This is a genomic window from Parabacteroides chongii (assembly GCF_029581355.1).
GTDB lineage: Bacteria > Bacteroidota > Bacteroidia > Bacteroidales > Tannerellaceae > Parabacteroides > Parabacteroides chongii.
The window spans coordinates 1,010,233-1,067,903 of the sequence record NZ_CP120849.1 but is presented as its reverse complement, the minus strand read 5'-3'; the positions used below and the strand labels follow the sequence as shown (position 1 = coordinate 1,067,903).

Sequence of the window (57,671 nt, the reverse complement as noted above, 5' to 3'; positions counted from 1 at the left end):
TTGTAGTTATTTACCAAGCCATATCCATATTCGGGTTTCATCAGTTCCCGTCCGCATTCTTCTGCTTTAGCCCAGTTTTTTTCATGCATATACAATTTCATTAATACCGTATATGCCAAACCTCTTGTGAAACGTCCGTAATTACTGTCTGATGATTTATAAGTCGCCGGTAATACTTCGACAGCTGCTTTTAGGTCATTTTCGATGAAAGTAACCATTTCTTCCTGTGAAACACGAGGAATGATCTGTTCTGCCAAAGGATTGTTCAGTTGCTCTAAAGTTGGGATTTGTACGGGACCATAGTAATCATACAATATATAACCTAACCAACCGCGACCACAGAGTACTTCTGCTTCCAGCCGCTTTTTTGTCTCTTCCTTCATTTCAATGCCGGAAATACGATCTAATGCTAAAGTCATTTTTCCGATGTAGTTGATGTAATTCTTATATATCTTCGTCGGGCAATCCGATGAAGGTGTAAAGTTTACATCCAGCAAATCGGGCCAACATACATCATTCCATTGGCAATAACCGATATCTGTCGTCATTTCTGCGATTACATGGACACCTCCATTTGCAGCTGTGAAAAGACCGTCATACCAATTAGAGCGGAAAGGGGCATAAGCAGCAGCTGTAACCAAAGCGTTGGCATCATTTTCATTGACGGGAAAAATATTAGGGTTGATTACATCATACATTTCTGACTCTAGATTCGTACAAGAAGGCAAAAATGCAGTCGTTGCCAGCGATACCGATAATATATATAGTAACTTTTTCATATTATTCTCAATTTAGACTTTAATTAAAATGTTATATCCAATCCCAGGCTGAAACTTCTAACGTTCGGATAAGCCCATACAGAGTTGTCTGTTTCCAGGTCGAGTCCGTTATATGGAGTGATTGTAAACGGATTGTTGATATCTGCATACACACGTATATTTGACAAAACTTTCTTTGACTGTTTCATCGGAATTGTATATCCTAACGTAATGTTACGACAGCGAATGAACCAACTCTTTTCCAAATAATAGTCACCTATCTTACCGGTACTTGTGCTACCTGCAGAAACAGGGCTCTTATCCTGGAAATATCCCGGGCGGGTTGCCGTCGTATTATCATGAGCCCAAACATCCTTTGCTGAAACCGGCATATTATATCCACGATACATATTTACGATACCGGTCATGCCATCAGCTCCGGTCAACCACAAATCTTTATAAGAGCCGATATTCCACAGGGCGAACTGTCCGTAGAAATAAATATTGAAATCGAAGTTTTTATAGCGTAAAGTGTTGTTCAATCCCATCAGATATCCAGGGTCCTTACTTCCGTAAATAACCATATCGGCTTCATCTATCTTTCCATCGGGTTTACCGCTCTTGACCGGGATACCGTGTTTATCCACTTTCATTGTTCCGTCTTCGTTATAGACATAACCATCGAGGTCTTTAATCTTTACCTGTCCGGGGACAGATCCAGTCATCCAGTCAACAGTTTCACCTTCTTGGATCAAACCGTCAGAGACATAACCGAAATAATAACGAATCGGTGCGTTATATTGTGAATAGGCTGCCGGCTTCCATGATGCATCACGGGTTTTCCATTTGTCGCGATAAAATGAGAATGTAAAATCAGAATTCCAACTAAAATCTTTGGTGTCAATGTTTTTGGTATTGATTGTTATTTCGAGACCCTGGCTCTGAGTTTCTCCTATATTCGCAGCAATTTTACCCACTTCATTATAAGAAAGTAACGTACGTTCGCTTAACAAGTCCGATACAACTTTATGGAAATATTCTGCGGTTACATTCAGACGGTTATTCAGGAAACCTAAATCCAAACCGACGTTCCATTCCGTTGTTGTTTCCCATTTCAAGTCCGGGTTACCCATCTGATCCAGATAGACACCGACAGATTCTGTTCCACCGAATTCATTGTTATTTCCTGTCTTATAATAAGAAATGGCTTTGTTTCCGATATTGGAATTACCTGTTTGTCCGAAGCTCAAGCGTAACTTACCATTAGACAACACATTGGTTAACGGACGCATGAACTCTTCCTCTGTAAATCTCCAGCCTAATGCTACGGAGGGGAAATACCCCCAACGATTATTCTTTGCGAAGTTGGAAGCCCCATCGGCACGTAATGTCGCTGTCAATAAATAACGGTCTTTGAATGAATAATTCACACGACCGAAGAATGATGCCATTTCATCTTTGGATGCAGAAGATCCGACACTGGGTTTCGGATAAGCACCGGCCCCCAAGTTATTATACAGGAATCCGTCGATCAGGAACTGGCTGTTACCTGCCGATAAAGATTCGTCAGTAAAACGCTGGAAAGAATATCCGACCAAAGCGTTCAGGTTATGATTACCAAATTGTTTTGCATAGTTGGCAGTCAGTTCCAACAGATAATCGGATTTGTCATACTGGGCGATATCTGCCTGTCCGTCTTTTTTAGCCCCATAAAGGGTTGTTTTCGGCAGATAAACTTTATGCTTCTGGTAATTACGGTCAATACCTAAGTTCGCTTTCAATGTCAGTTCCTGGATTGGTTTTACTTCAATGAAAGAAGTGGCCAGTAACCGTTCTTTGGTTGTTTTGTCTGTTATTTCAAGTAGCGAAACCGGATTAGGCAGGAATGCTGCTTCGTCATTTAAAATATATTCTCCGTTTTCATCTCTAATACCCAATATCGGATTAAATTGGGCTGCTGCAACCATGATACTGGCATTCTCATTCTGTCCTGAACCTAATGGAACATTATTCATTTGGTTTCTTGACAAAGTCAGGTTTACACCTACTTTTACATATTTGCTGACTACTTGTTCCAGGTTCATACGACCGGTATAGCGCTCCATATCGTTGTTTTTTACAACACCATTCTGTTTGAAGAAGTTGCCTGAGATCAGGTATTTCGTCATATCGGTACCACCATTGATGGAAACATTATGCTGAGTTTGGAAACCTGTACGGGTAATTTCATCGAACCAGTTCGTGTTGTTTGCCGGATTGGCGATCTGGGAATCCGTATAACGGGGAACGTAAGCAGAAGAGGCTTCCGATTCACTCTTGCCTCCATAGACACCGATCTTATTATCTTTCATCCATTGCTCATACTGATAACGGTTTGACTGAGTCATATAATCTTTGGCATTCAACATATCGTAAGAATTAGCCAAAGTTTGAACACTGGCAGTTCCTGAGTAAGTAACTTTGGGAGTTCCGGTCTTACCTTTCTTAGTTGTAACGATAATAACGCCATTACCTGCACGTGCTCCGTAAATAGCTGTAGAACTGGCATCTTTCAGCACTTCTATTGACTCGATATCATTCGGGTTGATAGAGGCCAGAATATTATCGGTTGTACCGCTGGAGTATTTGCCTGTTTTGATTTTATCCTCATTAGGTGCACTTACCGGAAAACCGTCGATGATAATCAACGGGTCGTTACTGGCATTAACAGAAGCGGCACCACGGATACGAAAGTTTGTTCCTCCACCGGGTTGTGCACTTACTGCGCTAACTTGTAAACCGGCTGCTTTACCTGCCAGGGCATGGCTGATAGTTGATACCGTACCGACTGGCGTATCATCCATCTTTACCGAAGCAACAGCTCCTGTCAAGTCTTTCTTTTTCATTGTACCGTAACCGACAACGACTACCTCTTCCAAGGCTTGCGTATCTTCCTTCAGTAAAACATTGATTACATTTTTACCTTTTACGGCTATATCTTGTTGAATATATCCGATAAAGGAGATTTGAAGGATAGCACCATCCGGAACTTCAATGGAGTAGTTTCCATCCATGTCGGTTGTTGTACCATTGGTTGTCCCTTTTTGAATAATATTGGCTCCGGTGATCGGTCCGAAAGCATCGCTGACCGTACCTGTTACCTTGCGTTCCTGTTGTGTTGATGCAATGATAGGTGACGAGGTTTCGTTGGTCAGTACAATGTGGCGGTCTTTGATTGTGTATTTCAAACCGGTTTTCATTGCAATAGCATCCAAAACATCTTGAATATTGGCATTCTTTTTCGTAATAGAGATTTTTTCATTTTTGTTAATCTCTTCCAGATTATAGAAAAACAGAAATTCAGACTGTTTTTCTATTTGTTTCAACACATTTTCCAATGTTTCATTCTTCGCGGAAACATTCAGTTTCGCAGTCTGTGCATAAGTTGCGGCTACCATCTGTGATAAACAAATGGTTAGCATTAACACGGTTAATTTCATGATTTTTATAGTTCTTTTCAGATTTACGGAAACAACTATACGTTGATTATTCATATTTTTGAACGTTTTAAGATTAAACATCAATTCCACGGCAATGGAAGTTTAATTGAATCACACATTTCAGAAGGGAGGATCCGGCAAGATTTTCCCTTCTTCTTTTTTCTTTCTACTCACTCATGATTATTACAATTTAAAGATTAACAATTAGTTATATTTCATTCATGGTTACATGATGATCTTCTATTTTGTATTTTATCGGTATGGATAAATTGACTATCTCCATAATATCTTTTATACTTTGCCCCCGATAAAAAGTACCTGTAAATGTACGGTTGTATAAATCTTCCGATAGGACAGTGAATTTGACACCGTAAACATGGCTCAGCCTGTCAAGGATCGCTTTGAGGCTTTGTTCGGAGAAATAGTAATATCCTGTCGTCCATGAAGTAAACTGTCTGGCATCTACATGTTGAAGCGAAGATTGTTTTGTATTACGATTATATACAATCTGTTGATCGGGCTTCATTATTGTTGACTGGGACAGATTCATTGTTGTCAATCGAACAGAACCTTCCAATAATGTGGTTATCACCAATGAATCTAGCGGATAAGCCATTACATTGAACTTTGTGCCCAGTGCTTCTATATCCTGTTCTTTAGTCTTCACTATGAAAGGTTTGTCTTTTTGTTTGGCTACTTCAAAATAGGCTTCTCCTTCCAGATATACGATACGTTTGTCTTTACCGTAATCTTTGTCATAATGAAAGGTCGTTTTAGAACCGAGACTGATATGTGTACCGTCTGGTAATTCTACGACATCGGCCTCCAGGCCGTCTCCTCCTATATATCGTGTATAGAAACCTTTCTTTTCATCTTTAAAGAAAGAGAAGAAAAAGGTTGAACTTAAAATAACAGCAACTAATGCTACTGCGGCATAGCTACCGACTTGTCGCCATATATTGAAATGTTGTCTTGATCTTCTTTTATCTAATAGACGATCCCAGCTCTCCTTGACCGCTTGTGTACTGTACGTGGATTTTCCGGCATCAAACATCGCTTTTACTTCGAAGAATTCTTTTTTATTGTTTTCACTCTCATTTATCCACGAGTAAAAACGATTATTTTCATCTGACGCAAGTGTTCCTTGCAGATATCCAATGATTAGTTTTATATGTTCGTTCTCCGGGGTCATTTTTTATTTATTGCATCTAGTGACTTAGTCCTTTATGAACTAAGTAATTTTTCAAATCTCGGAAACAGTCAAAAGAACCACGCAAATTGAAAACTTCAACTCTTTTACTTCTGCTATTTTTGCTCATACTTAATCTAATAGACTGAAGAATATGAAACGTTATGGAAGTGTTATCGGTATAAAGCCGGAAAAACTGGAGGAATACAAGAAATTACATGCTGCCGTATGGCCGGCGGTACTGGCTATGATCCGCGAGTGTAATATCCGCAATTACTCAATTTATTATAAAGACGGGCTGCTGTATAGCTATTATGAATATATCGGAAATGACTATGAAAAGGATATGCAACGAATGGCTGCCGATCCGACCACACAGGAATGGTGGAAACTCACTGATCCCTGTCAGCAACCCATAGAGAATCGTGCACCCGGAGAATGGTGGGCGGCCATGGAAGAAGTTTTCCATACGGACTGAATATAGTGCCTCTTTCGAAATAAACAAGCTTTAAATATTATTGAACATGAATGACATTATTAGTAAACTTGGCGAATGCGTGGAATTCGGCAAGATCAATTTGGCGTCGCCCTATCCGCCGGCAATGAAAGGGTTGCCCGGTGCGGATGAACTGACCCGTGAGGCTTTGGAGAGCGGCTTATCTCCTCAATCGGTACTGAATGATGCTCTGATCCCGGCAATGAACCGGGTCGGTAATAAGTTTACGGAAGGAAAGATATTCGTACCGCAGATGTTGCTGTCGGCTAAAGCGATGAACAGTGCCATGAAACACCTGAAACCCTATTTTCAGAATGGTGAGATCAAACGTAAAGGAGTATTTGTTATCGGTACCGTTATGGGCGACTTGCACGATATCGGCAAGAACCTGACGGGTATGATGGTGGAAGGTTCCGGTTGGGAAGTGATCGACCTGGGGACGGATGTGCCGGCCGAGAAGTATATTCAGGCATTGGACGAACATCCGGGAGCTGTTTGCGGCATGTCTGCCTTGCTGACTACAACCATGAGTAATATGCAACCGATGATCGCCACTATCCGGGCAAAATATCCCGAGACTAAAGTCGTTGTCGGTGGAGCTCCGTTGAATGCAGAGTTTGCACAAAAGATCGGAGCGGATGCTTATGCCCGTGATCCGCAGGATAATATTAACTGGTTGGATTCAATCGTAGCCTGATAACGTATGAATAAGTTTATCAAACAATTACAGGATAGTGACAAACGGATCGCTATCCCTATTATGACCCATCCCGGTATTGAAGCGATCGGGAAGAAGGTGATCGACGCTGTTACGGATGGAAATGTGCACTATCAGGCAATCAGGAATGTGACGGAAACTTACCATACAACAGCTTGTACCGTCATTATGGATTTGACAGTCGAGGCAGAGGCCTTTGGTTGTACGATCAATATGCCGGAACATGAAGTGCCTAGTGTTACGGGCAGACTGGTATATGATGAAGATACCGTGAACAATCTGCAGGTTCCCTCTTTATCTGCCGGCCGAATGCCGGAATACCTGAAAGCAAACCGCCTGGCTGTTGAAAACATAAAAGACAAACCTGTCCTGTCCGGTTGTATCGGTCCTTTCTCTTTGGCGGGTAGGCTCTACGATATGTCAGAAATTATGGTCGGTATTTATATCGAACCGGATGTGATAAAAACATTATTGGATAAATGTACAGCTTATATTACCGCTTATTGTCGGGAACTGAAAGCGATCGGCGCAACAGGTGTGATTATGGCTGAACCGGCTGCCGGGTTGCTTTCCAATGAGGACTGTCAGGAGTATTCGACTGTCTATGTCCGGCAGATAGTGGAGGCGGTACAGGATGAAGACTTTACTGTGATCTTACATAATTGCGGAAATAGAGGACAATGCACCCAAGCAATGATCGATTCCGGAGCCGCAGCTTTACATTTCGGAAATGCAGTGGATATGGTTGAGACACTGGAACAATGTCCGTCAGACCTTATCGTGATGGGAAACATCGATCCTGTCGGTATCCTGAAGCAAGCCACTTCAGAAGAGGTGTACCGGGCTACAGCCGATCTATTATCAAAAACATCGCAGTATAAAAACTTTGTTATCTCTTCCGGTTGTGATATGCCACCTTTGGTTCCGGATGCGAATATCAAAGCGTTCTATCAGGCAATAGCTGATTTTAATAAAGGAAGATGATGTTCCGGTCATATACATTTTCGTTTGAAGAGGTTCGTCCGGAAATACCGGTATTGATGGAATACCTCCAGATTCCCGATTCGGAGAGTTATGTTCTCGTTGCGGAGATTGTGGAGAGAACCTTTGACGAATTGAAAGATTCGAAAGAGATCATCGGAGGATATCGTCTGCTGGATTGTCCGGAAGTAAATGTAAAAGAAGGAATAGTCAATGGTTCTTCGGGATGTTTGCATACAGGACGTAAAATCAGTGGTTATATGCAAGGAGCTGATCGGATCGCTTTATTTCTTTGTACGGCGGGGAAAACTTTTACTGAGTTGTCGCATGCCTATCAACAGAATAGCGATTTTCTGGAAGCATTTGTGGTCGAGTCGATTGGCTCGGCAACCGTTGAAAATGCGATGGATAAGGTGCAGCTGTATTTGGAAAAGGAGATGATGAACCAGGGGAAGAAGATCACGAACCGTTATAGTCCCGGTTATTGCGAATGGCCACTCTCTGGACAGCGTGATCTGTTTGCCTATATCGGCGATCATCCGACCGGGATCACGATCAATGAATCTTGCCTGATGCAGCCGATCAAATCGGTTAGCGGAATTATAGGAATAGGGGATGAGGTTAGAAAACGATCTTATGGCTGTGACATTTGCAACAGTACCTCTTGTGCGTATCGGAATATTAGAAAGAAAAACCAATAAGAGTTATGACATTTGAATTATTATTTGGAATCGGGCTGATTGCTATGGGAGCTTTCTCCTCAGGAAGTTTTTCGATTCCCTTCGGAAGAACCCGTAACTGGGCTTGGGAGAATTATTGGCTGATATATAGTTTGTTTGCTTATGTGATTGTCCCTGTAGTGGCATGTTATGTTTTTTGTCCGGGCTTTATGAATGTGCTGTCTGGGATTCCGGCACAGACATTGGGATGGATCTTTATATTAGGTTTTATCTATGGCATTTGTAATCTGACATTCGGACTTTCCCTGCGTTATCTGGGACTTTCGTTGGGCTTCTCGCTCTCTTTGGGGTTGATGATGATACTGGGGACGATCATTCCTCCGGCTATTGACGGGCGGTTGAGCGTTCTTCTGCAACAATCCGGTGGAACGATGTTGATAGCAGGTCTGTTGATTGCCGCAGTCGGTATAGCTTTGAGTGGATATGCCGGTTATCGGAAAGATAAAGGAGCCGGACCGGAAGCGAATCCGGAACTTGATTTCAAGAAAGGATTGCTATTGGTTCTATTCGTCGGCATAACCGGTGCGTCACAAGCCTTAGGAATAGAGCTGGGTGCAGAAATTTCGTCTGCAATAATTGCTTCGGGTGTCAATCCCTTGTTCCAGACATTGCCTGTCTTTCCTATTTTGTTTGGTGGCTCTTTTCTGGCTACTGCGTTATGGTGCCTGTTTCTGTCGAAGAGGAATAATAACCTGAAAGCCTTTATGAAAACAAAGGAGGTTGGCGTTTTGAGTAATTATCTCTATTGTGCTTTGGCGGGCTTTCTTTGGTTTATCAACTTTATCTTTTTCGGTATGGGGAAAAGCCGGATGGGTGAGTTCTCGTTTACGGCTTGGGGAATTATGATGTCGCTGACCATTGTCTTTGCCACCCTTTGGGGATTGTATCGCGGAGAATGGAAAGCTACGGATACAAAGACAAAAGCCTGGATGTATGCAGGACTGGTTGTATTAGTGATTGCTTCTTTCGTGATAGGGATGAGCGGAGGAGAGTGAGGGGAATTAAAAATTGAAAATTGAGAATTGAGAATTATGACTTCAAGAGAACGTGTTTTATCAGCTATAGCTCATAAAGAGCTCGACCGTGTTCCGGTCGATATGGGAGCAACTCCCAGTTCAGGTATCTCGGCAATTGCCTACTCCAATTTGCTGAAACATTTAGGACGGACCGATTTGCCGGTGCAAATATACGACGTCGTGCAACAACTGGCACAACCGGATATGTCGTTGATCGATCAGTTCGGTATCGATGTCCTCGATATTGGGCGGACGTTTAATGTACAACCATCCGACTGGCACGAAACAATATTGGCTAACGGAGATAAGGCTTTATATCCTGCCTGGTTCCACCCGATAGAACAGCCGAATGGCTCTTATCACTGCTATGATACGGACGGAAAGCGGGTATTGGCAATGATGCCGAAAGGTGCCACCTTCTTTGACCAGTCTTATTTCCCTTATGTGGATGGCTATCCCGACAGCTATGATAGTCTGGATGACGAGATGGGGCGTGTCCTTTGGTCGCGTTACGTGCACAGTCCCTGGGATCATGCTGCCGATGATGGTTTTTGGGAGCAGTTGAGAGCAAATGCTTTGCATTTGCGGGAAACAACGGATAAGGCATTGATGATCGTCTGCGGTTGTAACCTTTTTGAATGGGGAACTTTCCTGCGCCGGATGGATAATTTCCTGATGGACCTGCTTTGTGATCCGGACCAGGTGGAGCGTGTATTGGATGAATTACTGGAACGTCACCTGGCAACACTGGAAAAGGTCTGTGCTTCGGTCGGTGACGTAGTAGACATTATCCGTTTCGGGGATGACCTCGGAATGACGACCGGTCCGTTCATGGATCCGGATACTTATAAGACTCTTTTCAAACCCCGCCATAAGCAGTTATGTGATTATGTCAAATCACATAGCCAGATGCATACTTTTATCCATTCCTGTGGCTCTATCTCTTCATTGATGCCCCATATGATCGAGGCAGGGATCGAAGTATTCAACCCGGTACAAACCAATGCCGTGGATATGTCCCCTGAGTTCCTGAAAAAAGAATTCGGACAGGATTGTACTTTCTGGGGCGGTGGCGTAGAAACCGTCGGTACATTGAATAACGGTACGCCGGATCAGGTGCGTGAACAGGTGTTGGAGCGTTTGGAGATCATGTCGTCCGGTGGTGGCTTTGTCTTTAATACTGTACATAATATACTTCCGGATGTTCCACCGGAAAATATTATCGCCATGTTTGATGCGGTAAAAGAATTTAATGACAGGTGAACTGAGCTTCATTTTGCATATAAGTAGAATAATTTCCGTACTTTTGTCTTCTAATTTAAAGAACAGACAAAAGCAATGAAATATCTCATAAAAAGCCCGGAGGGAGCTATCCGGGCTTCCGTACAACTTCCTGCTTCCAAGAGCATCAGTAACCGTGCATTGATATTGAATGCCCTGAGTTATAGTCCTTACGATATACAGAACCTTTCCGATTGTGATGACACGGAGGTGATGGTCAGGGCGCTGAACTCCGATAGTCGTGATTTCGATATAAAGGCAGCCGGGACGGCGATGCGCTTCCTGACCGCTTTCCTTTCTAAAATAGTGGGTGAATGGACGATCACCGGAACAGAACGGATGAAGAACCGCCCGATCAAACTGTTGGTCGATGCTCTGAATTCTTTAGGTGCCCGTATCGAATATATCGAAAAAGAAGGCTATCCTCCTTTGCGTATTTTCGGAAGTGCTTTGCAGGGAGGCGAGATTTCATTGGCTGGAGGTATCAGTTCGCAATATATATCTGCCTTATTGATGATCGCTCCGTTGATGGAGAATGGCTTGACGCTTAACCTCGAAGGAAACATTATCTCCCGTCCTTATATCAATCTGACATTACAATTGATGGAACAGTTCGGGGTGAAAGCAACCTGGAACGGACAAACCATCAAGATTCTTCCTCAGGAATATAAACCGATCCGTTTTACCGTGGAATCTGACTGGAGTGCCGCCTCTTATTGGTATTCCATCATGGCTTTGTCCAAAAACGTAGAAATAGAGCTGCTCGGTCTTTTCAAAAACAGTCTGCAAGGCGATGCTGCCGGAGCGAAGCTATTCGCTCAGTTGGGTGTCGGAACGATCTTTACGGATCAGGGTGTCCGGTTGAAACATACAGGTAATGTGGCAAAGAAGTTACTTTATAATTTCGTCAATGAACCGGATTTGGCTCAAACTTTTGTTGTCTGCTGCGTGTTATTAAATATCCCCTTCCGCTTCACCGGTCTTCAGAGTCTGAAGATAAAAGAGACCGACCGTATCGAAGCTCTGAAAACAGAACTTCGTAAACTCGGTTACCTGCTGATCGACAGCAACGATAGTATCCTGGAATGGAACGGGGAACGGTGCGAACCGGAAGCAGATCCGGTTATCGCCACTTATGAAGATCACCGGATGGCAATGGCTTTTGCCCCGGCAGCACTAGTATTGCCGCTGGGACTGCAAGTTGCCGAGCCGGGAGTGGTGACAAAGAGTTATCCGGCCTATTGGGAAGACTTGAAGCAGGCCGGATTTAATATAATGGAAATTCAATAACACAACCGACAGCCTTGGCACTTATAACTGTCAACTGTCAATTGTCAACTGTCAACTAACATGTGGTACATAGTCATAGGCATAATCGTGCTGGGCGTTATTGCCGCCATAGCCGGTTATTTTCGAAATAAGAAATTGCAGCAGATGCTGGAACGCGGGGAGATCAGTGAAATACCCGAAGCACGTGAGATTCCCGAAGAATGTTGCGGCCAGCATGAGACCTGCGAACGCGACAGCCTCTTGGCTGCCGTCAGCAAAAAGATTGAATATTATGACGATGAGGAACTGGATCGTTTCCGGGGACTGGAGGGAGATGAGTATGAAGAGGATGCTGTCGATGAGTTCCGCGAGGTGCTTTATACTTTGCAGTCGGAAGAGGTAGCCGGATGGCTCCGTAGCCTGCAACTTCGTGGCGTGAACCTGCCCGATGCACTGAAGGATGAAGCATTTCTGATTGTCGGTGAGAGAAGAATACATTAGACGGTAGAGAATGTCAACAAGTATTCGGCATAAAGATTGTTTCTCCCTAATGAAACACTTGTTTCACCTAGGAGAAACAGTTGTTTCATTAGGGTGAAACTGTCAGCGCCTCGTACCGGATATAAAGAAAAGATAGCACAAATAAGACGAACCATCATACGGAATGAATATGGATCTATTACAATATACTTTTTTTCAACATGCTTTGCTGGGTAGCTTGCTTACTGCCATCACCTGCGGTATTGTCGGTACTTACGTTGTTGCCCGCCGGCTGGTATTTATCAGCGGAGGAATAACGCATGCCTCTTTCGGAGGCTTAGGGCTTGGTTTCTATTTGGGTATGAATCCGATCCTGATGGCGATGGTGTTTTCCGTTCTCTCCGCTTTTGGGGTGGAGTGGGCGAGTAAGACGCAGAACGTCCGCGAGGATTCGGCGATTGCCGGTGTCTGGGCTTTAGGAATGGCGTTGGGTGTCATCTTCATTTTTCTGACCCCCGGCTATTCACCGAACCTCTCTGCTTACTTATTCGGTAATATCCTGACGATCTCCATGGCAGATATAATTTGGGTGGCTGCACTGGCAGTGCTACTGATTGCTGTCTTTTCCCTTTACCTGCGCGAAATTGTTTATGTCGCTTTCGACAGCGACTTTGCCAAGACACAGCATATCCATGTCAAATGGATCGAGTATATGATGATGTTTTTCATTGCACTGACTATCGTACTCTCTATTCGTTTAGTTGGTATTATGTTGTTGATGAGTCTGTTGACCTTGCCGCAGATAACGATCAATCTGTTTACTTCCGATTTTAAAAAGATCATCTGGGGAAGTATCGGTCTTGGTTTTCTGAGCTGTGTGACCGGACTGGTCCTTTCCTATTTCCTGAACGTACCTTCGGGGGCTTTTATAATCCTGGTGCTGGTAATGATCTTTTTGATCCTTAAAGCTGTATTATTCTTTATGAAAAGGCAATAAAACGGTTTCTTTCCAGTTTATTATATGATAAAGAGCACACATAATACGTGAAGAAAGGTTTTTACTATATAATTTCATTATTCGTGGTACTCTTGCTTTGGTCGTGCAGTACGAAGAAAAACACCAAGGCAAGCCGGTTCTACCATTCTTTTACATCCCGTTATAATATCTATTTTAACGGGAAGACTTCTTTTGACGAAGCTTTGAACTCCATGCAGACCGGATATAAGGAAAGCTATTCCGAAATGATCCACATGTACCCGATCAGTGCGCAACCCAAAGACAAGAAAGAGACCGGCGGTCCTTTCGACCGTGCTATCGAAAAAGGCAACAAAGCCATCAAACTTCACTCCATTAAAGCCAAACCCGCCAAGAAGCCGGGCTGGCGCAACGACCCCAAGCAACGTGCTCTTCAGGAACAGGAAGAATACAATCCTTTTTTGAAAAAATGCTGGCTGCTGATCGGGCAGGGGCAGTTCTATAATGCCGACTTCCTGCAGGCATCCGCTACCTTTTCCTATATTGCCCGCCATTATGTGCAAGACGAAGAAGTGGTAGCCGAAGCCCGTTTGTGGCAGGCCCGCTGTTATTCGGAGATGGGCTGGTTCTATGAGTCCGAAGATATTTTAAGTAAGCTGAATACCAATGGGATTCCCCGGAAGAATCTGAATCAGTATGCAGCCGTCTATGCCGATTATCTGGTGAAAAGCAAGCAGTATGATGACGCTGTCCCTTATTTTAAGACTGCTATCAAATCGGAGAAAAACAAGCTCCAGCGTACCCGCATGAAGTATCTGTTGGGGCAGATCTATGCTGAGCAGGATCAGCCGGGACTGGCCTATAAGATGTTCAATGAAGTGGCAAAAGCAAGCCCTCCTTACGAGCTGGAGTTTGCTGCACGTATCCGTCAGACGGAAGTCTTTTCAGGCGCGAACTATCAGAAAGTGGTCAAGATGCTTAACCGGATGGCGAAGAGTGATAAGAATAAAGACTATCTGGACCAGGTTTATTATGCGTTGGGAAATGTCTACCTGAACAGGGAAGATACGGCAAATGCGATCAAAAATTACGAACTGGGTATTGAGAAAAGTACGCAGAACGGACTGGAGAAAGCGATTTGTCAGATCAAATTGGGGGATATCTATTTTACCATGCGTGATTATGTGAAAGCACAGCCCTGTTTTAGCGGTGCTTTGTCCGGTATCCAGAAAGAGTATAAAGATTTTAAGCGTGTCTCGAAGCTCTCTGCCGTTTTGGACGAACTGGTCGTGCATGTCGAAGCCGTTCATTTGCAGGATAGTTTGCAGACGTTGGCAAAGATGCCGGAAGCGGAACGCCTGGCTGTCATCGATAAAATCATCGAACAGGTAAAAAAAGAGGAAGAAGAGGCGAAAGCTCTGGCTGAAAAAGAGGCTTACCTGGCTGACCAGGAGGCTAAAGGCTCCGGAATAAACCGTCCGGGAACAGAAACGGGAGGGATTGTTCTTCCGACTTCATCGGGTGGGACAGCTTTCTACTTCTATAATCCTTCGACCGTATCGCAGGGTAAGGCACAGTTCCAGCGTAAGTGGGGACGCCGTGCGTTGGAAGATAACTGGCGGAGACGGAAAAAAGAAATGTCGACCTTCAACGAGGAACCTTTGGAAGAAGGAGAAATGGCTGAGGGAGCAACTGGTGCTGTTGGTCCTGACGGGCAACCTTTGCCTACTGATTCTTTGGAAGCCGGTTTGCCGGGTGTGGCTGCCGACGATCCGAAGTCACGCGAGTATTATTTGCAGCAGTTGCCTTTTACAAAGGAAGATGTGGACGCTTCGAATATCATTATCGAGGATGGATTGTATAATATGGCTATGATCTATAAAGATAAACTGGAAGATCTGCCGTTGTCTATCGAGGCATTCGAAGAGTTGGAACGTCGTTTCCCGGATAACTCACATCGCCTGGACAGCTATTATCAGGTGTATCTGATGGCTCTCCGCACGGAGAACACGGCTTTGGCTTCTGAATACAAGACAAAGATGATCAATGATTTCCCGAACGAGGATTATACGATTGCCATTTCCGATCCGAATTATGAATATAATATACGCAGGATGGATTCTGTGCAGGATTCTATCTACGAAGCGACTTATAATAGTTATTTGGCAAGCGATACGGTTAGCGTACGCCGGAATTTCCGCGATGTCAGTGCCAAATATCCGTTGGCAACTTTGATGCCTAAGTTTATGTTCCTGGATGCGTTGACTTACGTACAGGCGGGTGATGCAGAAGGTTTCAAGACTGCATTGAAGGCTTTGGTGGAGAAATATCCTACAGCCGATGTGACGGAGCTGGCCGGTGAAATGCTGAAGGGAATCCTTCGTGGCCGTACCTTGATGCAAGGCAATGTAACCGGTATGACCTGGAACCTGCGTTTCGGTCTGGGTGAAGACGGTAGTTTGTCTGCCGCCGATTCTGCCCGTACGTTTACTGCTGAGCCGAATACTCCGTATCGCATGATCCTGATGTATCCGACCGGAACGGTGGATAAGAATCAGTTGTTGTTTGCTGTGGCAGCTTATAACTTCGCTAACTTTATGGTGAAGGAGTTCGATCTCGCCTTTGAAGAAGCCGGTCCGATGTCCATGCTGAACATCAGCGGATTCACAGGTATCGAAGAGATCCTGCAATATTATAAGATGATTTATGGTAAGGACGGCTATGCGCAGGCGTTGGATAAGAATGTCGCTATCCTTCCGATATCCGAAGACAACTACGAAACGTTGATGCGCGGTAAGACACTGGAAGAATATATCAACTTCTTTGCAGAGAACTTCGGCGAAAAAGCACCGGAACTGGCAGCCCGTTGGAAGAACCGTATGCAGGACGAAACCGATACGGAATCTCCGGATGAAGAACCGTCGGAAGAAGCAGAAAAGCCGGAAAGTGAAACTCCGTCAAAAGAAATCAAGTCGGTACGTAAGAAAGAAACTCCGGCGGAAGAAAAGGAGAAAACCGTTGAACAGCCTGCTGTAAAAGATACTGTTATTCCGGAAACCATCGTACCGGATACGGTTGTCTCTGTCCCTGTTCCGGCCCTAGAGATTCCGGTCGATACTGTATCCGTACAGCCTTCTGTACCTGATACGACAATTATATCTTCTTCTCAGGATACTGTCCCTGCGGTTCAAGCTCCGGAAGAGCGGAAAGAACTTACTTTAAAAGAAATAGAAGCTATCCGCAAGCGTGAGGCTGAGGAAGAAGAAGCTCGTAAGGAAGAAGCCCGCAAGGAATTTGAAGCCCAGCAGAAAGCTGAAAAAGAATTGCAGGAGCAGAAAGAGAAAGAACGTGCCGAACTGTTGAAGAAGCAGGAAGAAGAAGAAAAGGCTCTTCTGAAAGCGAAAGCCGATCGCGAAAAGCAACTGGAGCAGGATCGTAAGAACAAGCAGAAACAGGCAGAAGCCGACCGCAAAGCCAAGCTGAAAGCCCGCGAAGAACTGCGTAAGCAAAAAGAACGCGACTATAAGGATAGGCTCAAACAAAAGGAAAAAGAGCGTAAGCTGAAAGAAAAAGCATATAAGGAGACACTGAAAGCGAAAGAAAAGGCTCGCCGTGAAGCTCAGAAAGCGAAAGAGGCGGCAGCGAGAAACCGGAAAAAATAAACCGGTAGAATCGATAAAAAGAAAAGGTGTATCAGAATAGCCATGCTATGAGATACACCTTTTTTATTTGCTAAAAACTACCAAACGGTTAAAATCCGAAATATTGTTTTGCGTTTTTGTAACTGATATTCTCTACCATCTTACCGATGAAAGGCATTTCAGAAACAGGCAGTTCACCGTTTTCCACCTCCTTACCCAACATGTTGCAAAGGATGCGGCGGAAATATTCGTGACGAGGATAAGACAGGAAGCTGCGTGAGTCGGTCAGCATTCCGACAAAACGGCTCAACAGCCCCAGGTCGGAAAGCGTATTCATTTGCGCTTCCATACCGTGTATCTGATCGAGGAACCACCAGCCGGCACCATATTGCATCTTGCCAGGCAGCGAACCGTCGTTGAAGCTGTAAGCTGTAGTCATCATAACCGCGCTGTCCTTCGGATTCAGGTTGTAGAAAATAGACTTTGCCAACATGCCTTCTTCTTCCAGGCGGCTTAGGAAACGGATCATCGGAACGGCAACCGGTGCATCGTCGATGGCATCGTATCCCGTGTCCGGACCTAACAATTTGAACATGCGGGCATTGTTATTGCGTGTCGGACCGATGTGGAACTGTTGTACCCAGTCGGTCTTCGCATCCATAACAGCCAGTTCATACAGGATGGCAGAACGGAATTTATCTACTTCCTCGGCTGTCAAAGCCTTGTTCATACGTGCTTTCATGAAGATCGCTTCAATCTCGGCATTCGTATAAGGGGCTGCGTAGAACGTAGTCAGACCGTGGTCGGATACGCGGCAACCTTCGGCTGCAAAATAATCATGACGTTTCTGTAAAGCACCCAGCAAATCCTTGAAAGAAAGGATCGCCAAGTCGGATGCCGCTTCCAGCTTGCCCAGATATTCGTTGTAGGCAGCTGTATTGTCGATCGCCATAGCCTTGTCCGGACGCCAGGTTGGAAGCACTTTGGTCTTCAACGGGGTGTTACGGATGGCTTTATGATATTCCAGCGAATCTACCGGATCGTCTGTCGTACAAACTACCTCTACATTCATGCGTTCCATGATGGCTTGAGCGCGAAATTCGGGTGTTTGCAGTTTGGCGGTACATTCGTCGTATATTTCTCGTGCCGTAGAAGGATTCAATACCTTGTCGACACCGAATATACGGCTCAATTCCAGGTGAGTCCAGTGGTAAAGCGGATTACGCATCGCATGCTGTAACGTATCCGCCCATTTTTGGAATTTCTCGTAAGCCGGTTTATTACCGGTGATATATTCTTCGGGAACACCATTTGCACGCATGGCACGCCATTTGTAATGGTCTCCGCCCAGCCAAATCTCTGTCAGGTCGGCAAATTGATAATTGTCGGCTATTTGTTGCGGGATCAGATGACAGTGGTAGTCAATGATCGGCATTTTCTCTGCATGTTCATGATACAGCTTCTGTGCTGTCTCCGTCTGTAGCAGGAAATCTGAATCAAGAAATGGTCTCATAGCTTAACGGTATTTTTTGATAATTTCCAGCGCATTGATACAAAGGTCGGTGATCGCTTTCCAGTCTTTGGCTGCAATCGCCTCTTTCGGGAATAGCTTCGAACCCATACCTACGCAGGTTACACCGGCCTTGAACCAGCCTGACAGGTTTTCTTCCGTCGGCTCTACAGCTCCGGTAGCCATGATCAGCGACCAGGGCATCGGTGCTTTCATATTCTTTACGAAAGAAGGTCCACCCACATTTCCGGCAGGGAATACTTTGCACAGGTCGCATCCTACTTCCTGGGCAAAACCGATCTCGGAAACAGACCCGCATCCCGGTGTATAAGGAACCAGACGGCGGTTACATACTTTCGCGATTTCCGGGTTGAACAACGGGCCTACTACAAAGTTCGCTCCCAGTTGCAGGAACAAAGCGGCAGTAGCCGGATCGACAATCGAACCGATACCCAGGATCATTTCCGGACATTCTTTTGCTGCATATTTTACCAGTTCGGCAAATACTTCGTGTGCGAAATCGCCACGGTTGGTAAATTCGAATGCACGGACACCGCCATCGTAACAAGCTTTCAGTACTTGTTTGGCTGTTTCTACATCTTTATTATAGTAAACAGGTACCATGCCGGTACTGATCATCGCATTCAATACCTGTAGTTTATTAAATCTAGCCATAACTATTTATTCTTTAAATATTAACTGTCAACTGTCAATTTTCAACTGTCAACTATCTTGAAACGCGTCCTGATCCGTCCCCTTCCATCAGTTTTTCCACTTCGTCGACAGTTACCTGGTTGAAATCACCGTAGATGGTATGTTTCAGGCAGGAAGCGGCAACAGCGAAGTCGAGTGCTTTCTGGTCGTCTGTTGTATAAGTAAGCAGACCGTAGATCAGACCGCCCATGAAAGAGTCGCCGCCGCCAACACGGTCAACGATATGTGTAATGTCGTAACGGCGTGACTGGTACAATTTACCGTCAGCATATAAAACGCCCCCCCACGTATTATGGTTGGCATTGATAGAACCACGTAATGTGATGATCACTTTCTTTGCGCGCGGGAATTTAGCCATCAACTGTGTACATACCGATTCAAATTCAGCAGCATTTACTTCACCGGCTGTCTGTGCCACGTCAAATCCTTCCGGTTTGATACCGAACACTTTTTCCGCATCCTCTTCATTACCCAGGATAACGTCGCATCCGGCAACCAGTGCCGGCATTATTTCGGAAGCTGTTTTTCCGTATTTCCATAAATTTTTACGGTAATTGATATCGCAGGATACAGGTACACCCAGTTTGTTGGCAGCCTGTATTGCTTCCAGACAAGCATCGGCAGCACCTTGTGAGATTGCCGGCGTGATACCCGTCCAGTGGAACCAGGAAGCATCTTTCAATACTTCTTCCCAGTTGATCATTCCCGGCTGTATTTCAGCAATAGAAGAATGTGCACGATCGTAGACAACCTTGCTGGCACGTGCTACGGCTCCTGTTTCCAGAAAATAGATACCCAGGCGGTCACCCCCATAAACAATGTTCGAAGTGCCTACACCATATTTGCGCAAATCCATTACACAAGCGCGTGCAATATCGTTTTTCGGTAAACGGGTGACAAACTCTGTTGGGATGCCATAATTGGCTAAGGATACGGCAACATTCGCTTCGCCGCCGCCAAAGGTGGCATTCAATTGATTACTCTGACTAAAACGGAGATAGTCTGGTGTGGCCAGTCTAAGCATTATCTCTCCAAAGGTGATTACTTTTTTATCCATGGCATAAACTTTTATATTCCAGTGCAAAAGTAGTAGATTATATTTAATATCCTACTAAGTGTGTGCGAAAACATTTGCACAAAATGGAATAAAAAAGGCGATGGCTTGATTCTTTTGTCAGTCGCTAATTTATTTCCAAGGGCAATAGAGAAACATGTAAAGATAAGACTAGTGCCAGGAAAAGTGGTATATATATTTTATTCATTACAACTCTTTTTGCAAAATACAGCATATAATTTTGAAAGGCTGTAGCAGTTTTATTTGTAAAATACAATCAGACTGTGAGTATTTTACTCTTTGGTGCAATGAGAAAAAAGGTGGGACGTTCTGTTATATCCTTGCATCTTCGTCGAAATATGGAGATTTGTTCATATATTTGTTTCACTCTTAAAATAAGATAATATGAATACGGAAAATGTAAAGAATAGTAATGTTCATCAAGGCGCTAATGTCAGAAGGATACGTCGTTATGAGGGTATGAAACAGGATACGTTGGCAAATGAATTGGGCGTCAACCAACAGTGTATTTCCCGACTGGAACAGCAGCCTGTAATAAAAAAAGAATATATGGAGAAAATTGCGGCTATCCTGAAAGTTACACCTGAAATTATTGAAAATATGGAAGAGACACCGATTTCAATTGTTGTTGAGAATAACAATTTTGAGAATGGAAGTAATAATAATGGCATAGGCTATAACAGTGAAGTGAATGATAATAAGATAATTCATCCATTAGAACAACTTATCGAGCTCACAAAAGAGAATGCTTCCTTATATGAGCGTATGATTGCTAATGAAAAAGAGAAAGCAGCTTTATTGGAGAAATTATTGAACGAAAAGAAATAACAGCCTATGTTTTTCAGTGACTGGGAACAGAAAAGTAAAGATGCAAAGATTTCAGAGTCTTTACTTTGGGAATATGACCTTTCTCGTTTTGACTGGTATGATATGCGTACAGTTGTTGTACAACGTGTGATCGAACGAGGGTGGATGAAAGACTTTTATGCTGCCATCAAGCTATATGGTGGGTTGGATAATTTCAGGGAAATAATAAAGAATATACCTGTGTTGGCTGATATCGATATAGCATTTGTTTGTAATGTGTTTAATCTGAATAAGGAAGAACTGAAATGTTACACCAGGAGACAGTCGAGGCAAATACTTTTAGACTCTTAAAGAACTTGATGCAAGATGCGGAACTTTCTTCATTCAGTCTTGCTGGTGGGACTTCTCTTGCTTTGTTGTTAGGTCATCGAATGAGTATTGATTTGGATTTATTTACTCCTGTTCCATTTAATGCTACGGATTTAGAACAATACTTGATTGATAAATATGACTTTAAAAGTAGTTATCTCAGAGGATACACCTTAAAAGGTATGATCGGTAATGTAAATATAGATTGTATCAGACATGATTATCCTTTTATAAAAGATACTATTATAACTGAGGGGATTCGATTATATAGTATTGAAGATGTATCTGCAATGAAACTGTCGGCTATTGCTGATAATGGTACCCGATTGAAGGACTTTATAGATATAGCATGTTTATCTACACAGTGTTCTTTGACCGATATGCTGAAAGCTTATGAAAAGAAATTCAGTAACTCCAATAGTGTAAGAGCCATAAAAGGATTGAGTTACTATGATGATGTGAATTTCAATGAGTCAATTCTTATGATTAATGGCTCATACAGATGGGATATGATAAGGGAAAGAATATATGAAATGCAAAGTAATCCCGATAAAATATTTTCGTCTCTACCTTTGGAATTTAGTTAGATTGGTTTTAAGTCAATATTTCGTTTAAAACGAGCCTCAACTTCGTTTAAAACGAAAAAAATCTGGTTTAAAACGGACTTTACCCCCGTTTAAAACGAAATATCGCTCGTTTTAAACCAGATTTGCTCTGCTATTTGGAATTGATCCAGGTTAGCTTGTGCCAGATGCCTTCCAGAGGTCCTTGTTTATGGCCTTTCAGCCACCATTTACAGAAACTTACCTGCAACAAGAACAGTACGAAGCCGATCAACAGGCTGACGGTGTATCCGCAATAAGGAGCCAGGTATAATCCAAAAGGAAAATAGATAATAGCTCCCAAGATAGATTGAGAGATATAGTTTGTCAAACTCATCTTACCGTAAAAGCGTAATCCTGCTGTGAGTTTCTTGAATGATTCTTTCTGATAGAGCAGTACAAAAGAGGCAACCAATACGGCTGTGAAAGCAAATTTCTGCCACATATCGAGGATGACACCTACCGTTTGTTTTATCATAACGGCATCGCTGTTGTCATAAAGCATTACTTTCAGCTGGTAAAGCGGGCAGAACAGGATGGCAGAAATGATGAGTGCTTTTACCCAGAAACGGGTATTGTTGTCGGAAGTGACAAACAGTTGTTTTCTGCCGATCAGTAATCCCAACATAAACAGTCCGGCTGTTTGCAGGAAACGTCCGGCACCGATTGCCCAGAACAAACTTGCCTTCTGCCCCAGCGTTACATTGCCCCAGATGAAATTCCAAAAATTTCCTTCTTTGGTATATTCGGCCACTTCATTATACATGGCACCTACGCCCAGGTTGGGTAAGGTATATTCCGGATTGAACAGGCTGGCGATGTAATGGAACCATTCGACAGGTTGCAGTAGCAGGATGACTGCTGCGATCAATACGGCTTTGTCATTCCATTTGCGAACGAGGAAAAGGAATAATCCTACAACGCAGAATAACAATAACACATCACCCGCCGGGAAAAAGGCAGCGTTTAGTGTCGCGAAACCTGCCAGCAGAAGTAAACGCCAGAGGAAACGGTACCCGAAGTCTTTTCCCTTTCTTAATTGGTTAGTGTATTGAATGTAAAATGTGAAACCGAATAACAGGGAAAAGATGGCATAGGCTTTTCCTGCAAAAAGAGAGAAGATGATGCTGAATACGCCTTCGTCTAGAATATTCAGCCATTCCGGTTGACTGGCAGGGTCGGGATAAACCGGAAAAATGAAATGTTCCAGGTTATGAACGAGAATAATTGCCAGCACAGCGAAACCGCGCAGAGCGTCTACCACTTCGATACGTGGGATTTTAGTAAGGGTTGTTTGTTGCATACTATATTATTTTATGATTTTGCGTTTAACCAAGCTACTTTTTGTTCTGATTTATGCGGTTGTCCGATAATATCGGCATAGAGTTCGGGGCGGCGTGCATTTCTGTAGCGGTATCCTCCTGCTTGTTCCAGCTTTTCCGGTATGATCGTGGCAATGGCAAAATCATTACCTAACTTCCGGCATTCGGCTATTATGTCACCGAATGGATCTATTATCATGGAACAACCGTTCTTGATCTCGTTGTAGTCCTTTCCAATCGGATTTGAAAAGACTGCATATATGGCATTATCGTAGGCACGTGCCGGAAGCCATTTCATCAGCCATGCTCTACCTTTCAAACCGTCGAATTCCTGTCGCAACGAGGTCGGGTCATTTTCCCTATTTTCCCATAGGGAAGGATCGACCAACCCGGCTCCGGGGCGCGGGGAAGGTGTGCACATGGTTACATGGGGCATGAATATAATATCTGCCCCAAGCAGGGCTGTAGCCCTTACATTCTCTACGATGTTATTGTCGTAGCATATTAATATACCGCATTTCCAGCCTTGGATGTCGAATACGACATATCGGTCTCCCGGTAAGATATTAGGGTTGATGAACGGATGGAGTTTTCTGTATTTAGCTTTTAAACCGTCTTTATCGACACAGATATGTGCTTTATAGATACGGTCGGATTCATCGCGTTCGAAGAAACCGGCAAGTATAGTCACATGAGTTTCCCTGGCAATGCTGATCAATGCCTGTGTACTTTCTCCGGACGGAATGGGTTCGGCAATGGCGAGTAATTCTTCGCGCGACAGTTCTTTGGCGAATGTATACCCGCAAACGGAACATTCATGAAAGGCGACAACGTCTGCTCCTTCGGCAGAAGCTTTCAGGCAGATGTCTCGTATGGAAGATAGGTTAGCCGCTTTGTTATTGTCATAGGTTTCAAACTGGGCTGTTGCAATTTTTAATGGATTCATGGTCTTATGATTGAATTGATGATCGAATTGCAAAAGTATTGAATTTTTGAAGAGTACCTTTGCTCATGTGATTATTTTTTGTCGTTGAATTTATCATATGATAATTTTTATCCGGTTTTGACCAGCTAATTTTGCCTTGCAAAATAGAAATATTAGGTTATGAAACAATTTGTTTTTTTGTTTCTGGCAATTGTGCTGGAAGTGGTAGGAACGAGCGGACTGAAAGCCTCCGATCAGTTTACAAAGTTGTTGCCGTCGGTTATAACGGTGGTTTCGTATGTTTGTGCTTTTTATTTTCTAGGGTTGACGCTCAAGACGCTTCCTGTCGGAATAGCCTATGCTATCTGGTCGGGAGCCGGAGTTGTTTTAATATCCCTTATCGGATTGGTTTTGTTTAAGCAATCACTGGATTGGCCTGCTATTACCGGATTAGGACTGATCATTGCAGGGGTTATAATCATTAATCTGTTTTCAAAGTCGGTTTCTCACTGAGGATATCGCAGACGCAGATTAACGCAGACTTATTTTATTGATAATTAATTTATCTGCGTTACTCTGCACTGTCTGCGAAATCTGCGTCCGGTAAATATCGTCTTTTTGCCACAGTCCTTTTTTCAGACTATGGCAAATAGATGCGGTTGTTTATTTGGCAGGATGAATGTCCAGCTTTACCGGATGGATCATATTCTCCGGACTTAAAATCGTATCCAGTTGTTCTTTTGTCAGGATGCCGTGATCCAGTACCAGCTGGTACACGCTTTTACCTGTTTCCAATGCTTCTTTGGCTATTTTAGTGGAATTTTTATAACCGATAACAGGATTTAAGGCTGTCACTACGCCGATGCTGTGATGCACTTCGTCAATACAATGTTCGGCATTGGCAACGATACCTTCCACACAAAGGGTACGTAGTGTTTCAAAGCCGTTCATAAGCAATTCGGCTGACTCGAAACAGCATTGTGCCATAACCGGCTCCATCGCATTCAGTTCCATTTGGGCAGCTTCGCCCGCCATTGTCACACAAAGTTCGTTGCCGATCACCTTGTAAGCGATCTGGTTCATCACTTCCGGGATAACCGGATTCACTTTGCCCGGCATGATGGAAGAACCCGGTTGCATAGCCGGCAGATTGAACTCACCCAGCCCGCAGCGCGGACCGCTTGCCAGCAGACGAAGGTCGTTACATATCTTATTTATTTTGACAGCTACACGTTTCATGGCAGCGGCATAGCCTACCAGGCAGGAGGTATCGGAAGTTGCACCGACCAGGTCGGCTGACAGTTTGATATCCCATCCGGTGATTTGACGCAGGGCTTCGATGCATTTTTCTGCATATCCCGGTTCTGCACAAATACCTGTACCGATGGCCGTCGCTCCCATATTGACAGTCAGGAAATCGTTCGCTGCATGATCCAGGTGAGCGATCTCATCCTGCAGGATGCTGGCAAAACCGTTGAATGTCTGCCCCAAAGTCATTGGAACGGCATCTTCCAGTTGAGTACGTCCCATTTTGATGATATGGGCAAATTCTTCTCCTTTTTTGCGGAAAGAAGCGATCAGTGCTTCCAAATAAGGAAGTAACTGCAGATGCGTGGCATACATACCCAGGTGGATGGCTGTCGGATAGGCATCGTTGGTCGATTGCGAACGGTTCACATGATCGTTGGGTGAGCAGTAGGTGTATTCTCCCCGCTGATGTCCCATGATTTCAAGGGCACGGTTGGCAATGACTTCGTTGGCGTTCATGTTGGTGGTCGTACCGGCACCTCCCTGGATCATGTCGACCGGGAATTGCTCATGGTGTTGTCCGTCCAATATTTCGCGGCAAGCCTGCATGATGGCGCGGTATTGTTCGTCAGTCAGCAGTCCCAAGGCATAGTTAGCCTCGGCAGCTGCCATTTTGGTGATCGCCAGTCCGTTGACAAATAACGGATATTCGTTGAGGTGGAATTTGCTGATGGAGAAATTCTCGATCCCTCTGAGTGTCTGTACGCCGTATAATGCTTCGGCGGGTATTTCCCGTGCGCCGATCAGATCACTCTCGGTGCGGGTTTTGCCTGTAAATTCAGTATTCATGTCCAATGCTGTTGTTTTTTGTTTACGCAACAAAGATATGGAATGTCATTTTGAAATCAAAAAATGTTTTGATGTATTTAAAAAATGTCAATCATTTTATTTTTAGTAAGTGTTATTTGTGTATTTTGTGATAAAATGATATTGTTTTCTATATCTGCATATATCGTCTACCGAAACAACCGTCATGTCGTGCTGTGTGGCGAAGCGGATGATTTCAGGCAGTCGGGCCATTGTACCATCCTCGTTGGTGAGTTCGCATAAAACAGCCGTATCGCCTAATCCGGCCAGTTTGACCAGGTCGACACTACCTTCTGTATGTCCTCTTCTTTCCAGTACTCCGTTCTTTTTGGCTTGTAGAGGGAAAACATGTCCCGGGTGTGACAAGTCTTCCGGTTTGGCATTGGGAGCAATGGCTGTTTTGATCGTTTGTATTCTGTCAGCTGCCGAGACACCGGTGGTGACTCCTTTTTTGGCTTCTATCGAAATGGTGAATGCGGTCTGATTCTTACTTGTGTTGTCTTTTACCATCTGATGCAATCCGAGCGAGTCGCATTTTTCAGGTGTCAGACAAAGACAGACGATGCCGCTGCATTCGCGGATCATTAATGCCATATCTTTTACTGTCATTTTTTCTGCAGAGTAAATAATGTCGCCTTCATTTTCCCTGTCTTCATCATCGACAAGTAAGATACCCTTGCCTGCTTGTAAATAACTGATTGCTTTTTCTACACGTTCTTTGTAGTCAACGCCGAAATCTTTAATAGTTTTCATTTTCAAACCCCGTATTAAAATAATTGTTTATAATAGGGCATTACAACAGGGCTGGAAAGTATTATATATAACACACTCCCGCATATATGAATATGCCGGTATATATTATATGGTAGATAATGCTTCTTCTCTCATCCAGACTTTAACTGTCGGTTCCGGAATTACACCAGATCAGTCCCCTGTAACACAGAGGAGTCGCGGACTGTCACCGCCGGTAGGGAATTACGCCCTGCCCCGAAGAATACTCACCACAAAAGTAGCAAGAATTAGGAAATGTGCGAATATGAAACGGTTAAAAAAGTTTGAATTCTGATTTAAATATCGATTTGAGTATGGAAGAATATTTTGCCGAAGCTATTTTGCTGATACTTACATGGTCCCCTTGAATGTTGATGTTTGTGTGGAATGAGAAGCATTGTGAAAATATCTCTAGTTCTGAAAGAACTCTGTTTAGTCGAGACAAATATATTAAAATATTCACTTAAACATGATTTAATTATATAAAAATATGGTGACATGGTTCAATTTTAACAAATGGAATAGGTGTATGTGCAGAATGTTCTAAAAATAAATCAAGAAATTGATATCATACCTTACAATTTATAAGCTCAATGAAATAAAACTGGAACCCTGTATACAAATACACCGATGCAAGGACAGAGTTCTTTCAGAACTAGATAAAAAACAACAAGCAAATGAGAATAAAAAGTACGCCAAATTTCATAGTATGAGAATGAATATAAGTGATCATACGCAGGACTGACGCCCTTTTTATAAAAGATGTATTCTTTAAATTATAACTTTATGTTGAAAAAAACTAAATTAGTAAGTCTAATGCTACTGGCGGGAGCTTTAACTGTTCCCGTAGGAGTTTCTGCGGATATAACGCCGGAGAGACCGTCAGTAAGTCTGGCCCAACAAAATGGGAAGGTCACATGTGTGGTAGAGGATTCATTCGGCCCTGTGGTCGGAGCTTCAGTTATTATTAAAGGAACAACCAACGGAAATGTGACCGACATGGATGGTAAGGTTGTACTGGAAGATGTAAAGAAAGGAGATGTTATCCAGATTTCATACATCGGATATGCAACACAGGAAATTGCGTATACAGGACAACCTTCAGTCTCTGTAAAATTAAAGGAAGACTCACAAGCTTTGGAAGAAGTGGTTGTCGTAGGATACGGCACACAGAAAAAAGAGAATTTGACCGGTGCTGTAGCACAGGTTGCAGGTGATGTATTGGAAAACCGTCCTATTACGAATGTGGGACAAGGGCTGCAGGGGGTTGTTCCCAACTTGAATGTAACGATGAGTAAAGGGGGAGCTCCGGGAAGTAGCTCCGATTTTAATATTCGTGGTAATAACTCTATTAATGGCGGTAGTCCACTGGTGTTGGTAGATAATGTTCAAATGGATGCTAACCTTGTTAATCCGGATGATATTGCCTCTATTTCTGTTTTAAAGGATGCTGCATCTGCCGCTATCTATGGCGCTCGTGCTGCTTATGGCGTTATCCTGATTACGACAAAGAAAGGTAAAAGTGAACAAAAGCCTCAGATTTCCGTATCTGCAAGCGGTTATTGGCAAAGTCCGGCATTGAGGATGCATAATATTAACTCTCTGGATTATCTGGAAATGAGAGATATTGCAGCTGCAAATAGTGGAATGAGTTCTTTGATCACTCCGGGACAGTTAGATTATGTAAAGGCTTATATGAACGGTTCTTACAAATATCCGGAATATTTCGATCAATCGCAAAATCAAAGTAGATGGCTTTATTGTGGTAACACAGACTGGTTTAATGAGCTGTACAAAACAAGCTTTTCACAACAATACAACGTTAATATCAGTGGCGGAGATTCAAAAACCACATATTATGGTTCTGTTGGTTTTGCAGACCAGAATGGTATTTTGAAGACTGCTGATGATAATTACAAGAAATTTAATGCCACATTGAATCTTTCTTCACAATTGACAAAATGGCTGCAGGTAAGTGCTAAAATCACAGATAACTATTCTACGGAGGATCACCCTATTACTAACTCTACGGCGGGAATTGATGCTTATGGTGGTATGTTGAAAAATGACTTAAGCCCGTTGATGCCTGTACGTTTCGGGCATACCGGCAGGCTGGTTTACAGTCCTGGTGCGGCTGCTATTAATGATTCCGGTTTAGGTATCCAGACTTCAGGCGATTATGTTTATGAAGATGAGGGTGTTAATAACTACTCCGGACAAAACGGAAACACGAATCCAGCTGCTGTCGGAGATTTAGGAGGCTATACGAAATATAAAGTCAACGATATATGGTTAACTGGTGCCGTGAAGCTGACCCCGTTAGAAGGGTTGGTTATTAATGCTGATTATACATATAATATATATAGCAAGAATTCTTCAGAGGTTCAGCGGACATTTACTGATTATACAGCGGTTGCCGGAACTGAAGCCCTTTATGGTTGGACAAAGCCGAGTTATGCCAATTATACGACCAATGAAGATTATTACTATGCTTTCAACGCATTTGCAGAATATACCAAATCATTCTTGGATAATACGCATAATTTCAAAATTATGGCAGGTTATAACCAGGAGAAAAAGTCTAACAAAAAATATAATGCTAAACGCACAAACCTGATTGTTGAAGACATTCCTGACTTGGATTTGGCTACAGGTGAACAGAGTATGTCTTCCGAAGATACCTATTGGGCTATTAATGGTTTCTTCTTCCGTCTTAACTACAACTATAAACAACGTTATCTGCTTGAAGTAAACGGACGTTATGACGGTTCATCCAAGTTTGCGAAAGATCATCGTTATGCTTTCTTTCCATCTGTTTCTGCTGCATGGCGTATTTCAGAAGAAAACTTCTGGCAACCGTTGAAAGGTTGGTGGAATGACATGAAGATTCGTGGATCCTACGGTTCTTTAGGAAATCAGGTTATGGGTGATTTGGGTAATTTCCCATATTTAGCAACTTATGGAACAAATTCATCTTATAATTATTTGATCAACGGTTCCAAACCCGTTATTGTAAAAGCTCCGGGACTTGTTGCTTCTGATTTTACCTGGGAGACTGTTACTCAAATGGACTTTGGTTTTGATGCTTCATTTTTAAGTAATCGTTTGACCGGATCATTTGACTGGTACCGTCGTAATACGAAAGATATGTTGGTAGCAGGAGCAACTTTACCCGCAACGCTGGGAGCGAGTGTTCCTAAAAGCAATTCTGCTGATATGAAGACGATTGGATGGGAACTTTCTTTAGGATGGAACGACCGGTTAGAAAACGGACTTTCTTATTGGGTAAAAGGTGTTTTATCTGACTATCAGGCAACAATTACCAAGTATGCTGGAAATGATGCTGGTTTCTATTCACAGAGCGATAATGATGGAAAGTATTATGTAGGACAGAAGATCGGCGAAATCTGGGGGTATCATTCAAATGGTCTTTTCCAATCGGATGCTGAAGCAGCTGCAGCAGACCAAAGTGAGCTTTATGCAGGTAAATGGGGTGCCGGTGATGTAAAATACGAAGATTTGGATGGTGATGGTAAAATAACAAAAGGTGAGGAAACAATCTATAATCCCGGTGATAAGAGTATTATAGGTAATAAAACACCTCGTTATCAGTTTGGGCTTACTGTCGGGTTTGATTATAAGAATTTTGATTTTGAAATGTTCTGGCAAGGAACAGGAAAGCGTGATTACATGCTGAGTGGCGCTCAGTTCTGGGGTTTCACCAGCCAGTGGGATGTTCCGTATACTCCGGCTTTGGATTATTGGACTGAGACGAATACGAACGCTTATTTCCCAAGACCGGGATGGCAAAATGGCGGTAACAGGGTGACAAGCGATCGTTATTTGCAAAGTGCAGCTTATGGACGTTTGAAGAATTTGACGGTAGGTTATACAATCCCGAAGAATCTGACAGCCAAATGGGGTATTTCTCGTCTGAGGTTATATGTAACAGGAGAGAACTTGCTGACTATCACTCCGCTGAATGATGCATTCGACCCTGAGACTTTGGGTGGTTTGACATACCCGATTAACAGAAAAGTTGCAATTGGATTAAATTTAACACTGTAAAAACAAGAGAAGACAATGAAAACTAAATATATTTTATTAGGATTAAGTCTTGGATTATTGGGAGGATTTACGGCTTGTGACGTGACGGATCTCAATCCTAAAGACAGTATTACTGATAATAGCTATTGGAATACGGTAAGTGACCTGGAAAATTATGCCAAAGGCTTTTACATGAATTTGACAGGAAAGGGATTAAGGTCAGACGGAACTGAAAATCTGGATGATTTAACGACTCTTGATGAAAGATGTGACAACCGTTTAACCGCTTCTCCCGACCAGTGGCTGTTTAATGAATGGGTTATACCTTCTGAAGCGAATTTCGATTCAAAATGGTACTGGAATAATATTCGTAACCTGAACTATTTTATGACTCGTTATCAACGGGTAAATGCTTCTGAATCTGAAGTGAATCCGGTTGTTGCCGTAGTCCGCTTTTTCCGTGCTTTTGACTATTTCGATAAGATTAAAACATTTGGAGATGTTCCCTGGTATGATAAGGATCTGACAACTGCAGATACCGATGAATTGTATAAGGCCCGTGACGACCGTGACTTGGTATTGGGGAAAATTATCGAAGATTTGGAATTTGCAATCGAATGGTTGCCGGAGAAAAGTGCGGCAGAGGTAGGTGCTTTACATAAGGATGCTGCCCGTACATTCTTGGCTCGAGTTTGTTTGCATTACGGTACATATAAAAAATATCATAATGTTTCGACTTCTCCTACTTCTCAGGAGTTATTGCAAAAAGCAGCAACTCTCGCTAAAGAGGTTATGGATAGTGGACTTTATGATATTGTACAAGGAGCGGATGCCGGAGCAAACCAATCTGCGTTTGCCAATTATCCTTTGTATTATGCCAACCAGTTTACACAGGAGGATTTAACAAGCAATAAAGAATGTATTTTGGCCCGTGTTTTTGAAGCCGATGTATTGACTCACAATCTTGCTCGTGGCGGAGGTGCCGGCCTTTCTAAAGATTTTGCAGAATCGTTCCTTTGTACGGACGGTTTGCCTATTGCAAATAGTCAGGAGTATAAAGGTGACGAAACACTGGATGATGAAATGACAAATCGCGATCCTCGTATGTATCAGATTATAGACAGTAAGTTCCGTCCATATACAGTGAAAAGTAATGGTATGCGTGTGGTAAATACCGGTATCAATGATAAGAAAGAATTCAGTGGCTCTGAAGAGCCGGGGGCTACTGTTCATTCTGCACCGGGATTGACAGGTACATCTACAGGCTATTCACCTATTAAACTGGTTTCGGCAAGTCAGAGTCAGCAGGATGCTGTTAAGACTTCTTCTTATGATTGGTTTGTTTTCCGCTATGCAGAAATCCTGTTGATTTACGCTGAAGCAAAATGTGAATTGAGCGAGTGTACACAAGCTGTTTTAGATGAAACGATCAATAAATTGCGTGACCGTGTTAATATGAAACATCTGACTGTCTCTCCGGTTGCTGATTTGGATCCGGTTGATTACGGATATTCAATAACTCCGCTGTTGTATGAAATTCGTCGTGAACGTCGTATCGAGTTGGCATTAGAAGGTTTCCGTTATGACGATATTATGCGTTGGAATGCGATGAAATTGTTTGAAAATCCCAAAACATATCTGGGTATGCGTGTCACGGATAAAGTAAAAGAATTATATCAACCTGAAGTATTCGAAGGAGCAACAGCTCGTGATTTACTCGAATATAATGGTAAAACTTATATCCGCATGTATTCAGGTAAAAGTCTGAGCGAAGCAGGTCGTAAATGGACTACGAATGATAAGCGTTTATATTATCCGGTTCCGACAAGCCAGATTACATTATCTGCAAGTTACGGTTCTCTTCTGAAGCAGAATCCGGGCTGGGAATAACAGGTAGTTATTAACTGATAAAAACAGGGGATGGGAACATATCTGTCCCCTGTTCTTATTATTTCCTTATTATGAAATTATCCGATATGAAATATAAGAACCTGACATCCGGATTTATCTTGTTCTTTTTGCAAGTTATAGTCTTATTTTATGTATTCCGTTTCCTGTATCCTTTTAAGGAACAATTTCAAATGTTTCAGTTTACGGGTCAGTATGCTGCTGCAACATGGAAGCAAGCTGGCGGTATGGCTCTTTATCTCTCGGAATTTCTTTCACAGTTTTATATTATTATAGGGATAGGTCCCGTTATTACAGCCTTTCTTTTGACTTTGGTCGCTATAGTCTCTTCATTGATTCTGAAAAAAATAAGTATTCGGAATGATTTGCCTGTTGTTTTCTTTCTTCCCTGGCTCTCTTTGCTGATCATGCACCTCGATTACGACTATTTGGAACAGGGAACGATAGCTTATTTGTTTTTGTTACTTTTTTTATGGATATATGTAAACTTATCCCCTCGTATCCGACTTGTTTACGGTCTATGTATAATACCTCTCCTTTATCTGATCGCCGGACCGATTACTCATTTATTTGCTGTTTCCGCTCTCCTTTTAGAGTTTCTGACCAATGGAACAAAGAAATATATTTGTATCATTTACCTGCCGGTAGCCGTTCTTTCTGCTGTTGGAGGTTGCTATTTAGGGTATAGTACGAATATCTCAATGGCTTTTTTTCCGGATGCTTACTATAATCCGCAGGTCCATAATTCACAGATTTGTTATTCCTGGTATGCTCTTCCGGCAGCCATGTTATTGGCTGCTTTTTTGAAAAAGTATCACTCTCCCGTATCTTTTAAAGGGAAATGTTGGTGGGAAGGTTTTCAATGGGCGATTATTTTTTTATTAGGTTATGAAAGTATCATCCATTTCGGAAAAATAGATGCTCTCGACCAGTTTCAGCAAGACTATTATGTCCGTACCGGGCAATGGGGTAAGATCATATCCGGTTTTGACCAAACAGTTTTGTCAAAAAGGCGTATGTGTAATTTGAATTTGGCACTGGCGCAGACGGGACAATTATCGGAACGATTATTCGATTATCCGCAGGGAGGGATAGAGACATTGATGTTACGTTGGGATCAGTCGGTGTTTACGGCTGAATTACATAGTGATCTGTATTATTGTATGGGGATTATCAGTACTTCCCAGAAATTTGCTTTTGAGGCGTTGGTCAGTTCCCGCCCTTCTGGTAATCCACGGATGTTGAAGAGATTGGTGGAAACAAATATTATAACAGGAGCTTATCCGGTAGCGGAAAAATATATCCGACTGCTCGAAAATACCTGGCATTATAAAGAGTGGGCTTCTTCTTACCGTCGTTTTCTGCAGAACGACCAGGCGGTAGAACAAGATCCTGTTTTAGGGTTAAAGCGTCGTTGTTGGAAGGCTGAGGCTGCTATTCCTGAATTATATACAGATCCGGTCAGTACATTGACACATCTTGTGCCGGCTTGCCCGGATAATAAAGGTGGTTTACAATATCTGACATCATTCCTGTTATTGAATAAAGATATCGGTACATATATGGTTTTGCAGGAATCTCTTTTCCGGACTCCTGCGTGGCCTGAGATGACTGACAGCCAGCAGGAGGCTGTGGTGATTTGCCATCCTGACGATCCGCATTTCTGGCTGGAACATGGGGTGAGTGTAAAAGTAAGGAATCGGGCGCTGACTTTTATGCAGAAAGTAAAAGAGGGAACCCGTTTCGGACAGAACCCGGCAGTAGTACTGGCTCCCGAGTTTGGAAAGACTTACTGGTTTTATTATATGTTTAATACAATGGATAAATGAAACAATTGTTATATTTTCTGTTTGCTATATTGTTATCAGGGGGATGTTCTCCTGATCGGCCGCCTGTCGTTTCCGTTCAGATCGATGAATTGCCGGATATTTATCCGGATTATGTGGGGGTGACAATCCCTGCGACAATAGCTCCGCTGAATTTTTCTGTCCGGGGATACGGGAAGGTTTGTACGGTTTTTCAGACGGAAGGATGTTTGTTTTCTGTCTATACGTCGAACAGATCACTTTCTATACCCGATGCGAAGTGGAAGAAGCTGCTGGCTGTGGGTAAAGGAAAACAGGTAGATATCTCTGTCTTGGTGGAAGATGCGGGGAAATGGAAAGCTTTTCGTACTTTCCATATATACGTATCGGCAGACCCGATCGATCCTTATATCGCTTATCGCCTGATCGATCCGGGTTATCAGTTGTGGGGAAGTATGGGTATCTATCAGCGGGAACTGTGTTCTTTTGAACAAGATCCTATTCTGGAAAACCGTTTGACGGATAGCAATTGTATGAATTGCCATTCGTTCTGTAATCAGGATCCGGATAAGATGTTGCTCCATATTCGTGCTAAATATGGGTGTACGGTGTTAGTCGACGGTGAGAAAATAGAGACATTGGATACGAAAACTGAAAATACGATATCAGCGTTGGTTTATCCGTCCTGGCACCCGTCGGGGAAATATGTCGCTTTTTCTGTGAATAATACGACGCAGGATACGCATCCGGTCCACCGTACAGAGGTCTACGACAAAGCTTCCGATGTGGTTGTTTACGATGTGGAGAAACGGACCGTTCTGACAGCCGGGTTTTTATTCTCGAAGAATTGTTTTGAGACATTCCCGACTTTTTCGCCGGACGGGAAATCTCTTTATTTTTGTTCAGCTCCGGCTGTCCGGGTACCGGAAGGATTGAAAGAACTCCGTTACAGTCTTTGCCGTATCTCGTTCGATCCGAAAAGGGGAACATTCGGATCTGCAGTCGATACGGTTTATCAGGCGGAAACGGAGCAACGGAGTATTTTGTTCCCGCGTGTTTCGCCGGATGGAAAGTATCTGCTTTGTACGACTACTTCTTACGGAACATTTCCGATTTGGCATAAGGATGCGGATCTTTGCATGTTTGACCTGGACACGGGCAGACAAGTCCCGACGGAGGATGTGAACAGTCCGGATACGGACAGCTACCATTCCTGGTCGTCCAACAGTAAATGGGTCGTGTTCAGCAGTCGCCGGTTGGATGGTTTGTATACACGCCCTTTTATAGCCCATGTGGATGAGGGCGGTATTCTTTCGAAACCGTTCCTTTTGCCACAGGAATCTGCCGATTATTATACATTCCTTACCAAGTCGTATAATATTCCGGAATTTGTCAAAGGGAAAGTGAAAATGGACATGTACCGATTGGCTTCCCGAATCAAAGAAGGTAAGAATTGTAAAGTCTCTTTTATGGGGAAATAACTAAGAAACGATTAAAACAGGATAATATGGAAATGAAAAACATGCTGATTCTCGGCCTATGCGCTTGTTCGCTTCTGGCTTGTCAGGAAGTGGCTCCTCCTGCTCCGGTTCTACCTGTTCCGACACCGGAACAGATCGAATGGCAGAAAATGGAAAATTATGCTTTTGTACATTTCGGGCTGAATACTTTCAATGACCTGGAATGGGGATATGGAAATACGCCTGCCGAAACATTCGATCCGACTGACCTCGATTGTGAACAATGGGTGCGTGTCATTCAGGCGGCAGGTCTGAAAGGCGTGATCCTGACAGCTAAACATCATGACGGTTTTTGTTTATGGCCGACTAAAACAGTCGATTATAATATCTCTCATTCTCCTTATAAAGAAGGAAAAGGAGATATGGTGCGCGAATTATCGGATGCTTGCAAAAAGTATGGTCTGAAGTTCGGACTTTACCTCTCGCCCTGGGATCGCCACAATGCGGAGTATGGACAAGAAGGTTATCAAAAAACTTATCATGAGCAGATCAATGAATTGATCTCTAATTACGGTCCTTTGTTCGAGTTTTGGTTTGACGGAGCGAATGGCGGTAATGGCTGGTATGGTGGTGCCGACGAAAGCCGTTCTATTAATCCGAAAGAATATTATGGGTATGAGATTGCTCGGCAGATGATTAAGGCGAAACATCCGGGCGCAATGATATTCGGCGGTACGGTGCCTGATATCCGTTGGATCGGCAACGAGTCTGGTTGGGCAGGCGAAACGAACTGGGCTCCTTATTCATTGGAAAAAGAAACTCATTATACACAGAATCAATGGGGTATGAAGGATGGTAACCAATGGCTTCCGGGAGAATGTGATGTGTCGATTCGTCCGGGATGGTTCTATCATCATCGGGAAGACCATCAGGTTCGTACTGTACCGAATCTGGTGGACCTCTATTACCGGAGTGTAGGCCATAACGCCAATTTCCTGTTGAATTTTCCCGTGGCTTTGAATGGACAGATTCATTCGGTGGACTCGGCACGTGCGGTTGACTGGTCTCATGCGATAAAGGCTGAGCTGAACAAAAATTTGTTGGAAGGAATTAGAGCTAAAGCCAGTGAGGAACGTGGCAGTGCTTATAGATCTACAAATACAACGGATGATAATTGGGATTCTTATTGGGCTACCTCCGATGGCGTAACAACGGGTACATTAACATTCCCATTGCCGGCAGGAACCTTGTTGAATCGAGTATTGATTCAGGAATATATCCCGTTGGGGCAACGTGTCTGTTCTTTTACACTGGATGTGGAAAAGGATGGAAAGTGGCAGCCGGTAGAGACTACAGATACGTTGTCAACGATAGGTTACAAACGGATTGTTCGTTTCAAGACAACGGAAGCAGATGCGTTACGTATCAGTTTCACCGAGGCGAAAGGGCCGTTGTGCATTAATAATGTGGAGGCATTTCTGGCTCCTCCGCTACTGGAGCAGCCAATGATTGTACGGAATGCCCAAAATGAGGTTTCCATTCGTGTGGAGAGTGAAGGGGGTGATATGCATTATACGACGGACGGATCGGAACCTACTGTTCAGTCTGCGAAATATAAAGCTCCGTTTATCCTGGATAAAAAAGGAACGGTCAAGGCTGTAACCTATGATCCCCAATCCGGTAAAACAGGACCTGTCGGGATACGTTATTTCGATCTTCCTGCCTCAGATTACAACGTGTTGAATCCCACGGATGATCATACGGCTTTACTTTTTGACGGGAACGGCTACTCGACCTGTTATTTGCCTGAAGGTAAAAATGAATTGGTCATAAAACTGAGAGACCCTCATGTTATAAAAGGATTTGTCTATACCCCCAATCAGGGACGTGATGCTAATGGACATATCTCTGATTATCAGTTACTGGTGGACGGAAAAGTGGTTGCTTCCGGAGAATTTTCCAATATAAAGCATAACCCGATCGAACAGGAAATACGTTTTGAGCCGGTAAGAGGTCAGAATTTGGTTTTTAAGGCGACACGAATAGTGGATAATGCTAAACGTGTTGGGATTGCTGAGTTTTCCGTCATTACGGAAGACTAGAGTATTCAACATAATTGATGGTGACAGCAAGTACCTGTGAAGGCGCTTGCTGTTTTTTTATATCTTTGTACAAGTCTATAAAAATAACTTATTATGAATCATCATTGTAACAAATGCCCTTTGCGGGCGAAGTATGAAAGAAGTCCTAAATCTTTGATAGGACGCTTTTGGCGTTGGCATATTAATTTCTGCCCGGGATGGAAAGCTTATTTTACTTCCTTAAACGTAGAAGAGCAACAAACCTTACGTGATAAGTATAATTTCACGAAACACAGCTGAACATGATAACAAACATTCGTTTGCGGAGCCAGCAACTGATAAAACCTGAGTTTAAGGATCCAAAGGAATTGGTTACCTGGATGGGAGCTGTTCAGGCGCAAGACTATCGGATGGTCAGATGGGCATTGGGTGTCCGGCTGAAATCCGGTTCGTTAAAGACTGTAGAGGATGCGTTTCAGAAAGGAGAGATCCTTCGTACCCATGTGATGCGTCCGACCTGGCATATGGTCGCGTCTGAAGATATCCGCTGGATGTTGAAGTTGTCTTCGCGAAGGATTATAACTGCCTGCAATACCTTTGCCAAAGGAAACGGGATAAATATATCGGAAGAACTTTATTCAAGAGCGAATGATCATTTTATAAAGATATTGGCAGGGAATAACCATCTGACAAAACAGGAGTTAGGAGAAGAGATGGTCAATTCCGGTATTATCTCTGATGCTGAATGTATAGGATATTTGCTGACACGGGCTGAACAGGAAGCCATTGTTTGTAGTGGGGCGGATAAAGGAGGGAAAGCAACCTATGCTTTGTTGGCGGAACGTGCTCCTATGGCTAAAGAGTTACCCAGGGAAGAGTCGATTGCTTTATTGGCAAGAAGATACTTCAGTAGTCATTCACCAGCCAGCCTGAATGATTTTATCTGGTGGTCGGGATTGTCGGCGACGGAAGCACGCCAGGCAATCGGACTTATCGATTCGGAATTGATAAAGGATAAATTCGCTTCACAGGAGCTATTTATCCATCAGAATTGGGATAAACGATTTAAAAGCTGTGAAGTATTACATTTTCTGCCTCCTTTCGATGAATATCTGATTAGCTATAAAGACCGTACGGCTGCCATGGACAAAGAACATCACCCAAAGGCTTTCAACAACTACGGTACTTTCTATCCGGTGATTCTATATAACGGAAAGATTGTCGGAAACTGGAAAAAAGTAATGAAGAAAGGTGAAGTGAAATGCGAGACATCTTTCTTTGTCGACTGTCCGGAGTTGGATGAGAAGCTGCTTGAAAAGGCTGAAAGCAGATATAGAGATTGGGGGAAACTTTGATTTCTCTGCTGGGATATAAAGAAAAAAGACGTAAGTATTTTCTTCTGAAAACGTAAGTGTTTCTTGAAAAAGGTCGGCATGTTTTTCTAACGGGTAGGCACCGATTCGTCAATGAGTAGGCACCCGTTCTCTATTCCCTGCCTACTCGCAAATGTTTTGCCTCCACCGGTGTCACTATAGCTCTCTGATGAGTTTGGCTATTGATATTTCTCTAGATCATCCGGTACAAACACATTCCCTGAGAAATGCTATTAAAAAAAATATAAAACCCATGCAGTCTTTTCACTATTGGTGTATCATATCTATATTAGCGTTGAAATAGATGGATAAACGGGAACTGGTAGATTTGTGCAGAAAGGGAGATGAGCAGGCGTTGGACTTACTCTATAAAACATATTCGGGAAAGATGATGAAGATATGCCTTCATTACGTGCCTGACAGACAGACTGCGCAAGATTTACTGCATGACGGTTTCATTATTATTTTCACATCCATTCATTCCCTACGCAACCCGGAGAAGCTGGAAAGTTGGATGGGTATCGTCATGAAAAATATATCTCTTCGCTATCTGAACCAGAATAATAGAGTTGGCATCATATCCTTGTCAGAGATGTCCGAAGAAGACGAACCGGTTGAAAGTATAGTGGAAATGAATTTCGTTTCGTATGACCGGATTATGGAGTTGGTGGAAAGTCTGCCCGAAGGATATTCGAAAGTGTTCAAACTGGCGGTGCTGGAAGGATTACCTCATAAGGAAATCGGAGAATTGTTGCATATTGCTCCACATTCGTCTTCTTCACAATTGTCTCGGGCAAAACTGTTGTTGAAAAAGATGATAAATGAGCATCGGCTGGCTTTGTTGTTGCTGCTGTTATCGTTTGTTCCTTTGCTATATAAATATGTGTATAGGCATCCCCGGCAACTACCGAAAACGTTTGAAGATATAGCCCAACAGGCGGAAACGGAAAAAGAAGAGAAAACAATGGAAGGTCAAAAACTAGACTCTCCGAACCCAATAATTCATTCAATACCAGTGGAATGCCCACAGCCTTCAGAGAAATTGACTGCTCCACCATTGATACCGGCTAACACTCCGCCTTTGTTATCTTCGGAAAAGATTACATTTGACTTACAATCTGTTGCAAAGCCGTTGTTTATAGGTGAATTGGCTTATAAGCCGCTTTTCACTCCCTGCCCGACAGTAGATTTTGTCTCTCCGGGACGAAGCCGGAAATCGAACAAATGGAAATTCATGCTGGCAGGCTCCTTAGGTCCTCAGTTGGCTCAGAACCTATATAAACTGATTGCTACGCCTCATGCCGACAGTGAAGGAAATCCGGATCTACCTCAGCAGGTAAGTACCTGGGAAGAGTATTATACCTATTTGCAAACCCGTTACCAGGAAGGTCTTTCAGGCGATTCGCTTTCATTGATGCAAATAGCCGGAAACAACCGAGGGCGGATTGTTGAACATCAACATCATGATGCCCCTGTTACGATTGGGCTTTCTGTCAATAAAAAACTGAATGAGCGATGGAGCTTTGAGACGGGATTGCAATATACTTATTTAAAATCAGATTTTGTCACAGGAGATGAAGCACGTATTCAGGAAACACAAAAGATTCATTATCTCGGCCTTCCTCTTCGTGTTTCTTATCGTTGGGGGACTTTCAGAAAGTTTTCGTTCTACTCGACGGCCGGTGTCCAGCTAGACATCCCCTTGAAAGGGAGACTCCATACGTTCCATGTAACGGATAGCGTGCCGATCAGTATCAGCCGTCAGCCATTGGATGTACCTTGGCAATGGTCGGTGAATACGAGTGCAGGTATGCAGTATCATATCACGCCCCGCGTCAGTCTGTATGTAGAACCGACTCTCAATTATTATATACCGGACGGAAGCGAACTGCGTACGATCCGAAAGGAACATCCGGTGACATTCACTGTCCCTGTCGGTTTGCGTTTCAGCTGGTAAAACATAAAAAACGGGTCTGACCGTGCAGTCTTTCCCTCTGTTGATTATCATCATTATAGATAATCAACAGAAAAGAAAGATGCAAGAACGACATATTGACCGTAAACGTTATTTTGAGGAACAAGCACAGACTTCTGAGAAATACTATCTTCCGTATGTAAAGAATGTTTTAGGAAATCTTCCGACACGGGTATTGGAAGTCGGCTGTGGGGAAGGTGGGAACTTGCTCCCTTTTGCCGAACGGGGCTGTGAAACAGTCGGAGTAGATATTGCAGCTTTGCGGATAGAGCAGGCACATGCTTTCTTTGCCGAAAAGAAACAGAAAGGAATGTTTGTCGCTTCTGATATTTTTCAGTTGAAAGAACTGGCAGGACGCTTCCCTCTGATTCTTATACATGATGTGATTGAGCATATCGGAGAAAAGTCTCGTTTTCTGTCTGATATGAAATGTTATTTAAGTACCGGCGGAGTCATTTTTGTCGCTTTCCCCGCCTGGCAGATGCCATTTGGAGGACATCAGCAGATTGCTCGGGGGAAAGTTATATCTCATCTGCCTTTCCTGCATTTGCTTCCTGTCCCTATTTATCAATGGATATTGAAACAGAACGGAGAGGAAAAAGGCACAATTGAAGAATTATTGAGTATTAAGAAGACGAGGTGTACTATTGAGATGTTTCGGACAGTTGCGAGACAGGCCGGTTATCAGATTGTTGACCAGCAACTGTATTTGGTTAATCCGCATTATGAGATTAAGTTCGGATTATCTCCCCGGAAATTGTGGAAAGTGATTGCCTCTATCCCGTATATAAGGAATTTCTTCAGTACAAGTTGCTTTTATGTATTACGAAAAGCTAGTCTGTAAATGATTTGGGAATATCATACGAAATACAGTCTTTTCACCTGGGTCTACATTAACAAGCAACTCTCCCCCATGAAGCTGCATGATGCGGCGGGATAAGGGCAGGCCGATGCCGCTTCCTTCTTTCTTGGTGGAATAGAAGGGGGTGAATATATCATCCAGCCGGTTGTCGGGGATGCCTTCTCCGTTGTCGGTTACTTGCAGGAAGAAGGAGCCGGATGTCTGGATAGCTTCGACTTTTATTTCGGGATTCGGATTGTTAGCCGTAGTCTGTAAAGCATTGCGGATCAAGTTAATTAGAGCCAATGTGATGAGATTAGGGTCAAGCAGAATTTCGATATGAGGGGATGAGGTGTAACGAACGTTTTCGCATCCAGGTTCTGATTTGAGTAACCGGCTTAGCTTATCGAACAAGGTGCTGATGTTTACTTTCGTCTTGACCGGGTCGGGCAGATGTGTCAGCCGGTGATAGGCGTTTAGGAACGTATTCAGTTGCTGTGCCTGCTGGTGAATGGTTTGCAGGCCGTCTAGCATTCCGGCTTTCCCGTACTCATCACTGTATTTGATGAGGTCGGCAGATAGGGAAGCGATCGGGGTGATGGAGTTTCTGATTTCATGTGTCAATACGCGGATGATACTTTCGTAATAGAAACGACGTTCTTCCAGTTCGGTATGATTGTTCTCGAATTGTGTGATGATTCGGTTCATTTCCCGAAACAGGTTATTCAGAAACTTATCTCCTTTCTTTTGTGTAAAATGTGCGTTGAAATCGTTGTTCTTGATCGCGCTGAAGAAACTTTCCAGCTGGCGGTCGGTCTTCTCCATCTTCCTTGCCAACATAATCGCCAACGCCACGACCATACAACCGCAAACAAAAGCAAAAAAGAGCGAAGTTTGGCTAACTAAAAGCCACGCTCCCGCAACCGAGAATAACACGATACCTGTTATCCCGATGACGATGCTTCGGTGTAGTCTGTGATTCAGCATAATCTTGTTTGCAAAGGTATGATTTATTCTTCTCTGATCTCCCCTCTATATACATTAATCTTAATCAGTGCCTGTTTGGAGTTATGCGTATCTGATATCCAAAAGACGGAGTCATTTTGTGCACAGATACAAGTAGGTTGGCTGAAGGTGTAACCGTTGACGCTTGTTAGTTTGTTGTTCCATTTGTGTTCCTTTCGGTCGTAGATGTTGATGGCATTGTTGTCACCGGTTATATACAAATGGTTTTCAGTCTTTATCAATGATTTCGGTTTGAAGTCCAGGTCAAGGCTTAGTTTTGCCATGTCAATGGAACTTCCGTTCTCCATTTCATCATTGACCAAAGACGGATTTAATAGTCTGATTTTCCGACCTTCATAGTCTGTTAGTAGCAGATAGCCATCTTCATCGGCAAGCATTTTGTGGGGAGCGAAACTGTTGTTATGCGTTCCTATTCCGGCTGCTTTCCGATAGCGGTCTATTTTCCCTGAGTTTTGCGAAGTGACCGATGCTTCCTGATAGATACTGACACTGCCGTCTTTGTCACGTGCAAAAATCAAGCCGTCTGCCACATCCATAGCCTGTGCTTGAAACACAGGACCGTTATAATTTCCGTTACCTATGCAGGCAATGTACTGAAATCCCGGAAGTTTGAATACATGAATACGTGACTGTCGTTCGGCTACATACAGCCGATTGCCTACGGGAACAATAGCCTCAATCGGACTGTTGAAACTTTTCTCCTGGCCGTTAAAAGTCCAAGAGCGTAAGGTGCGCATCACCCGGGTTGTTTCGGAGTCAATCAATAACAGGCTGTTATCGGCAGAGTTGGCTATAAAGAGCGTATCTCCGAAGTGGGCGATGGTATAGGGGCTAAAGGCATCTGTGAGTTTGAGGCTTTCACCAGTAAGTACCAATTGGGCCTTGTAGGAATAATACCAGTAGCTGTCATACTGATCTGTTGCATCCGCGTTGTTACCGTCATTCGGATCTATATCGTCTTTGCTGCATTGAACAGTTATTATTCCGTATAAAAATAATAGGATATATATCTTTAATTTCATTGTTCTTTCAGTCTGCAATTATCGTTGTTGAAATCTTTATTTTTGAGTGAGGCCGCCATCCAGCAGATCCAGTTCGGGATCTTCGATGATATATTTGGAGGGAACATTCAAATCGTTTTTGTTGTATCTGTTTGGATTCTTGCGTGTGTGCATGAATCGGCGTGAATAAACGGGAAGCTCTTTTGCCAGCGACAGGGCACGATATACATTTGCACATAGGGTAATCCATCCCGGCCCTGTTTGTTCGTAAGTCATATTGCCGTCATGACCGTATCCGATACAGTGTGCCAGTTCATGAAAGACTGTATGTGTTTCATTTTTGTCATCTACATAATGTTCCAGATAGCACCATTCGTTGAGGCCGTAAGTCTCACCACCACCAAGACCGTTTACTCCGGAGCAGTGTCCGAAACGGAGTCCGGAGTGGTTCAGGACTCTTTTTCTCAGTTGGTATTTGTCAATCAACGTCTTGTTGCTGTCGCTATGCAGCGGTCCAAATTCATGTAAGGCCTCTTCAAAAGCTTCAGAAGAAAACATATAACTCATATTCAGAGCAATGGCAACAGCTTCTCGTGCATGTGGTGGCAGCAGTTTATATTTCCAGCTTCCTTCGCCGCTATAACCGGAAAAGTAGATACGCCAATTGCATAGGCTGGAAGTAATTTTTTGGTAGTAGGGATCATTACATTCCACTTCAAACGATATATTACTGGCCGATAGATGCGGGTTGGCTATAATTCGGATCTGTTTTCCACTACGGCTGATCGCTTTCATATCTTTGGTCGCAAACGGAATCTGTATTCTGAGTTGTTGGAATGGTTGAACCTTTTCCAGTTCCAGAAATTTAAAATCCTCGTCATAACCTTCGATCTTAGCCCAAATGGTTACATGCGAGATAGCCCTGGGGCTGTAAAAGCGGAGTTGGAAATAATGCTCTTCTTCCAGTGATAACTGTAATGGGCGATTGACATAGAAGCTGCGTTGGCTACTGTTGAAATAAACTTCATCAGGCTCATCATCGTTGAGCAGATAATAGGTATTATCCGTTGTATATTCTTTTTCGCTTAGTTCGATTGGCAAATCAATCGTATAATCATCTTTTTCCGGAATGGAATCCGGCAGCTCGTCTTCTGAGCATCCTGTGAATAGAATAAGGCTGTAGATCAGCATAAACAGGCTGGTGGAAAATAACTTCTTCATCGTCTGTCTTTGTCTCTTTGGTTGTTATAAATACTTTAAAAACTGATTTTGCTGCAAAGATGCAACAAATACTTTTTGTCATGAATTTACTTTTTGGATAGTTTACTATCAAAAAAAGTAAACCCTCGACTATCGTTTGATAATCAAGGGTTAATTTGTGTACCCAGACCCGGTACAAGCCATAGAAATCATAGGAAAATAAAAGAATTTATCTTCCTTATTATCAACTATTTGAATATTTCCTATTTTCTCTATTTTTGCCATATTTTGCCCATTTTCCGTTATTCAGTACACTTTTAGTACACTTTGAAATATCATTTTCTTTTGTACCTTTGCAATATCGGAAAACAAAAGAAAATCAACTATTTAGCGTAATCACCCGGTTATGGTACCTAAATCGGGATAAAACCTCTAAACAATGGCAAAGTTAGAAAATAAAACGAAAGAAAACCCCAAGTTAGAGCAAAATAAGCTCTCGGATGGTAGAATTAGCCTTTACTTAGAGTATTATTTAGGTAGAGAGGAAAAGCCCGTATTAGATGAAAACGGCAATCAAGTGTACTATGATAGTGGAAAGATGCAAGGTAAGCCCAAGTTTGCAGTAAAGCACAACAGGCGAAAAGAAAACCTTAGTCTGTATCTGATAGACAAACCCCGTACTCCTGCGGAACGTCAGCAGAACAAAGAAACGTTGGAACTTGCTACAAAGATACGTGCAGAGCGTGAACAGGAATTTAAAGAAAGCATGTTGGGCTATCGGTTAAAAAAAGATAGAACGGTCAATTTCTTAGACTATTTCCAAGCCTATATCAACAGTTATACCAAGAAAGATATTCGCATGGTACAAATTGCGCTTAGCCGTTTTAAGGACTTCTTAAAAGAGCAATACCCCATGAATGAGTTTAGTATCAAACCGGAACTTATCACCAAAGAAATGATGGAGCAGTTTGTAGCCTATCTGCAATCCCGAAGTGTAGGTGAGGGTGCTAAAAGCATTTACCAGCGTTTCAAGAAAGTTATTCGATATGCGATTGACCACGATGTAATGTTGAAAGACCCATGCAAAAGTGTTACCTGCAAAGTGGATAGCCAAATGCTTCGGAAAGATGTTCTCTCTCCCGAAGAAATCCAAAAGTTGGCGGCTTGCCATTATGACAACGAGAACCCGAATGTCAGACGTGCTTTTATCTTCTGCTTATACTGCGGTCTGCGCTTCTGTGATGTAAAAGACCTTACCTATAAAAATGTGGATTACGCTAACCGGTTATTGAAATTTGAGCAAAGCAAGACAAAGGGACATTCTGCCAGTAGTGGTGTGGTTATTCCTCTGAATGACGGTCTATTGTCTATCATTGGTGAAGCTCCGGCAGATAAAAACTGTTTAATATTCGATTTGCCTACTTACGAAAGCTGCTGTAAGTCAGTAAAGCGTTGGGTAAAAAGAGCCGGAATAGACAAACATATAAGCTGGCATTGCGCCCGACATTCGTTTGCCGTGAACATTCTGAATAATGGGGCAAATATCAAAACCGTAGCCAGCCTTTTAGGTCATAGCGGATTGAAGCATACGGAGAAGTACACCCGTGCGGTGGATAAATTGAAAGAGGAAGCAATAAACAGCTTGCCCAAACTAAAGTTTTAATCATAAAAGACTTATCTTTGTAACTATGAACTTTGAAGCATTAGTAAAACATATCAGCACGATACAGAACACGTTGCAGGCACAAGCCGCACACGCTGTAAACCTTGCCCTTACTTCCCGTAACTGGCTTATGGGGTGCTATATCGTGGAGTTTGAGCAGAACGGAGAAGACCGTGCCGCCTACGGTGAGCAATTGTTGAAAAAACTGGAACAACGACTGAAAACAAAAGGTCTGAATGAACGTAGATTCAGGGAATTTAGACGGTTGTACCTTGTTTATCCACAATTAAAAGAACCTGTTACACAATACATTGCATCACAAATTCAAATTCGGCACTCAGTGTGTGCCGAATTCATAGAACCAATTCGGCGGTTGCCATCCGCCGAATCTGCAATGAACATTCGGCGGATGCCGTCCGCCGAATTGGAAACTGCAAAAGAGTGGATAATTCCGGCAGATAGACTCTTTAATAAACTCACATATTCTAATTTAATGCTCATCTCCGCTATTGACAACCCCGTAAAACGAGCTTTTTATGAAATGGAAACCATTCGTGGCTGTTGGTCATACAAGGAGCTAGAGCGACAAATAGCATCTTTATATTACGAACGTAGCGGACTATCCAAAAACAAAGAAGCCCTCTCCGCTTTAGTCCAGCAACAAGCAACCTTATTACAACCTAAAGATGTTATCAATACCCCTGTTACTTTGGAGTTCTTAGAGTTGAATGAACGTGCATTGGTGACAGAAACTGATTTGGAACAAGCCATTCTTGACAACCTGCAACACTTCCTGTTAGAAATGGGACATGGCTTCTGTTTTGAAGCCCGGCAAAAACGTATCTTGATAGACGAGGATTATTTCTTTGCCGACCTTGTGTTCTATCATCGTATTTTGAAATGCCATGTTATTGTAGAATTGAAGATAGATAAGTTCCGCCATGAGTATGCTTCGCAACTGAATATGTATCTGAACTATTTTAAAGCGGAAGTGATGCAGCCGGATGATAACCCACCTATCGGCATTTTGCTCTGTACCGAAAAAGGAGATACATTGGTAAAGTATGCCACTGCCGGATTAGACCCGAATATCTTCGTACAAAAGTACATGATAGAACTCCCAAGCGAGGAAGAAATAAAAGCATTCATTGCTTCCTCAAATTACTAACCTATCATAAAAGTAATGCTGGCGAAAAGAAGAATACTGTTTTTCTTTTCGCCAGCACATATATAATTTGCCGTCAATAGAAACAAGTTTAGTCCGTTTTGGATATATAGACAAAAAAGACTAAACTTTGCAAGCAGAATCACAAATCCATTACTTTAAATTATTACTTTGAGAATGTTCTTGCCTATATTTCAAAGGTGAAATTCCATAAACCTTTTGAAACGACTTTACGAGGTAACAAGAATCAGTATACCCCATTTTATAAGCTATCTCTTTGACTGTCATGGAACTGTTCAATAACAAATTTTCTACCATCTTCAAACGGTTTCGTCCAATATACTGTTGTAGTGTTTCTTGATAATATCGTTTGAAATAAATTCCGATATAATCAGGCGAAAGATGAAATATTTTGGAAAGGCTTTCCGCCCTCAACAATTCCGGTTGGTGTATATGTTGCTGGATATACTGCAACATATACACAGCTGGGTTGGTTTCATTTATAGTAAGATATTTGACAGACAGGCACTCATCTTTAGCTTCATGAACAATATTTCTTGCAACTAAAACCAAGATACTGTTAAGCCACTGCTGTTGCAAATAGTTTGTCCCCATTTGCCTATTGTCTTCTTCCTTTCTTATAAAGTCAAAAAGCTGGGATGCCATATTTTCATCCGATTTATTTAGAGAGATTTCTGCCTGACGACTGGAGTCACGAAATATCTCTGCCAGATATTTCCCTATATAGTCTTCCACATAATGAAGCACAAAACGAATAAATACATATTCACTATGCGTATCTATCGCGAAACAATGAGTGGTTTCCGGAGGAATAAGAAACAAAGAATGGGCATGATAAATAACTTCCTCAACCTTACAATCTGACTCCTTGACATAAAATCGTCCAGTTCCCTCATGCACATACACCATTTCGAAGAATGAATGCTGGTGTTCGGCAATTGGAAATATTTCATGATTGCGAATCAGGACTTCAACGGGTTGATATAAATTTTCTTTCCACATAACGAAATAGTACAATATCTTATAGCAAAGATACAATAAATTACATTTCATTCCACTTTAAATTTGCAATAAAAACAAAGAGAAAGGATTTTCAATATTCACAAAAAAAAATGATTATGAGACTAAAAGGCAAAACAGCACTAGTTACAGGTGCAGCATCGGGCAATGGTAAGGCAATAGCTACTTTATTCGCTCAGGAAGGTGCAAAAGTCATCCTTGCTGACATCAATAAAGAAGGCGTGGAACAAGTTACTGCGGATTTGCAGCAGAAAGGCTGCGAGGTGTTGTCGGTGGTCATTGACGTAACCAAAGAATCGGATATTGAGCGGATGGTATCAACAGCTATTTCCGCTTTTGGGAGATTGGATATTCTGATTAACAATACTGGTATTTTTGATATGTTGGTTCCTATTGCCGATACGGATGATGCACTTTGGGAGAAAGTATTATCTATAAACCTGACAGCTCCCATGCGAGCCATACGTTATACGATTCCCATATTCAAGGAACAAGGTGGTGGAGTAATCGTCAACACAGCATCCATAGCAGGATTGACGGGTGCAAGAGGTGGCGGAGCTGCCTATGTCGCCTCGAAACATGGCTTGGTAGGATTGACCAAACACGTGGCCTTTTGCTACAAGGAATGGAATATCCGGTGCAATGCCGTGGCTCCGGGACGTGTAGATACCAACATACGGGATAATAGCAAAAAAGCACTTCAAACATCCAGTAAAGATGGATGCTTATCCGAAGACATGGCTAAGATTACGGAAAAAATTGCAATGGGATATGCCACCAATCAGCGTAAGGCTGCTCCAGAAGAAATTGCAAAAGTTGCTCTGTTTCTGGCTTCTGATGAAGCATCATTTGTAAACGGTAGCATTCTTGTTGCCGATGGTGCTTGGACAGCTTATTGATTTTATAGTAACATTTAAATTCTCAAAGCGTATGAAAAAAATTATTTCTCTAGGAATGATTCTCATTCTCATGTTATTTGCAGGACAAGCATTCGCACAGAGTGCCAGGTTAAACAATAAAATAGCTTTGGTTACGGGAGCGGCATCTGGCAATGGAAAAGCTATCGCCACCTTGTTTGCCCAAGAAAAAGCTAAAGTCGTCCTGGTTGACATCAATAAAGTTACTTTGGATGAAGCCGTAACCTCACTGTCCAAGCAGGGATATGATGTAATGGGCGTAGAAGCGGATGTAACCAAAGAAGCCGACATTCAAAAAATGGTGGATGCTGCTTTATCCAAATATGGACGTCTGGACATACTGGTGAATAATGCAGGCATTTTTGACGAGCTGATACCGGTCGGTGAAGTCAGTGACGACTTATGGTACAAAGTAATGGAAACCAACCTGAATGCACCGATGCGAGGTATTCGTAAAGTGATTCCCATTTTTGAGAAACAGGGCGGTGGGGTCATTGTCAATACAGCTTCCATTGCCGGATTTACTGGAGCACGTGGTGGTGGAGCAGCCTATGTAGCTTCCAAACATGCTTTAATCGGATTGACCAAAAATGTGGCGTTCAACTATAAGGAAAAGAATATCCGTTGTAATGCTGTTGCCCCCGGTAGAGTAGAAACCAATCTGCGCATCAACAGTGAAAAGCTGGCCGGATCCAAAACAGCACGCGACCAGTCTATTGGAAAATGGAAAGACATTGAAGATAAGATTACAGAAGGTTACATCACGAACATGAGGAAATGTACCCCGGACGAGATAGCCAAGGTTGCTCTCTTTCTTGCTTCTGATGAAGCTTCATTCGTAAATGGCAGTATATTCGTGGCCGATGGCGGTTGGACATCATATTGATTGACTGTGAATATATGAAGCATCTTATAAATTATTTAGTGAGTAGAGATTCCTTTTCAGGGAATTTCTACTCTTTCGTCATTCTTAATTTCCGTAGCTTTTGCGGATTGACGATGTTACCTTATGGATATGGGAAGATTGTCAATTATGACAGATATGCCGCAGATTTTTTCGGTAACCCTATCGGTATCGGTGATATTCCGTCTCTGTGGCTGACTATCTTTGCCCAAACCATTTGTCCAATAATGCTTCTAGTTGGATTTCAGACCAGATTGGCTGCAAGTGTTTTAGCATTTAACATGTTGATTGCGGTCAAGTTTCACTTCTTCGACTCATTCAATATTAAGGTATTACCTGCTCTATTTTTAGGCTTATACCTTATCCAGCTGCTATTAGGAGCTGGCAAGTATTCATTGGATTATTTTCTTTTTTCCAAAAGAAAAATTAGAATTAGCAAAAACGAAACAAAGGGGATACTTCTCTATCTCGTAATCTGTGGAATTAGTTGGTTCGTATTGGCTAATTATTTTACAGGATTAGTTTCAGTTTGCCTGATTGTGTTAGCAATAGCATTATACTTACTTAGTTTATATTACATAAAAGACGATGAGCTTTGATTGGAAAGGTCATGCCTCTATGTTTGGGGCAAATGCAATGTGGGGACTATTGTCTCCTATTTCTAAAGTAATTCTCGCTGGAGGGGCTATCACTCCATTGGTTGTAACTGATTTGCGCATTGGCGGGGCAATGGTTTTGTTTTGGATTACTTCGTTTTTTAAAAAGCCTGAACATGTCAACCATAAAGATTTGATGACATTATTTTTTGCTTCACTTTTTGCCATAACATTCAATCAGGGATGCTTCATATTCGGAGTAAGCTTGACATCTCCGGGAGATGCTTCTATTATTACAACAAGTATGCCACTTTGGGCAATGGTATTGGCTGCATTATTTTTAAAAGAACCTATAACCGGGAAAAAAGTATTAGGAATAGCGTTCGGTGCAGGGGGTGCTTTATTACTCATTTTAGGCAATGGACAGGACGTGCAAATATCATCTACTGTTAATAATACCGCTATATGGGGGGACTTGTTAGTGCTGTTTGCTCAATTATGTTATGCGTTTTACATTGTTTTCTATAAGAATTTTGTAAACAAATACTCCTTGACGACCATTATGAAATGGATGTTTACTTATTCCTTTATCTGCTTATTACCTTTTTCAACGAATGATTTGATGAATGCACAATGGGGTGATTTACATTTAAGAGAAATCGGAGGATTGGTGTTTATTGTCGTAGGAGCGACTTTTATCAGTTATATGTTCATTGTTATTGGACAGAAAAGACTTCGTCCTACTGTGGCTGGAATGTACAATTACATTCAACCGATTGTTGCGTGTGCTGTCGCTGTATATTTGGGAATGGATTCTTTTAATGCAATAAAAATAATGGCAGTAATTCTCATTTTTAGTGGTGTGTATATGGTCACTTCCAGCCGTAGTCGAATGGATTTAGAGAAATACGGAAACTGTTCAAATAAATAAAGCATAGCAATATTACGCAAGTTCAAGGAAGAACTCTACACGAAAAAATGAATTTGCAAAGCCGAAACGGTGAACATAGTTCATCACCTCGGCTTTGTTTCGTTTTATGGTTTGCCCAGCTTATCAGCCTCCTTTCTCAACTGCTCGGCTTGTTCATTGAGTAACCTTGCACGCTCCAACGTTTCTGCCTGTTTCCGAAGACGGTATTCAAAATCAATCACCGAATCCGTCAGGCTTCGGATAAAATGTTCATCCCTCTGCCATTTGAACTTGTTTTCCAGCATATCAAAAATTTCCCCGTCTGCCTGTCCTTGCATCAGCAAATAGCGGTATTTTATATCGTTGTCCTGCAACTGCTGCATACGTTCAGCCAAACGGACATTCAAGAATATGGAAGCGGAACAGATAACCAGCACTGCCGAAAAAAGAAACAATCCCGGACGAATCCAAGAAGCGACCTTGTTGTAAATCCGTTGATAGAACGGTAAGGGTGCAGCTTCCTCTCTATCCGTCTTGCAAGAGCCCAAAGCATCAATCATTACCTTGAAACAACGGTAGGTTTCCAATACTATTTTCTTGGTGTCCTCGATATGTTTCTGCTGACCTTGCATCCTGTTCCTTACCTCGTCAAGCTGGCTTCGGATAGCCTGCAAATCCTTTTCGGGAACAGCAGGGTTACTGTACAGTTCCGACAATGCCTGTTCGATTGCGCCCAGTCTTTCGAGCGTTTCCTCCCGACTGGCTGGCGTTACCTGTGCTTCCTGTTTCTCTTTCAGTTCTGTAACCATTGAGAGAAGCCCCTCTAAAATCAAATTTTCCTCCATACGCTTATAACTTTAGTTGTTTTTTCTTTTTTTTCTTCTTCTTTCTCAAAAAGGAATCATCGGGCATTTCATCAGCCGGAGAGAATGAAGCGGAGAACAGACCGCCCAAGCCTGCCAGTAACGGACTGTCGGCTTTGCCCGGTGTCTGCGCTGGCTCCTGAACAGGTACGGAAACTGTCTGCCGGTTGTTTCCGGCAGCGTTCAGTCCTGCATCCCCGAAACATTTATCCAGTTTGGAGAAACTGAAATTACGGTCTATCTCCGAACCCTTGAACGTGTATTCTCCTTTGGAAAAGGATATGCCCTGCACTTCGTTTGTCTGCCCTTTGTACTTGAACCGGATAGTAATACCCTTTTCCGCTAACCGCTCCTGTAACTGCTGCCAGTTCTTAGACTTCCCGATTTCATTCTTTACAGCGTTGTAAATCTCGTATTTCGATTTGTCCGGCTCTTTCAAGCGGTGCTGCTTTACCTGTTCTTTCCCACCAGCGAAATAAAGCCCGTGCTTGGTTTTCAGCTTCTTACATACCTGCTCGTTACGGTACATGTCGTTCCTGTCCGAAATGGTCTTGCCGTTGTTGTCTATACGGTTGAATACGATATGCACATGTGGGTGTTCCCGGTCTTGATGGCGCACGATGATATACTGCGTATCGGTGATTTTCATTTCACGCATATACTCCTGCGCAAGCTGTATCATTTTCTCGTCCGTCAATTTGGGTGCATCCACTGCCGAATAGCTTAGTGCGACATGTCCGACTGGCTTTTTCAAGTCGGGATTCATCCCGGTCTGCATACAGAAGCTGCGGATTATATCTCCCCGGCTTTCTGTCAGTACCCCGTCCGCATGGAGCAAAGTCGCCTGTTCCTTGCCCAACACATAGTTTACGCAGCCCTTAAACCCGCTTCCCTTTTTTATTTTTCCAATCATCCGACAACTGGTTTATAATTTCGACAATCCTGTTTTTCAGTTTCACCAGTTCCACCGCCACCAGTGCGAAACCTCCGGCATTTGCCCGATGCGCCAACTGGTTGATGTTGTTGGCTTCCCCTGCCAGCTTGCGGATGGTGTCCGCATCCTGCCTGTTCAGCCGGGGTATGACCTCTGCCGAAACAACCGCCTGCCTTACATACTCACTGACACGCAACCCGGCTTCCCCGGCTCGCTTCCTGATGGCGTAATACTGCAACTCGGTCAGCTTCGTGCTGACAACCCGTTGCTGCTTCTCTATCCGTTTCTTTGCCGGACGTCCCCCCGGCTTATCCTTTATATTCGTCATAGGTTTTTACGTTTAAATGGTGTCTTAAAAATTGCGACCAACGGGAGAAATTTTCTTTGCTGTCAAGCAAAGCAAGGTAGTTTCGGTTTACCGAAACATAACCTTGCTCTCCAAATTAAACCGCCTGTCACTGGTAATCCTGCCGGACTAAATGCCCCTGCCCCTTTTCTGTCTTGGGGCGGCACGTTGTCCGGTTTCCTGCTTTATCTCCTGCGCTTGGCTGGTGCTGTTCTTCTGTTCCTGCTTCCTGCCGCACAGGTAATCGTTCAAGTCCGAATACCCCCTGTAATTGCCCGAGAAGTCACGCACACGGTAGGAGTATTCCAATTCGATAGCCCGTGTCGCTTCATATCCTGCCTTGTCATTGTCAAGCATACAGTGGATGCGTTCATACGGGTACAGCACGTCAATAGCTTTCGGCACATTGACAGTAGAGTTGAGTATGACATAATCCTGCCTGTCAAGGTCGGGCATGGTCGGGCAGTTCTTCATCCGGAGCGTGAGGAAAGAAAGATAGTCCATAAAACCCTCGAATACCAAACACTTCTCTCTCGGCTCTCCCTGCTGCCGTATATGGGTGATGTCTTTCGGGGCGATGCAGCCTTTGAAAAAGGAATTGCGAACCTCGTAACCTCCTGCCATGTTCGGGAAACCGATAGCAAAGAACGGTCTGCCGTTATTGGTAAAATGGAGTTCCTTACATTCTCTTTTTGCCAGTTCGATATTGATACCCCGTCCCTGCAAGTAACGGAGCAATGCCGGATGGGTCAAGTCACGGACTTCCAAATGTTGGAAACTCGGTTCTGTCCTACGCTGGGGAAAAGAAAAACTGACCGGGCGGACGTGCGGTGTCTGTTCCGCTATCCGGTTTAACAGGTATGGCAGGCTGTCGGAGCAATAGAGTTCCTTTGCCAGTGCGATGATGTTGCCGCCCTTGCCTGCGCCAAAGTCATACCAAAGGTTGCGGTCAGTGTTCACCTTGAAAGACGGTTCGTGTTCCTCCCTTAACGGTGATTTGTACCATAAGCCGTTGCCCTGCTGCTTGACAGGAGAGTAGCCTAAACTGTGCAGATAGTCTGCGATGGGTATTTGTTTCACATCTTCGATATTCATAACATTTTCTTTTTTGGGGACTAAAAAATAGTTGAAAAGTGCACCAGTCCTGTTTAGTCCGTTATATATATACCCGTACCATACTAAACCTGCCTGTTCCGATACAGGGAAATAGTAAGTCCGTTCCTCTTGTATATACACCCGGACTAAACCAAACTGACTTTTAATAATGGAAATCGGGATTATAGCGGTAGCCCTTGCCCTCTTTCACAATCATGCGCTTGTTCACAAGAAACTTGTTAAGTGACACAAGAACATTGCGTCCACGCTCGTAGCCGATACTCGCATAACCCTGTTTCAATGCCGCTATGACATTGGAATAGCCTTGTACCACCTGCTTGCCGAAACCGTTCTCCAACGCTTCCCGGTGTTGCTGTTCAGTCAGTTCCGTAAGCGGAAAATTCCTGTCCTGCTTAGGTTGTTGGAATACATAATCATCCACGATTTCGGGTAAAGCGTTGTCATTGATACGGAATGCGAACGGGTCAAATTCCCGGTCACGTATGTGCATCGCCTTTACCTCGCTTATGTTGCCGTCCTGCTGGCTTTTCGTGATTTGCAGGACGGTTTCAGCCTTGTTGTTCAGTTCCGTACCGATATGCCCCCTTGTGTTGTCATCCCCCTTGTTCAAATGCAGTACGGTATGGATATGCAGGTTATATCCGCTTGACCAGCGCATCAAGAGGTTGATTAGGTCAGTCGATTCGCTGGGGCTGTTGATGTCATACATCAAGTCACGGATTCCGTCAATGATGAGTAACCCCACATCGGGCATATTTTCAAGCATATAGCCGATAATCTGTTTCCGCTTGTCGGGAGTCTGCTCCCTTAGCACGATGAAAACAAAATCGTCCCTGTCCTTGTCGGTAGGCAGTCCAGCAAGTCGCAAAATACGTTCCATGACCTTGTGGCAATGGTATTTGCTCTGCTCGGTATCTACATAGAGGATTTTCCGTTTGTTCGGTGGCAGGTATGCCGAATACTTCAGTACCTCATCATTCTTCAACGCTGCCGCAACGATAGCGGAAATGTTGAATGTCTTTTTACTCTTGGCTTTGCCTGTGGATGCGCTGAAATTACCCAGCGTGCCAATGGTAGAGCCGTTCACCCAGAGTATTTCGGGCGGCACTTCGTAAGTGTCCGTTACCTTTAGATGAATGGTTTTCCAAAGGGCTGCGAAATCCTCTTTCTGCATGGTAACACCCTGCCCGGCTTCTGTCGCTTTTCTATTTTCCATAGCCGTTATTTCTTTAGAGGACGGTTAAGGATATACTTCTGCGCTTCCT

Annotated in this window: 48 protein-coding genes and 1 riboswitch (2 of these 49 only partly in view); of the genes, 28 read left to right on the top strand and 20 right to left on the bottom strand. The window is 43.1% G+C overall.

Features of this window, described 5'->3' with window-relative positions:
• The 3 genes from P3L47_RS04370 to P3L47_RS04360 form a co-directional block, all read right to left on the bottom strand.
• Positions 1-779 carry the 5' portion of a RagB/SusD family nutrient uptake outer membrane protein gene (locus P3L47_RS04370; protein WP_277782805.1) on the bottom strand. The gene continues 715 nt to the left of window position 1, outside the view, so the window shows 779 of its 1,494 coding nt (coding positions 1-779); its start codon is at positions 777-779; its stop codon lies off the left edge, out of view.
• A gap of 23 nt (positions 780-802) precedes the next feature.
• Positions 803-4,291, bottom strand: a complete 3,489-nt coding sequence (locus P3L47_RS04365) for a SusC/RagA family TonB-linked outer membrane protein (RefSeq protein ID WP_277782804.1) — start codon at positions 4,289-4,291, stop codon at positions 803-805.
• A 154-nt stretch (positions 4,292-4,445) separates the two neighbouring features.
• A complete protein-coding gene (locus P3L47_RS04360; protein WP_277782803.1) occupies positions 4,446-5,429 on the bottom strand; it encodes a FecR family protein in 984 nt (327 codons plus the stop codon).
• A 151-nt stretch (positions 5,430-5,580) separates the two neighbouring features.
• On the opposite strand from P3L47_RS04360, the gene P3L47_RS04355 reads away from it, so the two are divergent.
• The 10 genes from P3L47_RS04355 (at position 5,581) to porW (ending at position 17,045) form a co-directional block, all read left to right on the top strand.
• Positions 5,581-5,904: an L-rhamnose mutarotase gene (locus tag P3L47_RS04355; protein WP_277782802.1), complete on the top strand. Its 324-nt coding sequence runs from the start codon at positions 5,581-5,583 to the stop codon at positions 5,902-5,904.
• 46 nt (positions 5,905-5,950) lie between these two features.
• A complete protein-coding gene (locus P3L47_RS04350) occupies positions 5,951-6,619 on the top strand; it encodes a cobalamin B12-binding domain-containing protein (protein ID WP_277782801.1) in 669 nt (222 codons plus the stop codon).
• Between the two features lie 6 nt (positions 6,620-6,625).
• On the top strand, positions 6,626-7,624 hold the full coding sequence (locus tag P3L47_RS04345; RefSeq protein ID WP_122361377.1) for a uroporphyrinogen decarboxylase family protein: 999 nt from the start codon (positions 6,626-6,628) through the stop codon (positions 7,622-7,624).
• A complete protein-coding gene (locus P3L47_RS04340) occupies positions 7,621-8,322 on the top strand; it encodes a vitamin B12 dependent-methionine synthase activation domain-containing protein (protein ID WP_277782800.1) in 702 nt (233 codons plus the stop codon). Before P3L47_RS04345 ends, P3L47_RS04340 begins: the two co-directional genes overlap by 4 nt.
• A gap of 5 nt (positions 8,323-8,327) precedes the next feature.
• The gene (locus P3L47_RS04335) at positions 8,328-9,356 is read left to right on the top strand and encodes an L-rhamnose/proton symporter RhaT (protein ID WP_277782799.1); all 1,029 of its coding nucleotides are present in this window, start codon (positions 8,328-8,330) and stop codon (positions 9,354-9,356) included.
• 36 nt (positions 9,357-9,392) lie between these two features.
• Entirely contained in the window at positions 9,393-10,640 is a 1,248-nt protein-coding gene (locus tag P3L47_RS04330) for a uroporphyrinogen decarboxylase family protein (RefSeq protein ID WP_277782798.1), read from the top strand.
• Between the two features lie 75 nt (positions 10,641-10,715).
• Positions 10,716-11,948 carry a 3-phosphoshikimate 1-carboxyvinyltransferase gene (locus tag P3L47_RS04325; RefSeq protein WP_277782797.1) on the top strand — a complete coding sequence of 411 codons (1,233 nt, stop codon included), beginning with the start codon at positions 10,716-10,718 and terminating at the stop codon, positions 11,946-11,948.
• A gap of 60 nt (positions 11,949-12,008) precedes the next feature.
• Positions 12,009-12,428 carry a phospholipase gene (locus P3L47_RS04320; RefSeq protein ID WP_122361363.1) on the top strand — a complete coding sequence of 140 codons (420 nt, stop codon included), beginning with the start codon at positions 12,009-12,011 and terminating at the stop codon, positions 12,426-12,428.
• 169 nt (positions 12,429-12,597) lie between these two features.
• Complete coding sequence (locus tag P3L47_RS04315; protein ID WP_277782796.1) at positions 12,598-13,404, top strand: metal ABC transporter permease; 807 nt, start codon at positions 12,598-12,600, stop codon at positions 13,402-13,404.
• Positions 13,405-13,451: 47 nt separating this feature from the next.
• Positions 13,452-17,045, top strand: a complete 3,594-nt coding sequence (gene porW / locus P3L47_RS04310) for a type IX secretion system periplasmic lipoprotein PorW/SprE (protein WP_277782795.1) — start codon at positions 13,452-13,454, stop codon at positions 17,043-17,045.
• Between the two features lie 88 nt (positions 17,046-17,133).
• Here porW and uxaC read toward each other — a convergent pair whose 3' ends face one another.
• Genes uxaC through P3L47_RS04295 form a run of 3 tightly spaced genes read right to left on the bottom strand, consistent with a single transcriptional unit; the run spans position 17,134 to position 20,305 of the window.
• Positions 17,134-18,537, bottom strand: a complete 1,404-nt coding sequence (gene uxaC, locus P3L47_RS04305; protein WP_277782794.1) for a glucuronate isomerase — start codon at positions 18,535-18,537, stop codon at positions 17,134-17,136.
• 3 nt (positions 18,538-18,540) lie between these two features.
• A complete protein-coding gene (locus P3L47_RS04300; RefSeq protein WP_122361360.1) occupies positions 18,541-19,209 on the bottom strand; it encodes a bifunctional 4-hydroxy-2-oxoglutarate aldolase/2-dehydro-3-deoxy-phosphogluconate aldolase in 669 nt (222 codons plus the stop codon).
• Between the two features lie 52 nt (positions 19,210-19,261).
• Positions 19,262-20,305: a sugar kinase gene (locus P3L47_RS04295; RefSeq protein ID WP_122361359.1), complete on the bottom strand. Its 1,044-nt coding sequence runs from the start codon at positions 20,303-20,305 to the stop codon at positions 19,262-19,264.
• Between the two features lie 402 nt (positions 20,306-20,707).
• Here P3L47_RS04295 and P3L47_RS04290 point away from each other — a divergent pair, with 402 nt between their 5' ends.
• From P3L47_RS04290 to P3L47_RS04280, 3 genes are read left to right on the top strand one after another with little or no spacing between them, the layout of a single operon-like run.
• Positions 20,708-21,151, top strand: coding sequence for a helix-turn-helix domain-containing protein (locus P3L47_RS04290; protein ID WP_277782793.1), 444 nt, complete (start codon positions 20,708-20,710; stop codon positions 21,149-21,151).
• 6 nt (positions 21,152-21,157) lie between these two features.
• The gene (locus P3L47_RS04285; protein WP_277782792.1) at positions 21,158-21,481 is read left to right on the top strand and encodes a DUF6922 domain-containing protein; all 324 of its coding nucleotides are present in this window, start codon (positions 21,158-21,160) and stop codon (positions 21,479-21,481) included.
• Positions 21,482-21,489: 8 nt separating this feature from the next.
• Entirely contained in the window at positions 21,490-22,086 is a 597-nt protein-coding gene (locus tag P3L47_RS04280) for a nucleotidyl transferase AbiEii/AbiGii toxin family protein (RefSeq protein ID WP_277782791.1), read from the top strand.
• Between the two features lie 130 nt (positions 22,087-22,216).
• On the opposite strand, the gene P3L47_RS04275 is transcribed toward P3L47_RS04280, so the two are convergent.
• Together P3L47_RS04275 and P3L47_RS04270 are read right to left on the bottom strand one after the other, a co-directional pair.
• Positions 22,217-23,404 (bottom strand): DUF418 domain-containing protein, encoded by a 1,188-nt coding sequence (locus tag P3L47_RS04275; RefSeq protein WP_277782790.1) that lies wholly within the window; start codon positions 23,402-23,404, stop codon positions 22,217-22,219.
• A gap of 11 nt (positions 23,405-23,415) precedes the next feature.
• Positions 23,416-24,369 carry a nitrilase family protein gene (locus P3L47_RS04270; RefSeq protein WP_277782789.1) on the bottom strand — a complete coding sequence of 318 codons (954 nt, stop codon included), beginning with the start codon at positions 24,367-24,369 and terminating at the stop codon, positions 23,416-23,418.
• Between the two features lie 159 nt (positions 24,370-24,528).
• Between P3L47_RS04270 and P3L47_RS04265 the strand changes: the two genes are divergently transcribed.
• The gene (locus tag P3L47_RS04265; RefSeq protein ID WP_122361357.1) at positions 24,529-24,861 is read left to right on the top strand and encodes a DMT family transporter; all 333 of its coding nucleotides are present in this window, start codon (positions 24,529-24,531) and stop codon (positions 24,859-24,861) included.
• 150 nt (positions 24,862-25,011) lie between these two features.
• Here the strand turns inward: P3L47_RS04265 and P3L47_RS04260 are convergent, their stop codons facing one another.
• Positions 25,012-26,445, bottom strand: a complete 1,434-nt coding sequence (locus P3L47_RS04260) for an aspartate ammonia-lyase (RefSeq protein ID WP_277782788.1) — start codon at positions 26,443-26,445, stop codon at positions 25,012-25,014.
• Positions 26,446-26,547: 102 nt separating this feature from the next.
• Positions 26,548-27,216, bottom strand: a complete 669-nt coding sequence (ribB, locus tag P3L47_RS04255) for a 3,4-dihydroxy-2-butanone-4-phosphate synthase (RefSeq protein ID WP_277782787.1) — start codon at positions 27,214-27,216, stop codon at positions 26,548-26,550.
• Positions 27,217-27,335: 119 nt separating this feature from the next.
• Positions 27,336-27,462: riboswitch (FMN riboswitch) on the bottom strand.
• Between the two features lie 558 nt (positions 27,463-28,020).
• Here ribB and P3L47_RS04250 point away from each other — a divergent pair.
• From P3L47_RS04250 to P3L47_RS04215, 8 genes are all read left to right on the top strand, one after another.
• Positions 28,021-31,302, top strand: a complete 3,282-nt coding sequence (locus P3L47_RS04250) for a SusC/RagA family TonB-linked outer membrane protein (protein WP_122361458.1) — start codon at positions 28,021-28,023, stop codon at positions 31,300-31,302.
• Between the two features lie 15 nt (positions 31,303-31,317).
• A complete protein-coding gene (locus P3L47_RS04245) occupies positions 31,318-33,171 on the top strand; it encodes a RagB/SusD family nutrient uptake outer membrane protein (RefSeq protein ID WP_277782786.1) in 1,854 nt (617 codons plus the stop codon).
• 86 nt (positions 33,172-33,257) lie between these two features.
• Positions 33,258-35,018, top strand: a complete 1,761-nt coding sequence (locus P3L47_RS04240; RefSeq protein WP_277782785.1) for a DUF6057 family protein — start codon at positions 33,258-33,260, stop codon at positions 35,016-35,018.
• Positions 35,015-36,475: a TolB family protein gene (locus tag P3L47_RS04235; RefSeq protein WP_277782784.1), complete on the top strand. Its 1,461-nt coding sequence runs from the start codon at positions 35,015-35,017 to the stop codon at positions 36,473-36,475. The genes P3L47_RS04240 and P3L47_RS04235 overlap by 4 nt, the downstream gene beginning before the upstream one ends.
• Before the next feature lie 26 nt (positions 36,476-36,501).
• Positions 36,502-38,556, top strand: coding sequence for an alpha-L-fucosidase (locus P3L47_RS04230; RefSeq protein ID WP_277782783.1), 2,055 nt, complete (start codon positions 36,502-36,504; stop codon positions 38,554-38,556).
• 281 nt (positions 38,557-38,837) lie between these two features.
• Positions 38,838-39,890, top strand: coding sequence for a winged helix DNA-binding domain-containing protein (locus tag P3L47_RS04225; protein ID WP_277782782.1), 1,053 nt, complete (start codon positions 38,838-38,840; stop codon positions 39,888-39,890).
• Positions 39,891-40,212: 322 nt separating this feature from the next.
• Entirely contained in the window at positions 40,213-41,865 is a 1,653-nt protein-coding gene (locus tag P3L47_RS04220) for a sigma-70 family RNA polymerase sigma factor (protein WP_277782781.1), read from the top strand.
• Between the two features lie 79 nt (positions 41,866-41,944).
• Positions 41,945-42,727, top strand: a complete 783-nt coding sequence (locus tag P3L47_RS04215) for a class I SAM-dependent methyltransferase (protein WP_277782780.1) — start codon at positions 41,945-41,947, stop codon at positions 42,725-42,727.
• Here the strand turns inward: P3L47_RS04215 and P3L47_RS04210 are convergent.
• The 3 genes from P3L47_RS04210 to P3L47_RS04200 are packed head-to-tail and all read right to left on the bottom strand — an operon-like array spanning position 42,707 to position 45,972.
• Positions 42,707-43,711, bottom strand: coding sequence for a sensor histidine kinase (locus tag P3L47_RS04210; protein ID WP_277782779.1), 1,005 nt, complete (start codon positions 43,709-43,711; stop codon positions 42,707-42,709). The two genes, P3L47_RS04215 and P3L47_RS04210, sit on opposite strands and share 21 nt — an antisense overlap.
• A 23-nt stretch (positions 43,712-43,734) precedes the next feature.
• Positions 43,735-44,772: an NHL repeat-containing protein gene (locus P3L47_RS04205; protein WP_277782778.1), complete on the bottom strand. Its 1,038-nt coding sequence runs from the start codon at positions 44,770-44,772 to the stop codon at positions 43,735-43,737.
• A 36-nt stretch (positions 44,773-44,808) separates the two neighbouring features.
• The gene (locus P3L47_RS04200) at positions 44,809-45,972 is read right to left on the bottom strand and encodes a hypothetical protein (protein ID WP_122361346.1); all 1,164 of its coding nucleotides are present in this window, start codon (positions 45,970-45,972) and stop codon (positions 44,809-44,811) included.
• Between the two features lie 418 nt (positions 45,973-46,390).
• On the opposite strand from P3L47_RS04200, the gene P3L47_RS04195 reads away from it, so the two are divergent.
• A complete protein-coding gene (locus tag P3L47_RS04195) occupies positions 46,391-47,614 on the top strand; it encodes a site-specific integrase (RefSeq protein ID WP_277782777.1) in 1,224 nt (407 codons plus the stop codon).
• 25 nt (positions 47,615-47,639) lie between these two features.
• A complete protein-coding gene (locus tag P3L47_RS04190) occupies positions 47,640-48,782 on the top strand; it encodes a PDDEXK nuclease domain-containing protein (protein WP_277782776.1) in 1,143 nt (380 codons plus the stop codon).
• Positions 48,783-48,932: 150 nt separating this feature from the next.
• Here P3L47_RS04190 and P3L47_RS04185 read toward each other — a convergent pair whose 3' ends face one another.
• Entirely contained in the window at positions 48,933-49,802 is an 870-nt protein-coding gene (locus tag P3L47_RS04185; protein WP_277782775.1) for a helix-turn-helix domain-containing protein, read from the bottom strand.
• A gap of 116 nt (positions 49,803-49,918) precedes the next feature.
• Between P3L47_RS04185 and P3L47_RS04180 the strand changes: the two genes are divergently transcribed.
• Genes P3L47_RS04180 through P3L47_RS04165 form a run of 4 tightly spaced genes read left to right on the top strand, consistent with a single transcriptional unit; the run spans position 49,919 to position 53,168 of the window.
• Entirely contained in the window at positions 49,919-50,719 is an 801-nt protein-coding gene (locus P3L47_RS04180; RefSeq protein ID WP_277782774.1) for a glucose 1-dehydrogenase, read from the top strand.
• Between the two features lie 31 nt (positions 50,720-50,750).
• On the top strand, positions 50,751-51,623 hold the full coding sequence (locus tag P3L47_RS04175; protein ID WP_277782773.1) for a glucose 1-dehydrogenase: 873 nt from the start codon (positions 50,751-50,753) through the stop codon (positions 51,621-51,623).
• 14 nt (positions 51,624-51,637) lie between these two features.
• Positions 51,638-52,240 carry a DoxX family protein gene (locus P3L47_RS04170; RefSeq protein WP_277782772.1) on the top strand — a complete coding sequence of 201 codons (603 nt, stop codon included), beginning with the start codon at positions 51,638-51,640 and terminating at the stop codon, positions 52,238-52,240.
• Positions 52,230-53,168 carry a DMT family transporter gene (locus P3L47_RS04165; protein WP_277782771.1) on the top strand — a complete coding sequence of 313 codons (939 nt, stop codon included), beginning with the start codon at positions 52,230-52,232 and terminating at the stop codon, positions 53,166-53,168. The genes P3L47_RS04170 and P3L47_RS04165 overlap by 11 nt, the downstream gene beginning before the upstream one ends.
• Positions 53,169-53,272: 104 nt before the next feature.
• On the opposite strand, the gene P3L47_RS04160 is transcribed toward P3L47_RS04165, so the two are convergent.
• The 6 genes from P3L47_RS04160 to P3L47_RS04135 all read right to left on the bottom strand — a co-directional run.
• The gene (locus tag P3L47_RS04160; RefSeq protein ID WP_277782770.1) at positions 53,273-53,992 is read right to left on the bottom strand and encodes a hypothetical protein; all 720 of its coding nucleotides are present in this window, start codon (positions 53,990-53,992) and stop codon (positions 53,273-53,275) included.
• Positions 53,993-53,996: 4 nt separating this feature from the next.
• Positions 53,997-54,923, bottom strand: coding sequence for a relaxase/mobilization nuclease domain-containing protein (locus P3L47_RS04155; protein ID WP_277782769.1), 927 nt, complete (start codon positions 54,921-54,923; stop codon positions 53,997-53,999).
• Positions 54,889-55,272, bottom strand: a complete 384-nt coding sequence (locus P3L47_RS04150) for a MobC family plasmid mobilization relaxosome protein (RefSeq protein ID WP_004310825.1) — start codon at positions 55,270-55,272, stop codon at positions 54,889-54,891. Before P3L47_RS04150 ends, P3L47_RS04155 begins: the two co-directional genes overlap by 35 nt.
• A gap of 147 nt (positions 55,273-55,419) precedes the next feature.
• The gene (locus P3L47_RS04145) at positions 55,420-56,385 is read right to left on the bottom strand and encodes a toprim domain-containing protein (RefSeq protein WP_277782768.1); all 966 of its coding nucleotides are present in this window, start codon (positions 56,383-56,385) and stop codon (positions 55,420-55,422) included.
• Positions 56,386-56,548: 163 nt separating this feature from the next.
• Positions 56,549-57,622, bottom strand: coding sequence for an AAA family ATPase (locus P3L47_RS04140; RefSeq protein ID WP_277782767.1), 1,074 nt, complete (start codon positions 57,620-57,622; stop codon positions 56,549-56,551).
• A gap of 5 nt (positions 57,623-57,627) precedes the next feature.
• A protein-coding gene (locus tag P3L47_RS04135) for a helix-turn-helix domain-containing protein (protein WP_004310673.1) crosses the window boundary here: on the bottom strand, positions 57,628-57,671 show its final stretch. Its footprint extends 244 nt past the window's final position; the window shows 44 of its 288 coding nt (coding positions 245-288); its start codon lies beyond the right edge, outside the window — the gene reads right to left on this strand; it ends in the stop codon at positions 57,628-57,630.

Bases quoted from the DNA above. Each gene is read 5' to 3' on its own strand.
- P3L47_RS04320 (WP_122361363.1), top strand. From the start codon at position 12,009: ATGTGGTACATAGTCATAGGCATAATCGTGCTGGGCGTTATTGCCGCC.
- P3L47_RS04230 (WP_277782783.1), top strand. From the start codon at position 36,502: ATGGAAATGAAAAACATGCTGATTCTCGGCCTATGCGCTTGTTCGCTT.
- P3L47_RS04365 (WP_277782804.1), bottom strand. From the start codon at position 4,291: ATGAATAATCAACGTATAGTTGTTTCCGTAAATCTGAAAAGAACTATA.
- P3L47_RS04220 (WP_277782781.1), top strand. From the start codon at position 40,213: ATGGATAAACGGGAACTGGTAGATTTGTGCAGAAAGGGAGATGAGCAG.
- P3L47_RS04335 (WP_277782799.1), top strand. From the start codon at position 8,328: ATGACATTTGAATTATTATTTGGAATCGGGCTGATTGCTATGGGAGCT.
- P3L47_RS04315 (WP_277782796.1), top strand. From the start codon at position 12,598: ATGGATCTATTACAATATACTTTTTTTCAACATGCTTTGCTGGGTAGC.
- P3L47_RS04190 (WP_277782776.1), top strand. From the start codon at position 47,640: ATGAACTTTGAAGCATTAGTAAAACATATCAGCACGATACAGAACACG.
- P3L47_RS04300 (WP_122361360.1), bottom strand. From the start codon at position 19,209: ATGGCTAGATTTAATAAACTACAGGTATTGAATGCGATGATCAGTACC.
- P3L47_RS04295 (WP_122361359.1), bottom strand. From the start codon at position 20,305: ATGGATAAAAAAGTAATCACCTTTGGAGAGATAATGCTTAGACTGGCC.
- P3L47_RS04260 (WP_277782788.1), bottom strand. From the start codon at position 26,445: ATGAATACTGAATTTACAGGCAAAACCCGCACCGAGAGTGATCTGATC.
- P3L47_RS04165 (WP_277782771.1), top strand. From the start codon at position 52,230: ATGAGCTTTGATTGGAAAGGTCATGCCTCTATGTTTGGGGCAAATGCA.
- P3L47_RS04275 (WP_277782790.1), bottom strand. From the start codon at position 23,404: ATGCAACAAACAACCCTTACTAAAATCCCACGTATCGAAGTGGTAGAC.
- P3L47_RS04175 (WP_277782773.1), top strand. From the start codon at position 50,751: ATGAAAAAAATTATTTCTCTAGGAATGATTCTCATTCTCATGTTATTT.
- P3L47_RS04185 (WP_277782775.1), bottom strand. From the start codon at position 49,802: ATGTGGAAAGAAAATTTATATCAACCCGTTGAAGTCCTGATTCGCAAT.
- P3L47_RS04250 (WP_122361458.1), top strand. From the start codon at position 28,021: ATGTTGAAAAAAACTAAATTAGTAAGTCTAATGCTACTGGCGGGAGCT.
- P3L47_RS04170 (WP_277782772.1), top strand. From the start codon at position 51,638: ATGAAGCATCTTATAAATTATTTAGTGAGTAGAGATTCCTTTTCAGGG.
- P3L47_RS04270 (WP_277782789.1), bottom strand. From the start codon at position 24,369: ATGAATCCATTAAAAATTGCAACAGCCCAGTTTGAAACCTATGACAAT.
- P3L47_RS04285 (WP_277782792.1), top strand. From the start codon at position 21,158: ATGTTTTTCAGTGACTGGGAACAGAAAAGTAAAGATGCAAAGATTTCA.
- P3L47_RS04340 (WP_277782800.1), top strand. From the start codon at position 7,621: ATGATGTTCCGGTCATATACATTTTCGTTTGAAGAGGTTCGTCCGGAA.
- P3L47_RS04360 (WP_277782803.1), bottom strand. From the start codon at position 5,429: ATGACCCCGGAGAACGAACATATAAAACTAATCATTGGATATCTGCAA.
- ribB (WP_277782787.1), bottom strand. From the start codon at position 27,216: ATGAAAACTATTAAAGATTTCGGCGTTGACTACAAAGAACGTGTAGAA.
- P3L47_RS04265 (WP_122361357.1), top strand. From the start codon at position 24,529: ATGAAACAATTTGTTTTTTTGTTTCTGGCAATTGTGCTGGAAGTGGTA.
- P3L47_RS04200 (WP_122361346.1), bottom strand. From the start codon at position 45,972: ATGAAGAAGTTATTTTCCACCAGCCTGTTTATGCTGATCTACAGCCTT.
- P3L47_RS04145 (WP_277782768.1), bottom strand. From the start codon at position 56,385: ATGAATATCGAAGATGTGAAACAAATACCCATCGCAGACTATCTGCAC.
- P3L47_RS04290 (WP_277782793.1), top strand. From the start codon at position 20,708: ATGAATACGGAAAATGTAAAGAATAGTAATGTTCATCAAGGCGCTAAT.
- P3L47_RS04155 (WP_277782769.1), bottom strand. From the start codon at position 54,923: ATGATTGGAAAAATAAAAAAGGGAAGCGGGTTTAAGGGCTGCGTAAAC.
- P3L47_RS04150 (WP_004310825.1), bottom strand. From the start codon at position 55,272: ATGACGAATATAAAGGATAAGCCGGGGGGACGTCCGGCAAAGAAACGG.
- P3L47_RS04180 (WP_277782774.1), top strand. From the start codon at position 49,919: ATGAGACTAAAAGGCAAAACAGCACTAGTTACAGGTGCAGCATCGGGC.
- P3L47_RS04210 (WP_277782779.1), bottom strand. From the start codon at position 43,711: ATGCTGAATCACAGACTACACCGAAGCATCGTCATCGGGATAACAGGT.
- P3L47_RS04245 (WP_277782786.1), top strand. From the start codon at position 31,318: ATGAAAACTAAATATATTTTATTAGGATTAAGTCTTGGATTATTGGGA.
- P3L47_RS04225 (WP_277782782.1), top strand. From the start codon at position 38,838: ATGATAACAAACATTCGTTTGCGGAGCCAGCAACTGATAAAACCTGAG.
- P3L47_RS04240 (WP_277782785.1), top strand. From the start codon at position 33,258: ATGAAATATAAGAACCTGACATCCGGATTTATCTTGTTCTTTTTGCAA.
- P3L47_RS04160 (WP_277782770.1), bottom strand. From the start codon at position 53,992: ATGGAGGAAAATTTGATTTTAGAGGGGCTTCTCTCAATGGTTACAGAA.
- P3L47_RS04235 (WP_277782784.1), top strand. From the start codon at position 35,015: ATGAAACAATTGTTATATTTTCTGTTTGCTATATTGTTATCAGGGGGA.
- P3L47_RS04355 (WP_277782802.1), top strand. From the start codon at position 5,581: ATGAAACGTTATGGAAGTGTTATCGGTATAAAGCCGGAAAAACTGGAG.
- P3L47_RS04215 (WP_277782780.1), top strand. From the start codon at position 41,945: ATGCAAGAACGACATATTGACCGTAAACGTTATTTTGAGGAACAAGCA.
- P3L47_RS04345 (WP_122361377.1), top strand. From the start codon at position 6,626: ATGAATAAGTTTATCAAACAATTACAGGATAGTGACAAACGGATCGCT.
- P3L47_RS04205 (WP_277782778.1), bottom strand. From the start codon at position 44,772: ATGAAATTAAAGATATATATCCTATTATTTTTATACGGAATAATAACT.
- P3L47_RS04195 (WP_277782777.1), top strand. From the start codon at position 46,391: ATGGCAAAGTTAGAAAATAAAACGAAAGAAAACCCCAAGTTAGAGCAA.
- P3L47_RS04330 (WP_277782798.1), top strand. From the start codon at position 9,393: ATGACTTCAAGAGAACGTGTTTTATCAGCTATAGCTCATAAAGAGCTC.
- P3L47_RS04280 (WP_277782791.1), top strand. From the start codon at position 21,490: ATGCAAGATGCGGAACTTTCTTCATTCAGTCTTGCTGGTGGGACTTCT.
- P3L47_RS04350 (WP_277782801.1), top strand. From the start codon at position 5,951: ATGAATGACATTATTAGTAAACTTGGCGAATGCGTGGAATTCGGCAAG.
- P3L47_RS04325 (WP_277782797.1), top strand. From the start codon at position 10,716: ATGAAATATCTCATAAAAAGCCCGGAGGGAGCTATCCGGGCTTCCGTA.
- P3L47_RS04140 (WP_277782767.1), bottom strand. From the start codon at position 57,622: ATGGAAAATAGAAAAGCGACAGAAGCCGGGCAGGGTGTTACCATGCAG.
- uxaC (WP_277782794.1), bottom strand. From the start codon at position 18,537: ATGAGACCATTTCTTGATTCAGATTTCCTGCTACAGACGGAGACAGCA.